The sequence below is a fragment of the Mycobacterium sp. NGS11 genome (assembly GCF_059813315.1).
The window spans coordinates 110,431-167,777 of record NZ_JCALEJ010000009.1; the positions used below are offsets into that span (position 1 = coordinate 110,431).

At 68.3% G+C, this 57,347-nt stretch carries 50 protein-coding genes and 1 riboswitch (2 of these 51 only partly in view); of the genes, 25 read left to right on the top strand and 25 right to left on the bottom strand.

The genetic code is table 11. The features are described from left to right. Nucleotides 1-566: the 3' portion of a carboxymuconolactone decarboxylase family protein gene (locus tag AC5Y4T_RS13540; RefSeq protein ID WP_499953642.1), read on the top strand. It extends 13 nt beyond the left edge of the window; only the last 566 of its 579 coding nucleotides appear in the window; its start codon lies off the left edge, out of view; the stop codon is at nt 564-566. A gap of 5 nt (nt 567-571) precedes the next feature. Here the strand turns inward: AC5Y4T_RS13540 and AC5Y4T_RS13545 are convergent, their stop codons facing one another. Genes AC5Y4T_RS13545 through AC5Y4T_RS13555 form a run of 3 tightly spaced genes read right to left on the bottom strand, consistent with a single transcriptional unit; the run spans nt 572 to nt 2,816 of the window. After that, nucleotides 572-1,174 (bottom strand): TetR/AcrR family transcriptional regulator, encoded by a 603-nt coding sequence (locus AC5Y4T_RS13545; protein WP_499953644.1) that lies wholly within the window; start codon nt 1,172-1,174, stop codon nt 572-574. Between the two features lie 12 nt (nt 1,175-1,186). After that, entirely contained in the window at nt 1,187-2,023 is an 837-nt protein-coding gene (locus AC5Y4T_RS13550) for an SDR family NAD(P)-dependent oxidoreductase (protein WP_499953647.1), read from the bottom strand. Continuing rightward, nucleotides 2,016-2,816, bottom strand: a complete 801-nt coding sequence (locus tag AC5Y4T_RS13555; RefSeq protein WP_499953650.1) for an SDR family NAD(P)-dependent oxidoreductase — start codon at nt 2,814-2,816, stop codon at nt 2,016-2,018. Before AC5Y4T_RS13555 ends, AC5Y4T_RS13550 begins: the two co-directional genes overlap by 8 nt. Nucleotides 2,817-3,036: 220 nt before the next feature. Between AC5Y4T_RS13555 and AC5Y4T_RS13560 the strand changes: the two genes are divergently transcribed. The 4 genes from AC5Y4T_RS13560 to guaA are packed head-to-tail and all read left to right on the top strand — an operon-like array spanning nt 3,037 to nt 8,264. Then, a complete protein-coding gene (locus AC5Y4T_RS13560) occupies nt 3,037-3,459 on the top strand; it encodes an MmpS family transport accessory protein (protein WP_499953765.1) in 423 nt (140 codons plus the stop codon). Next, nucleotides 3,456-6,296, top strand: a complete 2,841-nt coding sequence (locus AC5Y4T_RS13565; RefSeq protein WP_499953654.1) for an MMPL/RND family transporter — start codon at nt 3,456-3,458, stop codon at nt 6,294-6,296. Before AC5Y4T_RS13560 ends, AC5Y4T_RS13565 begins: the two co-directional genes overlap by 4 nt. Further along, nucleotides 6,293-6,670, top strand: coding sequence for an SRPBCC family protein (locus AC5Y4T_RS13570; protein ID WP_499953658.1), 378 nt, complete (start codon nt 6,293-6,295; stop codon nt 6,668-6,670). The genes AC5Y4T_RS13565 and AC5Y4T_RS13570 overlap by 4 nt, the downstream gene beginning before the upstream one ends. A 10-nt stretch (nt 6,671-6,680) precedes the next feature. After that, nucleotides 6,681-8,264, top strand: a complete 1,584-nt coding sequence (gene guaA / locus AC5Y4T_RS13575; RefSeq protein ID WP_499953662.1) for a glutamine-hydrolyzing GMP synthase — start codon at nt 6,681-6,683, stop codon at nt 8,262-8,264. A 6-nt stretch (nt 8,265-8,270) separates the two neighbouring features. Here guaA and AC5Y4T_RS13580 read toward each other — a convergent pair whose 3' ends face one another. Together AC5Y4T_RS13580 and AC5Y4T_RS13585 are read right to left on the bottom strand one after the other, a co-directional pair. Then, nucleotides 8,271-8,834, bottom strand: coding sequence for a carboxymuconolactone decarboxylase family protein (locus AC5Y4T_RS13580; RefSeq protein ID WP_499953666.1), 564 nt, complete (start codon nt 8,832-8,834; stop codon nt 8,271-8,273). Nucleotides 8,835-8,854: 20 nt separating this feature from the next. Next, nucleotides 8,855-9,661, bottom strand: coding sequence for an SDR family NAD(P)-dependent oxidoreductase (locus AC5Y4T_RS13585; RefSeq protein WP_499953670.1), 807 nt, complete (start codon nt 9,659-9,661; stop codon nt 8,855-8,857). Nucleotides 9,662-9,740: 79 nt separating this feature from the next. Here AC5Y4T_RS13585 and AC5Y4T_RS13590 point away from each other — a divergent pair, with 79 nt between their 5' ends. The 4 genes from AC5Y4T_RS13590 to AC5Y4T_RS13605 all read left to right on the top strand — a co-directional run bounded on the left by AC5Y4T_RS13590 (nt 9,741) and on the right by AC5Y4T_RS13605 (nt 13,757). Beyond that, complete coding sequence (locus AC5Y4T_RS13590; RefSeq protein ID WP_499920542.1) at nt 9,741-10,745, top strand: NAD-dependent epimerase/dehydratase family protein; 1,005 nt, start codon at nt 9,741-9,743, stop codon at nt 10,743-10,745. Between the two features lie 14 nt (nt 10,746-10,759). Further along, nucleotides 10,760-11,326 (top strand): TetR/AcrR family transcriptional regulator, encoded by a 567-nt coding sequence (locus AC5Y4T_RS13595; RefSeq protein WP_499953675.1) that lies wholly within the window; start codon nt 10,760-10,762, stop codon nt 11,324-11,326. Nucleotides 11,327-11,486: 160 nt separating this feature from the next. Next, a complete protein-coding gene (gene imuA' / locus AC5Y4T_RS13600; RefSeq protein WP_499920537.1) occupies nt 11,487-12,170 on the top strand; it encodes a DnaE2-dependent mutagenesis accessory factor ImuA' in 684 nt (227 codons plus the stop codon). A 3-nt stretch (nt 12,171-12,173) separates the two neighbouring features. Further along, complete coding sequence (locus tag AC5Y4T_RS13605) at nt 12,174-13,757, top strand: DNA polymerase Y family protein (protein WP_499953679.1); 1,584 nt, start codon at nt 12,174-12,176, stop codon at nt 13,755-13,757. On the opposite strand, the gene AC5Y4T_RS13610 is transcribed toward AC5Y4T_RS13605, so the two are convergent. The 4 genes from AC5Y4T_RS13610 to AC5Y4T_RS13625 all read right to left on the bottom strand — a co-directional run bounded on the left by AC5Y4T_RS13610 (nt 13,748) and on the right by AC5Y4T_RS13625 (nt 17,868). Then, entirely contained in the window at nt 13,748-14,905 is a 1,158-nt protein-coding gene (locus tag AC5Y4T_RS13610; RefSeq protein WP_499947692.1) for an alpha-hydroxy-acid oxidizing protein, read from the bottom strand. The two genes, AC5Y4T_RS13605 and AC5Y4T_RS13610, sit on opposite strands and share 10 nt — an antisense overlap. Nucleotides 14,906-14,977: 72 nt before the next feature. Then, nucleotides 14,978-16,231: a 3-oxoacyl-ACP synthase KasB gene (kasB, locus tag AC5Y4T_RS13615; protein ID WP_499920530.1), complete on the bottom strand. Its 1,254-nt coding sequence runs from the start codon at nt 16,229-16,231 to the stop codon at nt 14,978-14,980. A gap of 152 nt (nt 16,232-16,383) precedes the next feature. Next, nucleotides 16,384-16,836 (bottom strand): hypothetical protein, encoded by a 453-nt coding sequence (locus tag AC5Y4T_RS13620; RefSeq protein WP_499947688.1) that lies wholly within the window; start codon nt 16,834-16,836, stop codon nt 16,384-16,386. After that, the gene (locus tag AC5Y4T_RS13625) at nt 16,837-17,868 is read right to left on the bottom strand and encodes a nucleoside hydrolase (protein ID WP_499953682.1); all 1,032 of its coding nucleotides are present in this window, start codon (nt 17,866-17,868) and stop codon (nt 16,837-16,839) included. Nucleotides 17,869-17,900: 32 nt separating this feature from the next. Between AC5Y4T_RS13625 and cmaA1 the strand changes: the two genes are divergently transcribed. Beyond that, nucleotides 17,901-18,788, top strand: coding sequence for a cyclopropane mycolic acid synthase CmaA1 (gene cmaA1, locus AC5Y4T_RS13630; protein WP_499920524.1), 888 nt, complete (start codon nt 17,901-17,903; stop codon nt 18,786-18,788). On the opposite strand, the gene AC5Y4T_RS13635 is transcribed toward cmaA1, so the two are convergent. Beyond that, nucleotides 18,789-20,801, bottom strand: coding sequence for an SDR family oxidoreductase (locus tag AC5Y4T_RS13635; protein WP_499953684.1), 2,013 nt, complete (start codon nt 20,799-20,801; stop codon nt 18,789-18,791). A gap of 57 nt (nt 20,802-20,858) precedes the next feature. Beyond that, nucleotides 20,859-21,572, bottom strand: a complete 714-nt coding sequence (locus AC5Y4T_RS13640; protein WP_499920520.1) for a histidine phosphatase family protein — start codon at nt 21,570-21,572, stop codon at nt 20,859-20,861. A 138-nt stretch (nt 21,573-21,710) separates the two neighbouring features. On the opposite strand from AC5Y4T_RS13640, the gene AC5Y4T_RS13645 reads away from it, so the two are divergent. Continuing rightward, nucleotides 21,711-22,577: a MaoC family dehydratase gene (locus AC5Y4T_RS13645; protein ID WP_499920518.1), complete on the top strand. Its 867-nt coding sequence runs from the start codon at nt 21,711-21,713 to the stop codon at nt 22,575-22,577. Here the strand turns inward: AC5Y4T_RS13645 and otsB are convergent. Next, nucleotides 22,574-23,710, bottom strand: a complete 1,137-nt coding sequence (gene otsB / locus AC5Y4T_RS13650) for a trehalose-phosphatase (protein ID WP_499953686.1) — start codon at nt 23,708-23,710, stop codon at nt 22,574-22,576. The two genes, AC5Y4T_RS13645 and otsB, sit on opposite strands and share 4 nt — an antisense overlap. 54 nt (nt 23,711-23,764) lie before the next feature. Here otsB and AC5Y4T_RS13655 point away from each other — a divergent pair, with 54 nt between their 5' ends. Together AC5Y4T_RS13655 and AC5Y4T_RS13660 are read left to right on the top strand one after the other, a co-directional pair. Further along, on the top strand, nt 23,765-27,058 hold the full coding sequence (locus tag AC5Y4T_RS13655; protein ID WP_499953691.1) for an error-prone DNA polymerase: 3,294 nt from the start codon (nt 23,765-23,767) through the stop codon (nt 27,056-27,058). 98 nt (nt 27,059-27,156) lie between these two features. Continuing rightward, complete coding sequence (locus AC5Y4T_RS13660; RefSeq protein ID WP_499953769.1) at nt 27,157-27,801, top strand: nitroreductase family protein; 645 nt, start codon at nt 27,157-27,159, stop codon at nt 27,799-27,801. Here AC5Y4T_RS13660 and AC5Y4T_RS13665 read toward each other — a convergent pair whose 3' ends face one another. Next, nucleotides 27,802-28,266, bottom strand: a complete 465-nt coding sequence (locus AC5Y4T_RS13665; protein ID WP_499920513.1) for a tRNA (cytidine(34)-2'-O)-methyltransferase — start codon at nt 28,264-28,266, stop codon at nt 27,802-27,804. Between the two features lie 17 nt (nt 28,267-28,283). On the opposite strand from AC5Y4T_RS13665, the gene AC5Y4T_RS13670 reads away from it, so the two are divergent. From AC5Y4T_RS13670 to AC5Y4T_RS13690, 5 genes are all read left to right on the top strand, one after another. After that, the gene (locus AC5Y4T_RS13670) at nt 28,284-28,889 is read left to right on the top strand and encodes a class I SAM-dependent methyltransferase (RefSeq protein WP_499920511.1); all 606 of its coding nucleotides are present in this window, start codon (nt 28,284-28,286) and stop codon (nt 28,887-28,889) included. A gap of 248 nt (nt 28,890-29,137) precedes the next feature. Then, on the top strand, nt 29,138-31,951 hold the full coding sequence (locus AC5Y4T_RS13675) for a sensor histidine kinase (protein ID WP_499920509.1): 2,814 nt from the start codon (nt 29,138-29,140) through the stop codon (nt 31,949-31,951). Next, the gene (locus tag AC5Y4T_RS13680; RefSeq protein ID WP_065057133.1) at nt 31,948-32,355 is read left to right on the top strand and encodes a serine protease inhibitor; all 408 of its coding nucleotides are present in this window, start codon (nt 31,948-31,950) and stop codon (nt 32,353-32,355) included. The genes AC5Y4T_RS13675 and AC5Y4T_RS13680 overlap by 4 nt, the downstream gene beginning before the upstream one ends. A 6-nt stretch (nt 32,356-32,361) precedes the next feature. Further along, nucleotides 32,362-32,736 carry a DUF742 domain-containing protein gene (locus AC5Y4T_RS13685; RefSeq protein WP_499920507.1) on the top strand — a complete coding sequence of 125 codons (375 nt, stop codon included), beginning with the start codon at nt 32,362-32,364 and terminating at the stop codon, nt 32,734-32,736. After that, nucleotides 32,717-33,304 carry a GTP-binding protein gene (locus AC5Y4T_RS13690; protein ID WP_499920505.1) on the top strand — a complete coding sequence of 196 codons (588 nt, stop codon included), beginning with the start codon at nt 32,717-32,719 and terminating at the stop codon, nt 33,302-33,304. Before AC5Y4T_RS13685 ends, AC5Y4T_RS13690 begins: the two co-directional genes overlap by 20 nt. Nucleotides 33,305-33,334: 30 nt before the next feature. Here AC5Y4T_RS13690 and AC5Y4T_RS13695 read toward each other — a convergent pair whose 3' ends face one another. Genes AC5Y4T_RS13695 through AC5Y4T_RS13705 form a run of 3 tightly spaced genes read right to left on the bottom strand, consistent with a single transcriptional unit; the run spans nt 33,335 to nt 39,826 of the window. After that, a complete protein-coding gene (locus tag AC5Y4T_RS13695) occupies nt 33,335-35,908 on the bottom strand; it encodes an ATP-binding cassette domain-containing protein (RefSeq protein ID WP_499920503.1) in 2,574 nt (857 codons plus the stop codon). 36 nt (nt 35,909-35,944) lie between these two features. Then, nucleotides 35,945-38,590 (bottom strand): ATP-binding cassette domain-containing protein, encoded by a 2,646-nt coding sequence (locus AC5Y4T_RS13700; protein ID WP_499920501.1) that lies wholly within the window; start codon nt 38,588-38,590, stop codon nt 35,945-35,947. Nucleotides 38,591-38,620: 30 nt separating this feature from the next. Next, nucleotides 38,621-39,826 (bottom strand): NADH:flavin oxidoreductase, encoded by a 1,206-nt coding sequence (locus AC5Y4T_RS13705; protein ID WP_499920500.1) that lies wholly within the window; start codon nt 39,824-39,826, stop codon nt 38,621-38,623. An 82-nt stretch (nt 39,827-39,908) separates the two neighbouring features. Here AC5Y4T_RS13705 and AC5Y4T_RS13710 point away from each other — a divergent pair, with 82 nt between their 5' ends. Both AC5Y4T_RS13710 and AC5Y4T_RS13715 read left to right on the top strand, forming a co-directional pair. Next, on the top strand, nt 39,909-40,754 hold the full coding sequence (locus AC5Y4T_RS13710; protein ID WP_499920498.1) for a bifunctional methylenetetrahydrofolate dehydrogenase/methenyltetrahydrofolate cyclohydrolase: 846 nt from the start codon (nt 39,909-39,911) through the stop codon (nt 40,752-40,754). Next, entirely contained in the window at nt 40,751-41,032 is a 282-nt protein-coding gene (locus AC5Y4T_RS13715) for a DUF3017 domain-containing protein (protein ID WP_499953696.1), read from the top strand. Before AC5Y4T_RS13710 ends, AC5Y4T_RS13715 begins: the two co-directional genes overlap by 4 nt. Here AC5Y4T_RS13715 and AC5Y4T_RS13720 read toward each other — a convergent pair. Next, the gene (locus AC5Y4T_RS13720; RefSeq protein WP_499953700.1) at nt 41,029-41,598 is read right to left on the bottom strand and encodes a DUF732 domain-containing protein; all 570 of its coding nucleotides are present in this window, start codon (nt 41,596-41,598) and stop codon (nt 41,029-41,031) included. The two genes, AC5Y4T_RS13715 and AC5Y4T_RS13720, sit on opposite strands and share 4 nt — an antisense overlap. 325 nt (nt 41,599-41,923) lie before the next feature. On the opposite strand from AC5Y4T_RS13720, the gene AC5Y4T_RS13725 reads away from it, so the two are divergent. Next, entirely contained in the window at nt 41,924-43,288 is a 1,365-nt protein-coding gene (locus AC5Y4T_RS13725) for an HNH endonuclease signature motif containing protein (protein ID WP_499953702.1), read from the top strand. Nucleotides 43,289-43,294: 6 nt separating this feature from the next. On the opposite strand, the gene AC5Y4T_RS13730 is transcribed toward AC5Y4T_RS13725, so the two are convergent. Genes AC5Y4T_RS13730 through AC5Y4T_RS13740 form a run of 3 tightly spaced genes read right to left on the bottom strand, consistent with a single transcriptional unit; the run spans nt 43,295 to nt 46,547 of the window. Continuing rightward, nucleotides 43,295-44,029 (bottom strand): class I SAM-dependent methyltransferase, encoded by a 735-nt coding sequence (locus tag AC5Y4T_RS13730; RefSeq protein ID WP_499920762.1) that lies wholly within the window; start codon nt 44,027-44,029, stop codon nt 43,295-43,297. 5 nt (nt 44,030-44,034) lie between these two features. Beyond that, nucleotides 44,035-45,165: a homoserine O-acetyltransferase MetX gene (gene metX, locus AC5Y4T_RS13735; protein ID WP_499920491.1), complete on the bottom strand. Its 1,131-nt coding sequence runs from the start codon at nt 45,163-45,165 to the stop codon at nt 44,035-44,037. Between the two features lie 11 nt (nt 45,166-45,176). Continuing rightward, nucleotides 45,177-46,547, bottom strand: a complete 1,371-nt coding sequence (locus AC5Y4T_RS13740; RefSeq protein WP_499920490.1) for a bifunctional o-acetylhomoserine/o-acetylserine sulfhydrylase — start codon at nt 46,545-46,547, stop codon at nt 45,177-45,179. Between the two features lie 163 nt (nt 46,548-46,710). Then, nucleotides 46,711-46,832, bottom strand: a riboswitch (SAM riboswitch). Between the two features lie 151 nt (nt 46,833-46,983). Here AC5Y4T_RS13740 and AC5Y4T_RS13745 point away from each other — a divergent pair. Together AC5Y4T_RS13745 and AC5Y4T_RS13750 are read left to right on the top strand one after the other, a co-directional pair. Continuing rightward, nucleotides 46,984-49,218 (top strand): NADP-dependent isocitrate dehydrogenase, encoded by a 2,235-nt coding sequence (locus AC5Y4T_RS13745; protein ID WP_499953707.1) that lies wholly within the window; start codon nt 46,984-46,986, stop codon nt 49,216-49,218. Nucleotides 49,219-49,245: 27 nt separating this feature from the next. Next, nucleotides 49,246-50,475, top strand: coding sequence for an NADP-dependent isocitrate dehydrogenase (locus AC5Y4T_RS13750; protein WP_499953711.1), 1,230 nt, complete (start codon nt 49,246-49,248; stop codon nt 50,473-50,475). Here AC5Y4T_RS13750 and ephH read toward each other — a convergent pair. After that, nucleotides 50,468-51,265: an epoxide hydrolase EphH gene (gene ephH, locus AC5Y4T_RS13755; protein WP_499920760.1), complete on the bottom strand. Its 798-nt coding sequence runs from the start codon at nt 51,263-51,265 to the stop codon at nt 50,468-50,470. The genes AC5Y4T_RS13750 and ephH overlap by 8 nt on opposite strands. 196 nt (nt 51,266-51,461) lie before the next feature. Here ephH and trpS point away from each other — a divergent pair, with 196 nt between their 5' ends. After that, the gene (trpS, locus tag AC5Y4T_RS13760) at nt 51,462-52,481 is read left to right on the top strand and encodes a tryptophan--tRNA ligase (protein ID WP_499953716.1); all 1,020 of its coding nucleotides are present in this window, start codon (nt 51,462-51,464) and stop codon (nt 52,479-52,481) included. 24 nt (nt 52,482-52,505) lie between these two features. Further along, on the top strand, nt 52,506-53,543 hold the full coding sequence (yhjD, locus tag AC5Y4T_RS13765) for an inner membrane protein YhjD (protein WP_499953721.1): 1,038 nt from the start codon (nt 52,506-52,508) through the stop codon (nt 53,541-53,543). On the opposite strand, the gene AC5Y4T_RS13770 is transcribed toward yhjD, so the two are convergent. The 4 genes in view from AC5Y4T_RS13770 to dacB1 are tightly spaced (at most 2 nt apart) and all read right to left on the bottom strand, a layout consistent with a single transcriptional unit that may run on beyond the window. Then, nucleotides 53,540-53,854 carry a DMT family transporter gene (locus tag AC5Y4T_RS13770; protein ID WP_499947669.1) on the bottom strand — a complete coding sequence of 105 codons (315 nt, stop codon included), beginning with the start codon at nt 53,852-53,854 and terminating at the stop codon, nt 53,540-53,542. The genes yhjD and AC5Y4T_RS13770 overlap by 4 nt on opposite strands. Beyond that, on the bottom strand, nt 53,854-54,978 hold the full coding sequence (gene nagA, locus AC5Y4T_RS13775; protein ID WP_499953724.1) for an N-acetylglucosamine-6-phosphate deacetylase: 1,125 nt from the start codon (nt 54,976-54,978) through the stop codon (nt 53,854-53,856). Before nagA ends, AC5Y4T_RS13770 begins: the two co-directional genes overlap by 1 nt. Continuing rightward, nucleotides 54,969-56,321 carry a sugar porter family MFS transporter gene (locus AC5Y4T_RS13780; protein WP_499953728.1) on the bottom strand — a complete coding sequence of 451 codons (1,353 nt, stop codon included), beginning with the start codon at nt 56,319-56,321 and terminating at the stop codon, nt 54,969-54,971. The genes nagA and AC5Y4T_RS13780 overlap by 10 nt, the downstream gene beginning before the upstream one ends. 2 nt (nt 56,322-56,323) lie before the next feature. Then, on the bottom strand, nt 56,324-57,347 hold the 3' portion of the coding sequence (gene dacB1, locus AC5Y4T_RS13785) for a D-alanyl-D-alanine carboxypeptidase DacB1 (RefSeq protein WP_499953771.1). Its footprint extends 146 nt past the window's final position; the window shows 1,024 of its 1,170 coding nt (coding positions 147-1,170); the start codon falls outside the window, past its right edge; it ends in the stop codon at nt 56,324-56,326.

A 57,347-nucleotide genomic window follows, 5' to 3' on the forward strand; every position in this document is an offset into this window, starting at 1 on the left:
TCATGTTGCGCCGAGCCCGAATTGCTCCGTTGGAGCCTCCCTACGACCCCGAGATCGAGCGGCTTCTCACCAAATGGATGCCGCCCGGTTCCGCCGTGCCACCGTTGGCGTTGTTCCGCACGCTGGCAGTCCATGACGAATTGGCCGCGCGCATGCGCCCGCTCGGCGCCGGCATCCTCGGCAGCCGCATCGTGGCCCCGCAGGCGCGCGAGGTGATGATCGCGCGAACCTGCGCCCTGTGTTGCGCCGAGTACGAATGGGGTGTGCACGCTATCGCATTCGGCAAACCGCTCGGCCTGACCGATGAACAGCTGTATTCCACAGTGCACGGAGGACCTGATGACAAGTGCTGGGATCGTCAACAGCGCAACATCATTCGTCTCGCCGACGAGCTGCACCGCACCAGCACCGTCACCGACCGGCTATTCAACGACCTCAGCACCGACTTCGACGACAAACAAATCCTCGAACTGACCGCCACTGCCGGGTGGTACCACACCATTGCCTACCTCATCGGCGTCGCCGGCGTTGCGCCCGAACCGTGGGCCGCCCAGCTGCCTGAGTGATGACGCTAGTTCACAGCCAGGGCATTGATCCACTTTTCCAGGCGCTTGGCTTCGCGGGCCATCACTTCGGGTTGTGCCAGAGCGTTGGTCAGGACCGCGCTGCCTTGATAGGCGATGACGAGTTGGAGCGCCAAGTCATGTGCGTCGCGTCGGCCCATCGCATCGAATTGTTGCTCGATCCAGTCCAGCAGCGTTTGCATGAGGGGAGCGGTAAGGGAAGGTGATTCGGCTGACTGGTTCGCGAGCTCGGTACAGAGCGTTCCGTACGGACAGCCGTGGCGGGCGATGGTGTCGCGCGAGTCGGCCAGCAGGGCAACGAGTGCCTTGAGCCGCGCCTTGGGGCTACCATGGCGGCGCTGCAAAGCAGCGGTTGCGGATCGCATTTCCTCGGCACGTGCCTCGATGACCGCGGCGACGATGTTGTCTTTCGTCTTGAAGTAGTAGTACATGTTGCCCAGGGGCACCTCGGCGGCCTCGGCGATGTGCGCCAGCGTGGTGCCCGCGATGCCCTGGCGGTAGAAAAGGTCACATGCCGCGGCGATCAGCCGCTCTCGCTTGCCCGCGGGCGTCGGCGAGGGGGCACCGTCGACATCGATTAAGTCAGCCATATCACTCACGGACTATAGACGCACCGCGTCCCTGCTCAGGTTCCACAGCAGCTCCCGATTCTGTCGCGTGTTGTATGCCCTCCTGACTTTCTGCGGCTTGGCGTTTGCAAAGTACTGCCCGGAGATCTGCGTCGCGTCCGGTGCATCGGCGAGGAAGACCGACGTCGCGGCGCCCTGTTCCGGGGACCGAGAAAAGGGCAGTGCCGCATAGGAAATCACACGTAATGCCCCTTGTGCTTCGCGCATCATCGGTGTTCTGACGATCCCGGGGTGCACGGCGTTGGCGGTGATGCGTGTCGGTTCGAGTTGCCGCGCAAGCTCGATGGTGAACAGCAGCACGCACAGTTTGGACGCGGCGTATGCGCCGATGGTCGAGAATCGGTTTTCGCTCTGTAGATTGTCCGGGTCGAACTTGCCGACGCGGTACACGCTCGAGCTCAGGTTGATGACCCTGCCCTGCGGACTCTTGCCCAATTCGCCCAGCAGCAATTGGGTGAGACAGAACTGCGCGAGGTAGTTGACCTGAAACGTCGTCTCGTAGCCGTCCTCGGTGATGACACGTTGCGGCATGATGATGCCGGCGTTGTTGATCAATACGTCCAGCCGCGGGTAGCGCACGCTGAAGGTGTCGGCCAGCCGGTGAAGTTGACTGAGCGATCTCAGGTCCGCGGTGAGGTAGTCGACATCGCTGTTGTTGGTGGCCGCGACGATTTCCGAAGTGACGGTGGCCGCCTTGGCCTCGTTGCGCGCGACCAGCACGACCGAGTGGCCTTTGGCGGCGAGCGCGGTCGCGGTGGCCTTGCCGACTCCGTCGGTAGCTCCGGTGATGAGGCAGATCGGCCTATCCATGGGATGTGACCGCTGTCGGCCGAGACAACATGCGCGACATCATCGATCGGGTCAGCGCCGCGGGTACCAGCGCGGCGGTGACCCGGTTGATTCGACCTGGTATGCAGCGTGCTCGGTTCCGCGCAAGGGCGCGCAGCGCCTCGCGGGCGCAATCGTCCGGCGCCATGGGCGGTATCGGCATTTTGTCAGGATCCAAACCCAGCTCGGCCATGGTCGGGGTGCGCGTCGGTCCCGGGTACACCACGGTCACATGCACTCCATGCTTGGCCAGTTCATCGTGCAGGCCCGCGCCGAGCGTGGCCACGTAGCCCTTGGTCGCGGCAGTATGCGCCATATAGGGCACACCGTGCACCGCTCCCAGTGCGGAGACCAGCACGATGCCCCCGCGACCGCGGCCGGCCAGTCGTTCACCGAAGTGGCGCGTCAGGTCCAGATGCGCGGCGGTGTTGAGCCGCAGAATCGCGCGCTGGGTCTGCAGGTCGGAGTTCAGGAAGGGTCCGGGTAGCGCCGCGCCAGCGTTGGAGACCAGCAGTCCGACGTCAATGACCTTGGTGGCCTCGGCGATTGGGGCCAGCATGTCGGGGTCGGACAGGTCGACGCCCACGGCGCGATATTCGACGCCGTAGTGGTGATTCAGCTCGGCGCCCAAGTCTTGGAGCACGGCCACGCGCCGCGCCACCAGAACCACGTTGATGCCCGCGGCGGCGAGCTGGTCGGCGAACTCGCGGCCGATTCCCGACGACGCACCCGTGACAACCGCCCATGGACCAAACCGATGCGCGTTGATACCCATGTTGTTCAGCCTTTCTGCGGCCGCATCGCCAACGGCAACGGCGCTAATAAGTTAGTTTTACAACTTACTCGGGATCAGTTTTGTCGGCAAGATGCGCGGTGTAGCCATCGAGTCCGTGGGAAAGCGTGCACTTCTGAGCGATTGCGCCGCCGGAGCATCGCGACTATTGTGTTGGTTATCTGACTAACTCTACTAACCGGGAGCGGGGCCAGGGATGGGTGTGGTCAAACGCGCATGGATTCCGCTGCTTGCCGTCGTCCTGGTGGCCACGGCCGGTTTCGCTGTCCACCGGCTGCACGGGGTCTTCGACGGGCAGGGCACACCATCAGCCGCCGCCGGCCGTGCTGATGACATCAAGCCCTTCAACCCCAAGAGGGTGACCCTGGAAGTCACCGGGCCGGCGACCAGCGTGGCCGACATCAACTATCTCGACGTCAACGCTGCGCCGCAGCGAGTTGACGGCATGGCGCTGCCGTGGACTTACAGCGTGACCACGACGGCGCCGGCGGTCAGCGTGAACGTCGTCGCCCAGGGAGACGGCGAGACCATCGGCTGCCGGATCACCGTGAACGGCGAGGTCAAGTCGCAGCGAACGGCGACCGGAATCCACCCCCAGACCTTCTGCCTGGTGAAGTCAGCGTGATTGCCCGCACCATCCGCCGGCTTTCGGTGCCCATCTTGCTTTTCTGGCTGGGATTCGCCGCGGTCACGAATATCGTTGTCCCACAACTGGAGAAGGTCGGAGAAGCGCACGCGGTGTCGATGAGCCCCGACGACGCCCCCGCGGTTCAGGCCATGAAGCGCATCGGCCAGGTGTTCCGGGAATTCGACTCGGACAGCGCCGCCATGGTCGTCCTGGAAGGCCGGGCACCGCTGGGCGACGCGGCACACCAGTTTTACGACGGCCTGATCCGCAAGCTCGCACAGGACCGCAAGCACGTCGAGCACGTCCAAGACTTCTGGGGCGACCCGCTCACCGCGGCCGGCTCTCAGAGCGCCGACGGCAAGGCCGCCTATGTTCAGATCTTCCTCGCCGGTCACCAGGGCGAGACGCTGGCCAACGAATCCGTCGACGCCATCCGGCGCATCGTGTCAAGCGCGCCGCCGCCCCCGGGGCTCAAGGCATACGTCGCCGGTCCCGCCGCCGTGATGACCGATGAGCTCGAATTCGGCGACAAGAGCGCCCGCAAGGTGATGGGTGTGACGGTCGGGGTCATCGTGCTGATGCTGCTGATCGTGTACCGCTCGTTGGTGACCGTCCTGCTGACGCTGCTCATGGTATTCATCGAACTGCCCGCCGTGCAGGGGGTGATCGCGTTTCTCGGAAGCCACGGAATCCTCGGGCTTTCGACCTTTGCGGTCCAGATCCTTCCGATACTCGCCATCGCCGCGGGCACGGACTACGCGATATTCGTCGTGGGGCGCTATCAAGAGGCCAGGCAGGCGGGGGACGATCGGGAAGCCGCCTACTACACCATGTTTCGCGGTAGCGCCCATGTGGTCCTCGGTTCGGGCCTGACCATCGCCGGCGCGATGTTCTGCCTCAGCTTCACCACGCTGCCCTACTTCCAGACCCTCGGCGCGCCGTGCGCGATCGGGATGCTCACGATGGTGGCGGGCGCGCTCACGCTGGGTCCGGCCATCGTCACGCTGGGCAGTCGCTTCGGCCTGCTCGATCCGAAACGGAAAATCAAGACTCGGGGATGGCGGCGGGTGGGCAGCGCCGTCGTCCGGTGGCCCGCGCCGATCCTCGCGGCGACCACCGCGACCGCCCTGGTCGGACTGCTGGCCCTGCCGTGGTTCACGACGAGCTACAACGACCGCAACTACCTGCCCCGAACTACACCGTCGAACATCGGGTACGCCGCCGCCGAACGGCACTTTTCGCCGGCGCGGCTGAACCCCGATCTGCTGTTGGTGCAGACCGATCACGACATGCGCAACCCCGCCGACTTGCTCGTCCTGGACCGGGTGGCCAAGAGCGTCTTTTCGGCCGATGGTGTAGCACGGGTCCAGTCCATCACCAGGCCGTTGGGCGCCCCGATCACTCACTCTTCCATCCCATTCCAGATCGGCATGCAAGCCAACACGCTGACCGAGAACATGAAGTATTTGCACGACCGCATGGCCGACATGCGCGCGATCGGCGACCAGATGGCGGGCGTGATCGACACCATGCAACGCATGCTCGCCCTGCTGCGCGGGCTGGCCGGCACCACCCACGACGTCTCGGCCCAGACGAAGCAGATCGTCGCCGACACGACCGACGTGCGCGACCACATCGCCGATTTCGACGACTTCTTCAGGCCGCTGCGCGGCTACTTCCACTGGGAGCGGCATTGTTTCGAAATCCCCGTCTGCTGGGCGCTGCGGTCCGCGTTCGATGCGCTCGACGGCGTTGACAAGCTCACCGACGACCTGGGCGGCCTCGTCAACGACACCGACAGGCTGGATGCTTTGATGCCGCAACTGATCTCGCTCCTGCCGCCGATCATCGACGCCACGACAACCATGCGCACGATGACGATGACCATGTACAGCACCTTCGCGGGACTGCTGGATCAGATGGATGCCGCACAACAGAACGCCTCGGCGATGGGACAGGCCTTCGACGCGGCCAAGAACGACGATTCCTTCTACCTGCCGCCGGAGGTATTCGACAACCCCGATTTCAAACGCGGCCTGGCGATGTTCCTCTCACCCGACGGCAAGGCCGCCCGGTTCATCGTCACGCACGACGGCGATCCCGCGACGCCCGAAGGCATCTCGCACGTGGACGCGATCAAAAAGGCTGCGCGCCACGCCGTCAAGGGCACCCCGTTGGAAGGGGCGGGCATTTACCTGGGTGGCACGGCCGCGACCTACAAGGACATGAGTGACGCTGCCAAACACGATGTGCTGATCGCGGGCATCGCCGCGGCCTGCTTGATCTTCATCATCATGCTGGTCATCACCGGAAGCGCCATCGCGGCGCTGGTCATCATCGGCACCGTGATGCTGTCGCTCGGCGCCTCGTTCGGATTGTCGGTGCTGGTATGGCAAGACATCGTCGGTATCCGGTTGCACTGGTTGGTCATAGCGATGGCGGTCATCATTCTGTTGGCCGTGGGCTCGGACTACAACCTGCTGCTGGTCTCCCGATTCAAAGAGGAAATCGGCGCCGGCATCAAGACCGGGATCATCCGCGCGATGGGCGGGACCGGCGCGGTGGTGACGTCGGCCGGCCTGGTATTCGCGTTCACCATGTCCTCCTTCGTGTTCAGCGATCTGCAGATCATCGGCCAGTTCGGCACCACCGTCGGCCTCGGCCTGCTCTTCGACACGCTCGTCGTGCGGTCGCTGATGACACCGTCGATCGCCGCCCTGCTCGGGCGCTGGTTCTGGTGGCCCCGGCGAGTGAGCTCGGGCCGCCGGCCCGACGGGCGCCGGCTGCCCGACACCGTTTCGGCCCGGACCACCACCGACAGCGTGCACCGATGACCGTCCACGCTCAAACGCAGACCCTGTCGGAGTCGATACGCATAGCCGCGCCGCCCGAGCAGGTCTGGGACCTGATCACCACCGTCGCCGACATCACGCAGTGGTATGACACCTGGGACGCCGTCGAACATGTGGCCGGCGAGAAACGACTCGAGGTGGGTACGTCTTTTCGACTGGTCCGTCACCGCCGCGGCCGCGACGACACCGCGCTGTGTCGTGTGACCGTGCTGGAACCGCCCATGCGAATGTGCTGGGTGCAGTACTGCGCGTACCGGCCCGCGATGTCGGTCGAATTCCGTCTGTCGCCCGAGACGGCCGCAGCTGTCGGCACCTGGTTGAACCACACCAGAACCTGGACCGAACCGAGCCACTAAGCTGACTGCCGTGGCGAAATCTGCTGATCCCGATGCGCCGGGTGCGCCGGCTCGACCGGTGCTCGTCGTGGACTTCGGCGCGCAGTATGCGCAGCTGATCGCCCGCCGCGTCCGCGAGGCCCGAGTGTTTTCCGAGGTCATCCCGCACACCGCCACGGTCGAGGAGATCAAGGCCCGCGACCCGCTGGCGCTGGTGCTCTCCGGCGGCCCGTCCAGTGTCTACGCCGACGGCGCGCCCCAGCTCGATCCGGCTGTGTTCGATCTCGGGGTGCCGGTGTTCGGCATCTGTTACGGGTTTCAGGCCATGGCGCAGGCGCTGGGTGGGACCGTCGCGCACACCGGCACCAGCGAATACGGGCGTACTGAGCTGAAAGTCCTTGGTGGGGAACTTCATTCGGGGTTACCGAGTTCGCAGCCGGTGTGGATGAGCCATGGCGACGCGGTCACAGCGGCGCCGGACGGGTTCGAGGTGGTGGCCAGCAGCTCCGGCGCAACGGTGGCCGCCTTCGAAAACCGGCAGCGGCGCCTGGCCGGCGTGCAGTACCACCCGGAGGTCATGCACAGCCCGCACGGGCAGCAGGTGCTCAGCCGATTCCTGCACGACTTCGCCGGGCTGGGCGCGCACTGGACGGCCGCCAACATCGCCGAGGCGCTGGTCGAGCAGGTGCGCGCCCAGATCGGGGACGGCCGGGCGATTTGCGGGCTGTCGGGCGGCGTGGATTCCGCGGTGGCCGCCGCGCTGGTGCAGCGCGCCATCGGGGACCGGTTGACGTGTGTCTTCGTCGACCACGGGCTGCTGCGCGCCGGTGAGCGCGCACAGGTGCAACGTGACTTCGTCGCGGCCACCGGCGCCAACCTGGTCACCGTCGATGCGGCCGACACCTTCCTGGATGCGCTCGCTGGAGTGACCAATCCCGAAGGCAAGCGCAAGATCATCGGCCGTCAGTTCATCCGGGCCTTCGAAGGCGCGGTGCGAGACATCGTGGGGGACAACGGTTCCGACGTCGAGTTCCTGGTGCAGGGCACGCTGTATCCCGACGTGGTGGAGTCCGGTGGCGGCAGCGGCACCGCGAACATCAAGAGCCACCACAACGTCGGCGGCCTGCCCGGCGATCTGAAGTTCAAACTCGTCGAGCCGTTGCGGCTGCTGTTCAAGGACGAGGTCCGCGCCGTCGGGCGCGAGCTGGGCCTGCCAGAGGAAATCGTTGCGCGCCAACCGTTCCCGGGGCCCGGCCTGGGAATCCGGGTCGTCGGCGAGGTCACCGCGGCGCGGTTGGACACCCTGCGGCGTGCGGATTCGATCGCGCGCGAGGAGCTGACCGCGGCGGGCCTGGACAGCCTGATCTGGCAGTGCCCGGTGGTGTTGCTGGGCGACGTCCGATCGGTGGGCGTGCAGGGCGACAACCGCACCTACGGGCACCCGATCGTGCTGCGGCCGGTGACCAGTGAGGACGCCATGACCGCCGACTGGACCCGGGTTCCCTACGAGGTGCTGGAGCGCATCTCGACCCGAATCACCAACGAGGTAGCCGAGGTCAACCGCGTGGTGCTGGACATCACCAGTAAGCCACCCGGCACCATCGAGTGGGAGTAGCCGTCCTTACCGACGGGCAGAATCGACCTGGTCGTCCGAGTAGCCGATAACGGGACGCGAATCGCCATACACGTCAAGGGTGTGCAGGAAGCGGTGCAGTCCCATCGTCGAGGCGCACGTGAATCCGAGTTCGACGATCTGCGCCGCGGTGAAGTGTTCTCCCAACCGCCGGTAGAACTCGTCGTCGATCGAGCGGTGATCGCCCGAAAGCCGGTCGAGGAATTCCACGGCGATCTGCTCCTGCGGCGTCAAAGGGTCGTGCTGCGCGGCCAGCAGACACGCAACGTCTTCGTCGGTGATCGAGTCGTGCTTGCGGGACTGGCTGCAGGGTTCGCACTCGCCCAGCTGGGCGCTGCGGATGCGCAACAGCTCCAATATCCTTGCGCCGAGCAGTGTTTCGGCCCCAAGCTGGGCCCTGGCCATGTTGACCTGGTCAAGTTGCGCGCTGCGATACGCGAAAATCTGCAGCGGCACCGGCGTGGCGTAGAGTCCCGCTTCGACTCCTGCCTCGACGATGTGGCGCGAATGCTCGCTGAGCCGATCCATCGGAATGGGTTCGATACGAGGCATGATCGTTCCAGAATCCTTCCTCAGGTCGGTCCCAGGGCGTATGCGCCGGTCTTTGGATCGTGGTACCAGCCGCCGGCGGCGTGGGTCCCGCCGTCGACATGGATCGTCTGTCCCGTGATGTAACTGGACATGTCGGATGCGAGAAAGACTGCGGCGCCGGCCATCTCGTCGACATGGCCGGCGCGCCCCATCGGAACGACGGAACCGAAACGTCCCTCCGAGCCCGAAGGGGCCATCTGCATGATGCCTTCGGTCAGCGTTATGTCGGGGGCCAGAGCGTTCACCCGAATGCGATGTGGTGCGAGTTCGAGAGCCGCGGTCTTGGTGTAGTTGATCACGCCGGCTTTGGCCGCCGCGTATGTCGCGAAACCCGGTGCGGCGCGGACGCCTTCGATCGAGGTGACACTGATGATGCTGCCCGCCAGCTTTCGTTCAACCAGTCCGCGCGCCACCCGTTGGGTGCATAAGTAGACGTGGCGCAGGTTGGATTTGTACAGCGCGTCCCAGCCGTTCTCGGTCGTGTCGAGGATGCCGGACCAGAAGACCCCTCCGGCGTTGTTGACCAGGATGGTGACAGGGCCGAGCTCCGCGGTGGTCCGTGCGAGTGCGGCGTCGACGGCGGCGCTGTCGCGCACGTCGGTAGGGATGCCCAGCGCGCCGATCTCCTCGGCGGCCGCTGCGCACGATTCGGGGTTGCGCTCCCAAATCGCCACCTTCGCGCCGAACGCCACTAACCCCGCGGCGATGCCGCGGCCGATGCCTGCCCCGCCACCGGTGACGACTGCGACGCGGTCGGTCAACAGGATGCTCGCCGGATGGAGCGTCATAGATGGAGCATAGTATTTACAGTTCACGCATTACAAGTTTTACTGTAATTGTTTGATATGTAACGAAGGGGCTCGGACCATGGCCGATACGATCTTCGTCACCGGTGCCACCGGCCAGACCGGCGGCAATGTCTGCGAACAGCTGATCGAGCGCGGCGACCGGGTCCGCGCGCTGGTCCGCAATCCGGACGAGGCCACGGCGCTGGCCGGTATCGGGGTCGAACTGATCGAGGGCGACATCAGCGACGCCGGCGATGTGCTTCGGGCGGCCAAGGGTGCCGAAGCGGCCATCCACTGCGCGGCGCTGCTGGGCGGGGCAAGCCAAGACCTCGACGACTTCAAGGCGGTCAACGTGGTGGGCACCGCCAACGTGCTCGATGCGGCAAAGCGCCACGGCATGCGCCGAGTCGTCGCGCTGAGCACGGCCACCTTTTTGAACCTGAGCACCAACCTCGACTTCGAGGAGGCCCCGGTGCTGGAGAACCCGCCCACCGATCCCTATACCGTCACCAAGCTCGCCGCGTTCCTGGACGCCCACCGACGTGCCGCCGCGGGCGAGGACGTGCTGACCTGCCACCCCGGCGCGATCTTCGGACCCGCGCCCGTCGTCGAGCGTGCCCTGCACCGCACCAGCTTCAACAGGGTGCTGTTGGCCGGTCTGCGCGGAAAGATCAAGCGCTATCTGGCCTTTCCCGTGACATGGGTCGCGGGCAGGGATGTCGCCAAGGGCTCGATCGCCGCGCTGGACCGCGGAATCGCCGGCGAGCGATACCTGTTGGTCGGCCAGTCGCAGGCCACCATCAGCACCGCCGCCGGTATCAATCGCGCCTGTGAGATCGCCGGAATCGATCATCGGGTCGAAGATCTCGACTACCGGTCCGACCCGGAAGCGTTGACGGCAGAGTTCGGGCCCACCTTGATGGCCATCGCCGAGGCGGCGGCCAAGGACGTCCGCAAGCCCAGGTCCAAGGACAACCTGACGGCCCGGCGCCTCGGCTACGACCCGATGTCGTTCGACGACGGGCTGCGCCTGCTGATCCCGTGGCTGCGTGAACTGGGCCGGCTCGATTCGGTGCCCGCCTGAAAGGGGAGGCCGCAGTGCCCACGGCCGAACCGCGCCAATCCTCTTCACCCCAGGCCGATGTCGCCGACCGGATACTCGAGGCCGCGCGGCAGCTCGTGCTCGGCATGGGCGCCCGCAAGCTGTCACTGTCCGACGTTGCGACCCGGGCCGGGGTGTCCCGGCCGACCATTTACCGCTACTTCGCCTCCAAGGACGCCCTGATCGATGCGCTGGGGACCCAGGAGCGCCGGCGCTTCAACACGGCCCTGGACAGGGCGATGGCCGGGGTGACCGGGGTTGCGCGGCTGGAGGCCGCCGTCGACGTCATCGCGACTTTCGTCGAAGATCAGCCGCCAGGGCGGCAGCTCGACCTGGAGCCGGGTTTCGCGTACCAGCAAATGGCCCGGGCGCTGCCGATGATCACCGAAGGGCTGGTGGGCGTCCTGCGCCAGTGCGCGCGCGAGGGTGGCTTCGGTGCCGCGGCGGCCGCCCCTGACCTTGCGGGTGCGATCGCGCGAACCGCCTTGAGCCATTACATATTTCCCGATTCCGATCCGCTGGCGGCCCGTCGGCAGATCCGCGCGGCCGCCGGCTTTGGATGAGGGGCCGGCGGTAGCGCCGAAAAAATTTCTCACCAAAAAAGCACCATCAGCCCCATCAGTATCGATCGCATAACGCTGTCCCTCACGTTGCTTGACGGCTGTCGGAGGGCGAGTGTTTACTTCGAACATACTTTCGAATTGGGATTAGGGGAGGCTGGTCATGACCGCGGCTTTTGCCTCCAGTCGTCACCGGGAAACCCGTGCTGAGCAGCTGGAATCGCTTCGCCGGCGGATGGCGAGCATCTCCGGGAAGAAGGCCGCGCCCGCCGCCGCCGCGCCCACTGAGGACCTGCTGCCGAACTCGGAATCCCAGCTGGCCCTCCCGCCGTGGCTGGCCGAACTGCTGCCCGCGCCGGTGCCGCGGGGCACGGTCGCGGTGCTCTCGGGCGCCCGGTCGCTGCTGCTGAGCATGGTGGCCGCCGTCACGGCGGCCGGCGGCAACGCTGCAATCGTCGGCCAGCCGGACATCGGGCTGCTGGCCGCCGCGGAGATGGGTGCGGATCTGAGCCGGCTCGCGGTGATACCGGATCCCGGCACCGATCCGGTGGAGGTGGCCGCGGTGCTCGCCGACGGCATGGATCTGGTGGTCCTGGGGCTGGGTGGGCGCCGGGTGCCGCCCACCCGGGCGCGGGCGGTGGTGGCCCGCGCCCGGAACAAGGGCTGCACCCTGTTGGTCACCGGCGGCGATTGGCAGGGGGCGCCGACGCGCCTTGCCGCCCGGGTCTGTGGTTACGAGATCACCGCAGACGGCCGTCCCGGATTCGGCCGGATCGGTGGGGTGCGGCTGCAGGTCAGCGGGACGTGCGCGGGACGACGGGTGATGACCCCAGCGCGAGCCGGGTAGCCCATGGTATCCCCTTCTAACTCAAGGGTTTTGGCGATCTGGTGCATGGATTGGCCCGCGGTCGCGGCGGCGACGGCCGCGGGTCTGTCCGCGACCGCCCCGATCGCGGTCACGCTGGCCAACCGGGTGATCGCCTGCTCGTCGGCCGCCCGCGCGGCGGGGGTGCGGCGGGGACTGCGGCGTCGGGAGGCGGCCGCCCGGTGCCCGCAACTGCACGTCACCGCCGCCGACGCGGACCGCGACGCCCGTTTTTTCGAAGCGGTGATCGCGGCGGTGGACGACCTGGTGCCCCGCGCCGAGGTGCTGCGGCCCGGCCTCCTGGTGTTGCCGGTGCGTGGGGCGGCCCGCTATTTCGGGTCCGAGGCCACCGCCGCCGAACGGCTGATCGATGCGGTGGCTGTGAGTTCAGTGGCCGGCGCGGAGTGTCAGGCCGGGGTCGCCGACCAGTTGTCCACCGCGGTCTTCGCGGCGCGGGCGGGCCGTGTCGTCGAGCCGGGGGGTGACGCGAAGTTCTTGTCGGTGCTGTCCATCCGCCAACTCGCCACCGAGCCGAGCCTGTCCGGCGCCGGCCGAGAAGAGCTGACAGACCTGTTGTGGCGGATGGGGATTCGCACCATCGGGCAGTTCGCCGCGCTGTCGCGCAGCGACGTGGCTTCCCGGTTCGGCGCCGACGGGGTGGCCGCACACCGGTTGGCCCGCGGCGAACCCGAACGGCCGCCGTCGGGCCGGGAGCCGCCGGCCGAACTCGAAGCCGTGCTGGACTGCGACCCGCCGATCGACCGGGTGGATGCCGCGGCGTTCGCCGGGCGCTCACTGGCCGGCAGCCTGCATCAGACGCTGATGGCCGCCGGTGTGGGATGCACCCGGCTGGCCATCCACGCCGTCACCGCCAACGGCGAAGAACTGCACCGGGTATGGCGGTGCGCCGAGCCGTTGACCGAAGATGCCACCGCCGACCGGGTGCGCTGGCAGCTCGACGGATGGTTGAGCAGCCGCACCGCGCGCAATCCCCGTCCCACCGCCGCGGTGACGCTGTTGCGGCTCAAGGCGGTGGAGGTGGTCTCCGCCGAGGCGCTGCAGTTGCCGCTCTGGGGCGGCCTGGGCGAGGAGGACAGGCTGCGGGCTCGCCGGGCGCTGGTGCGGGTGCAGGGTCTGCTCGGCCCGGAAGCGGTGCGAGTGCCGGTGCTGTCCGGCGGGCGCGGCCCGGCCGAACGCATCACGCTGATCCCGCTCGGCGACGAGCCGGTGCCGCGGGCCGATCCCGATCCGCCGTGGCCTGGCCGGCTGCCCGAGCCGTCACCGTCGGTGCTGCTGGACGACCCGGTGGAACTGCTTGACGCCCAAGGAAACCCGATACGGGTGACCATCCGGGGGCTGTTCTCAGCCGACCCCGCACGCATGATCGCCCACGGCCGCGACGAGCGGCTGTGCTGGTGGTCCGGGCCCTGGCCGGTCGACGAGCGATGGTGGGGCCCCGAATTGAGTAAGGGCCGCACCGCCCGCGCCCAGGTGTTGCTGGAGAACGAGCGTGCGCTGCTGCTGTGCTATCGCCAGCGACGCTGGTATGTGGAGGGGAGTTACGAGTAGGTGGGCCGCAGCGCCTCGGGGGTCAGGTCCTTCAGCGAGGGATACCCGTCGACGGCCATGATCAGGTCCGCCTCGGCCAGCAGCGAGCGCAGCACGTGCACAACGCCGTCCACGCCACCGAGCGCCAGCCCGTAGGCGTAGGGTCGGCCGATCCCGACGGCCGTCGCCCCCAGCGCGAGCGCCTTGATGATGTCGGCCCCGCTGCGCACACCCGAGTCGAACAGCACCGGCATTCCGTCGGCCGCCTCGAGCACTTCGGGCAGGCAATCCAAGCAGGGCAGCCCACCGTTGGCCTGCCGTCCGCCGTGGTTGGAGCAGTAAATGCCGTCCACGCCAATGTCTTTGGCGCGGCGAACATCGTCGGGGTGGCAGATGCCCTTGACCATCAGCGGCAGGTCTGTCTCCGCCCGCAGCCACTCCAGGTCGTCCCACCGGAACGGGCCGCCGAAGATCGGCAGCTTGCGCACCGCCGCCTCGGTGGCGTCTTCGCCCGGGCTCAGGTCGGCGCGAAAAACCGGGTCGCTGGTGTAGTTGGCCAGACACCCGCTGGGCACCTGCGGGTAGTTCCCCCCGCTCAGATCGCGAGGCCGCCAGCCGGTGACCCAGGTGTCCAGGGTGACGGCGATGCTTTTGAAGCCGGCCGCCTCGGCGCGGTGCACCAGGCTGGCGCCCATCTTGCGATCCGGCGGCGTGTACAGCTGGAAAAACGCCGGGGTGTCCCCGAGCTCGGCGGCGATATCTTCCATCGGGTCGGAGGTAAGCGTGCCGACGAAGAACGGGACACCGGTGCGGACCGAGGCCCGCGCACACAGCATGTCCCCGTGGCCGTTCGGGTCGCACACCCCGATGACGCCGATGGGTGCCATGAAGATCGGAGACGGAAACTTCATGCCGAACAGCTCGACCGACATGTCGCGTTCCTCCGGGGCGATCCCCATCCGCGGATACAGGCCCCAGCGCTTGAACGCCGCACAGTTGGCGCGCTGGGTGTGCTCGTCACCGGCGCCGCCCGCGACGTATTGCAGCACTTTCGGCGTCATCGCCGCGGCGGCCTTTGCCTCCAGGTCCTCGAACTTGATCGGGTACTGGGGCTGATTTCCGTGCAGCGACTGGTCGTACAACTCTTTTTGATAATCGGCGAAGGCCATAGTCGCTGACTTCCCCGTGCCTGGATCACCAAACGAGCGCTCGAGGATCAGCGCGGCGGTCTATGCCGCGGATCAGTAGCGCCCGAAGGCGATGGCCACGTTGTGTCCGCCGAACCCGAACGAGTTGTTGATCGCGTACTCGTAGTTGCCCGGCCGTGGTTTGCCGGCCACGACGTCGAGGTCGATTTCGGGGTCGAGGTTTTCCAGGTTGAGCGTGGGCGGGACCACCTGGTCGCGCAGCGCGAGCACGGTCAGGATGGATTCCACGGCTCCGACCGCGCCCACCGAGTGGCCCAGCGCGGCTTTGGGGGCATAGACGGCCGGCTTGTTGCTGCCCAGCGCGTTGTTGATGGCCTTGCTCTCGGCGACGTCACCGACGGAGGTGCCGGTGGCGTGGGCGTTGACGTGGTGAATATCGCTGGGGGACAGGCCCGCAAGCTGGATGGCCCGGCTCATGGCGTGCCCGGCGCGTTCGCCGTTGGGGTCCGGCGCCACCATGTGGTAGCCGTCGGAGGTGATGCTGGCGCCCATGATGCGGGCCAAGATGTTGGCGCCGCGGGCTTTGGCGTGTTCCTCGGTCTCGATGACCATCAGCGCGCCGGCCTCGCCGAACACGAAGCCGGTGCGGTCGCGGTCGAACGGGCGACACGCGCCCACCGGGTCGTCGTTCTTGGTCGACATCACGATGCGCATCTGAGCGAACGCCGCGATCGCGACCGCCTCGATCCTGACCTCCACGCCGCCGCAGATCGCAATGTCGGCCTCGCCGAACACGATGTTGCGCCACGCCTGCGCCACGCCCTCAGAACCCGACGCGCACGCCGACACCGGCGTGATCACCCCGGCCTTGGCGTGCCGCTCCAGTCCCACCGCGACGGCCGCTCCGTCGGGCATGTACTTCGACACCGCCAGCGGTGAGACCCCCTTGATGCCGCGAGCCCGCAAATCGTCGTAACTGAACACGATCTGCTCCGCGGACCCCAGGCCGGTGCCGATGGACACCATCAACCGATCGCTGTCGACCTCCGGCGAACCGGCGTTCTCCCAGACCCGACGGCTCAACACCGTCGACATCCGCTGCAGGTAACCCATCCGGTGGCGTTCGGCGCGCGTCAGTCCGGCGTCGAATTCCTCCTGCAGATGCCCGCCGATGCGCACCGGCAGGTCGAATTCCTCGACGAACGAGTCCTCGAGCTTGCGGATACCACTTTGCCTGTCCAGCAACAACTTCCAGGTGGTTTCGGCATCAGTTGCCAGCGCGGTCGTCATCGCCACACCGGTGACGACCACATTGGGCAACGCTTTTCCGGTAACCAACTCCGTCATGACTTGCAAAAACCTTTCACTTTCAGGGCCGCCGACGCGTCACGTCGACCCCCCTCCCCACCAAACATGAAAACACAATGCGTCATTGCCCCCAACGGCGGAAACGTTGGACGGCCGCCTTTCGCTTTGCGGATATCGCAGCTCACCCGGCGTTATTGCGCGCGGACCGCCTGCGCCCGCGCCATCAGCCCTCGACCGCCGGGCAGCGCGCCCACCACGGCGCGGGCCAGCCGGTCGCGGCCGTGCACACCGTCGGTCCTGGCTTTGCCGGCGCGCAGGTGGCGCCAGCCCAGGACCGCCCACGACGCCGCGACGACGGCGTCGGTCACCCCTCCGCGAGCGCGGCGCCGGTCGACCACGGCCAGGCCGAGCGCCGTCGCCGAGTGCACGGTGTCGACCCAAACCCCCGCCGCCAGCACCTCCGGGCCGGGATTGACCCCCGACAGCGCCGCCTGAGTCAGGTGGCGTGCGCCCAGGATCCGGGTGACGACGAGCGCCTTGCGGTCCACCCGCACCCCGTGGATGTGCTCGAGCACCTCGCCCGGGGCGGCCAGCAGCACGGCGCCCCACCCCGCCCGGATCAGCTCGATCGCACGAATCTTCATTCAGAAACCCCCTATTTGACGTGCGAACAGTCCCACCCGTTCGATGAACCGATCGAAAAATGCCGCCGCGTCCACGTCAATCCCGATGAGCGCGTTGGGTTCTCGACGGTTCGACCAATCCGTCACCGTCATGGCGCGGGTCAGCGTTCCGGTCAGCTCGATGTCCACCGTCGCCGGACGCGTCTTGACCAGTTCGGGATCCAGCGCGACGGCTGCGGCCAACGGATCGTGCAGGTGTGCCTGATACCCGTGGCCGAGTTCGTGATAGGCCTCCAGGTAGAACCGCATCGCGTCCTCGATCACCCGAATCAGCGGGTTGGACGCGCTCGACCGGGTTCCCGGCGCGTCATGTTCGCCCAGCCGCGTCGTCGTCGACTCCGCGACCGCCGCCAGGCGCGCCAGGTGATCGGGCGTCATCGCCACCTTGCGCGTCAGATCAAGGCCGCACAGAATCGGAAGCCGCTGTTGCCCAACGACTTCCGGGCACCAGGCGGCCAGCACCTCGGCCGCCGCCTCGGGGTCGACGCTGATGTTCCACTCCGCCACCGCGGTGGTGTTGCCCCGGTGATCGTAGGAACCGCCCATGATCACCAGCCGCTTGAGCAGCGCCGGCAACTCGGGCTCGTCGCGCAGTGCCAGCGCGAGGTTGGTCAGCGGCCCGGTCGCCACGCCGATGAGCTCGCCGGGATCCGCGCGCGCCGCGCGCACCCAGGCGCCGGCCGAGTCGTAGCCGGTGAGCCGGCCCGACCCCGGCGGCAGGTCGGCGTAGCCCAATCCCCTGGGGCCGTGGACTTTTGACGGCAGCCGCATCGGGCCGGTCAGGGTCTGCTCGTAACCCCTGGAAACCGGGATCCCGGTGCGTTTACACAGCTCCAGCAGGCCCAGGTTGTTTTCGCAAACCTGCTTTACCCCAACGTTTCCCCCGGTCGAGGCGATGCCGACCACTTCGGCGTCCGGGCTGGCGAACAGGTACATCAGCGCCAGCGCATCGTCCACGCCGGTATCGACGTCGACGAAAACGGGCGAGTTCATTGCTTCCAAGATACCGGGGCTAGGCTGGCACGATGCCAACCACGTCGGAGCCCCCCGAGGGGACTGATCTCACGCCGCACTTCGACGATGTGCAGGCCCACTACGACCTGTCGGACGAGTTCTTCCGGCTGTTTCTAGACCCGACCCAGACCTACAGCTGCGCCTACTTCGAGCGCGACGACATGACGCTGGAAGAGGCGCAGATCGCCAAGATCGACCTCGCGCTCGGCAAACTCGGCCTGCAGCCGGGCATGACGTTGCTCGACGTCGGCTGCGGTTGGGGCGCCACCATGATGCGCGCGGTGGAAAAGTACGACGTCAACGTCGTCGGCGTCACCCTGAGCCGCAACCAGGCCGAACACGTCGAACGGCTGATCGCCCAGTCCGGTAGCCCTCGTTCGGCGCGGGTCCTGCTGAAAGGCTGGGAGCAGTTCGACGAGCCGGTTGACCGGATCGTCAGCATCGGCGCCTTCGAGCACTTCGGGCACGAGCGCTACGACGCGTTCTTCACCCTGGCGCATGACCTGCTGCCCGACGACGGGGTGATGCTGCTGCACACCATCACCGGGCTGCATCCGAAGGAGATGGCCGAACGCGGCATGCCCATCTCGTTCACGTTCGCCCGGTTCATCAAATTCATTGTCACCGAGATCTTTCCGGGCGGGCGGCTGCCGTCGATACCGATGGTGGAAGAACGCGCCACCGCGAACGGCTTCACCGTGAGTCGCGTGCAGTCGCTGCAGCCGCACTACGCCAAGACGCTCGACATCTGGGCCGCCGGACTACAGGCGCACAAGGACGAGGCCATCGCGGTGCAGTCCGAGGAAGTCTACGAGCGGTACATGAAATACCTGACCGGTTGCGCCGACGCGTTCCGGATCGGATACATCGACGTCAACCAGTTCACGCTGGAGAAATGATCACCAGTGCACGCCGGGCACCAGGCGGACCAGCCGCTTGACCGGGCGGGGTGTCCGGATGCCCCGGGCGACGGCGCGCACGGGCCGGCTGGGCTTGCGCCGCGCGGTCCGGGGAGCGGGCGTCGGCGCGGGTTCGGCGGTCAACCCGCGCGCCGCGGCCGAATCGGGATAGCCGAGGTAGAGCTGGTGCAGCACCCGTCGCGAGGTCCTCGGCGCGAAGTAATTGCCGGCCTCGGCGAGCGTGCCCAGCGGGGTGTCGATGCGGGCCGGCTTTTCCACCAGGCCGCGCACCACCATCGCCGCCGCACGCTCGGGGCTGATCGCCGGCACCGGGTTGAGCCGGTGTGACGGCACGATCATCGGGGTGCGCACCAGCGGCATGTGGATGTTGGTGAAGGTGATGTGGTCGGACAGCACCTCCGAACCCACCACGTCGGAGAACGCGTCCAGCGCGGCCTTCGACGGCAGGTAGGAGCTGTACTTGGGATTGCGCGCCTGCACGCCGGCGCTCGACACGTTGACGATGTGACCGAATCGCCGCTCGCGCCAATGCGGTAACAGCGCGAGCACCATCCGCACCGCCCCGAAGTAGTTGACCGCCATCACCCGTTCGTAATCGTGCAGCCGGTCGGTCGAGTTGACCACCGAGCGGCGGATCGACCGTCCGGCGTTGTTCACCAGGTAGTCGACGTGGTCGAAGCGCCCCAGGATGTCTTTGACCGTGTGTTCCACCGACGCGGAATCGGTGACATCGCAGGTAAAGGCATGGGCGGCACCACCATTGGCGCGGATCTCGGCGACCAGCGAATCCAGCGCCTCACCGCTGCGGGCCAGCGCGAAAACGGTTGCGCCCCGCTCGGCGATCGCGATGGCCGCCGCCCGGCCGATGCCGCTGGACGCGCCGGTGACGATGACGTGGCGGTCCCGCAACGGTTCGTGCGGATCGTCGCGGCGCGCACGGTCCGGATCCAGGTGCTCCGCCCAGTACCGCCACAGCTTGGGCGCGTAGCTGGAGAACTCCGGAACGTCTATGCCGGTGCCCCGCAAGGCATTTCGTGTCTTCTCGCTGACGAAGGTGGGGGCCAGGTCTACGACGTCGAGCACCTCGGCGGGAATGCCGAGCTGGGTGGCCGCCATGTTGCGCACGACTCTGGCGCGTCCGCGCACCTTGAGCACCGGAGCGGCCACCGCGCGGGGGAGTGAACCGCGCAGCGGCGGCAGCCCGGCCGCCTTGGCCACGCCGCGGTAGATGCCGCGCAGGCCAATCGTTTTCTCGGCGGTCAGGTGGAACGTCTGTCCGTCACGGCCGTCGGCATGCATCAACGCGACCAGCGCGTCGACGACGTAGTCGACCGGGACGATGTTGGTGCGGCCGGTGTCGGGCAGCAGCATCGGGGTCAACGACGGGAGCACGGCCAGCTTGGCCAGCACGCCGAAGAAGTAGTACGGCCCGTCCACCTTGTCCATCTCGCCGGTGCGCGAATCGCCGACCACCACCGCCGGGCGGTAGATGCGATGACGCAGTCCGGGCGCCGAGCGCACCAGCAGCTCGGCCTCGAACTTGGTCTGGTGGTACGGCGTCGGCAGTTGCTGGCCGACGTCGAAATCGTCCTCGGTGTATTCGCCGGCGAAATCGCCGGCCACCGCGATCGACGACACATGGTGCAAGGTCGCGTCCAGCCGCTGCGCCAGCCCGATCACCGCGCGGGTGCCCTCGACGTTGCTGGCCCGCTGCTCGGGCTCGCCGGCGGTGATGTCATAGATCGCCGCACAGTGCACCACGTGATCGATCCGGCCCAGCTCGGCAACGACCTCGTCGCTCAGCTCCAGCTCGGGCAGCCCGGCGACCAGCGGTTTCACCCGCTCGCCCCAGTGTTCGGCGAGCCGCTCGAAGCGGCCCAGCGACTGCCGTCGCACCAGCACGAACACCTGCGCGTCGGATCGTGATTCCAGAAGACGAGACACCACACGGCGACCAATAAACCCGGTACCGCCGGTAACGACATACCGCATGAAGACATGGTGGCGGTGACGGCCGCGCACGTCAACTGTGATGTTCAGCGCGCAGCGCTAGTTGCGGAAGTCGCGGATCCCGTCCCAGTCGACCAGCGTCCAGCCGTTCATCGGATTACCGCTGATCACCACGCGACCCGTATTGGGAATCGGGTGGCTGTCCATCAGGCTGTCCTTGGCGTTCTTCACGTTCAGCAGCGTCCACACCATGATGGAGTTCCGGTGCGAGAACACCACCGGGTTGCGGTGGCCGCTGTTGTAGATCTTGTTGACGGCCCCGGTGAACTGGTCGTTGAATTCCTTGCCGCTGACCGAGCCGGGGATGCTGTTGGAGACGTCGCCGTTGATCCAGTCCACCGGCGCCAGCATGTACGTCGACTTCGACATCGACTCGGGCTTGCCGTTGTACCAGCCGGCGTTGATCTCCTGGAGGCCGGGCAGAACCTCCACCTGCTTGCCGAGCTCGGCAGCCAGCGGAGCGGCGGTTTGCTGAGCCCGGGTCATCGTGGAGGCGTAGACGCTGTCGTAGTCCTTATGGCCCAGTTGGTGCGCGAGCTGTTCGGCCTGCGCCTTGCCCTCTGGGGTCAGGCCCGGGCCAGGCACCTCGGTGTCGATGATGCCGGCGGCGTTGGCCTCGGACTGGGCGTGCCGGATGAATGTGACGGTGATGGACCGCGCCTGCGGCGAACCACCGCAGCCGGCGACGATCATCGTGGCGGTGAGCGCGGCGAGCGTCACCGCGGCTTTCCGGATCATGCTGCGCTTGGGCATGTCGATAGCCTGCCCTGCCGACGCCTCCGGTGGGAAGGGTTTGCGCTGGTTTGTTACCGCGCGGCCTACAGTAGCGCCGCGATTCCGCCGGATGCCAGAGTGGACTTCAGGATCCCTACCAACGATCAGGAGACATTCATGGCGATTGATCCGAGTGCCGTCGGCGCGGTCACCGAGCCCATGCAGTTCGAATGGACCGACCGGGACACGCTGCTCTACGCGCTCGGTGTCGGCGCCGGGGTCGAGGACCTGCCTTTCACCACCGAGAACAGCCACGACATCGACCAGCAGGTGCTGCCCACGTACGCGGTCATCTGCTGCCCGGCCTTCGGCGCGGCCGGTTTGGTCGGAAAGTTCAACTGGGCCATGCTGTTACACGGATCCCAAAGCATCCGGCTGCATGCGCCGCTGCCGCCCGCGGGCAAGCTCTCGGTCGTGTCCGAGGTCGCCGACATCCAGGACAAGGGTGAGGGCAAGAACGCGATCCTGGTGTTGCGCGGCCGGGGCACCGAGCCGGATTCCGGGCAGCTGATCGCCGAGACACTCACCACCCTGGTCATCCGCGGCGAGGGCGGTTTCGGGGGCATGCCGGGGCAGCGGCCCGTCGCGCCGGAATTCCCGGACCGTGAGCCCGACGCCCGCATCCCGCTGCCCACCCGCGAGGACCAGGCGCTGATCTACCGGCTCTCCGGAGACCGCAACCCGCTGCACAGCGACCCGTGGTTCGCCCGGGAGCTGGCCGGCTTCCCCAAGCCGATCCTGCACGGGCTGTGCACCTACGGGGTATCGGGTCGAGCGCTGGTGTCCGAGTTGGGTGGGGGTGTCGCGGCCAACGTCACCTCGATCGCGTCGCGGTTCACCTCGCCGGTGTTCCCCGGCGAGACGCTGACCACGCTGATCTGGCGCACCGAGCCGGGCAAGGCCGTGTTCCGCACCGAGGCTTCCGGCCCGGACGGGGCCGACACCCGGGTGGTGCTCGACGACGGCGCCGTGGAATACGCCTAGCGCTGGAGATTTTGGAGCTGATCGGCCAGCCGGTCGGTGAACTCGCCCGCCCGGGCGGGGCTGTCCAGAGCGAACAGCGCCGCGGTGGCGCGGTCGCCGTCGTCGCCGTGGCGCACCAGGATCGGCACGCCATCGGCGCGCACCGCGTCGAACGCGTCCTCGTCGGTGATGTCGTCGCCGAGGTAGACCGGCGTCAGCGAACCCGACCCGGCCTCGTGCAGGTGATCGATCACCCAGCGCAGCGTTTTTCCCTTGTCCCAGTCCAGGTCTGGGCGCAGCTCGATGACCTCGCGGCCGGTGGTCACCCGAAGCTCGTCGCGGCGACCCGCCGCGCGCACCGCCGCCAGCACCTCGCCGACGCGGTCGCGCTCGGCGTTGCGGTAATGCACGGCCACCCCGAATCGCTTGTGCTCCACCGCAACACCGGCGATCGCGCCGAGCTGGTCGCGCAGCTGAGCGGCCGCCTGCTCGAGCACCGGAATGGCGGCGGCCGCGTCGTCGTTCTGGTGGTGCGTGCCGTCGGGGGCGGTCAGCTCGAAACCGTGGCTGCCGGCATACCAGACGCCAGGCACGCCAACGCGTTTCGTGACGTCGGCGAGATCGCGGCCGGACAGCACCGCGACGGGGCACCGAGCGGCCAGTTTTTCCAGCGCCTCGGTGGCCCCGGCGACGGGCCGCGCCGAGTCCGGGTCGTCGACGATGTCGGACAGGGTTCCGTCGAAGTCGAAGAACACCGCCGGTCGCCGGTCGGCCAGCCCATCGGCCAGGGCCTGCGACGCGTCGGGCAGCTGCGACATCCGGCGGTCGCCGGTCCGCACGGTCACATCGCCCAGATCGGCGACCACCGCGTCGGCCTCGCGTAACGCGCCGCCGTTCCCGGCCGGGTCGACGCCGATCACCAACGCGAAGCCGGCGGCACGCGCGGCCTCGACCCCCGCGGCATCCCCGGCGACCACGACGCAGCGGCCTGGGCGTACCCGCAGACCGTCGGCCGCCTGCACCGGACCGTCCGCCGAAATGACGGCGGCGCCCACCCCGATCTCGCGCAGCTGTGCGGCCAGCGCGGAGCCCAGCGCGGACTCGGTGTCGAACAGCACCGCATCGTGGCGGCGCGGGTCGATCGTGGCGGTCATTCCTCAACCCTTCCAGGACTCGGTAATCGAACATACTTTCGATATACTCGCGGCGTGGGCTGGTTCAACGGACCGCCGAGCTGGGCGGAAATGGAGCGAGTGCTCGACAGCAAGCCGCGCCATGCCGGGGAGTCGGCGGGCCCGGAATCCGACGGCCCGCTGTCGCGCAGGCGCGCGACGTATCAGCCGCCGGATGACGGCCGGGCGTCCCGCTCGTCCGTCGCTTATGCCGAGCTGCATGCGCATTCGGCGTACAGCTTCCTGGACGGGGCCAGCACACCCGAGGAGCTTGTCGAGGAGGCGGCCCGGCTTGACCTGCGCGCCCTGGCGCTCACCGACCACGACGGCCTGTACGGGGCGGTGCGGTTCGCCGAAGCGGCGGCCGAGCTCGACATGCGCACCGTGTTCGGCGCCGAACTGTCGCTGGGCCCGGGCGCCCGCACCGAGCAGCCGGACCCGCCCGGCCCGCACCTGCTGGTGCTGGCCCGCGGCGCCGAGGGTTACCGGCGGTTGTCGCGGCAACTGGCCGCGGCCCATCTGGCCGGCGGCGAGAAGGGCAAGCCCCGTTACGATTTCGACGCGCTGACCGAGGCAGCAGGCGGCCACTGGCACATCCTGACGGGCTGTCGCAAAGGGCATGTCCGCCAAGCGCTTTCCGAGGGCGGCCCATCGGCGGCGGAGCGGGCGCTGGCCGACCTGGTGGACCGGTTCGGGGCTCACCGGGTCAGCGTCGAGCTGACTCATCACGGTCAACCGCTCGACGACGAACGCAACGCGGCGCTGGCCGCGCTGGCCCCGCGCTTCGGTGTCGGCGTCGTCGCCACCACCGGCGCGCATTTCGCGGGGCCGTCGCGACGCCGGCTGGCCATGGCGATGGGCGCCATCCGGGCGCGGGAATCCCTGGATTCGGCCGCCGGGTGGCTGGCCCCGCTGGGTGGTTCGAACCTGCGCTCCGGTGAGGAGATGGCCCGGCTGTTCGCGCATGTGCCCTTTGGGGGCCCTGACCCGGTGACCGCGGCCGCCGAGCTGGGCGAGCAGTGCGCGTTCGGGCTGGCGCTCATCGCGCCGCAGCTGCCGCCGTTCGACGTGCCCGCCGGGCACACCGAGGACAGTTGGCTGCGGCAGCTGACCATGGCGGGGGCGCGCGACCGCTACGGGTCGGCCGAGCGCGCGCCGCGCGCATACGCCCAGATCGAACACGAACTCAAAGTCATTGCCCAGCTGACGTTTCCGGGCTATTTCCTGGTGGTGCACGACATCGCCCGGTTCTGCCGGGAGAACAACATCCTGTGCCAGGGCCGGGGATCGGCCGCCAACTCCGCGGTCTGTTACGCCCTCGGTGTCACCGCCGTCGACCCGGTGGCCAACGAGCTGCTGTTCGAGCGCTTTCTGTCGCCGGCCCGCGACGGGCCGCCCGACATCGACATGGACATCGAGTCCGATCAGCGCGAAAAGGTCATCCAGTACGTCTACGACAAGTACGGCCGCGACTACGCCGCCCAGGTCGCCAACGTCATCACCTACCGGGGAAAGATCGCGGTGCGCGATATGGCTCGCGCCCTTGGTTTTTCGCAGGGTCAGCAGGACGCGTGGAGCAAGCAGATCAGCCACTGGAACGGGTTGGCCGACTCACCCGATGTCGACGGCATCCCCGAACCGGTGGTCGACCTGGCCAACCAGATCCGGAACCTGCCGCGGCACATGGGCATTCATTCCGGCGGCATGGTGATCTGTGACCGCCCGATCGCCGACGTGTGCCCGGTGGAGTGGGCGCGCATGGAGAACCGCAGCGTCCTGCAGTGGGACAAAGACGACTGTGCGGCAATCGGTTTAGTGAAGTTCGACCTGCTCGGGTTGGGGATGCTCTCGGCGCTGCACTATGCCATCGACCTGGTGGCCGAGCACAAGGGGATCGAGGTGGACCTGGCCCGCCTCGACCTCTCCGAGCCTGCGGTGTACGAGATGCTGGCCCGCGCCGATTCGGTCGGCGTGTTCCAGGTGGAGTCGCGCGCGCAGATGGCCACGCTGCCGCGGCTGAAGCCGCGGGTGTTCTACGACCTGGTGGTGGAGGTCGCGCTGATCCGCCCCGGCCCTATTCAGGGCGGGTCGGTGCATCCCTACATCCGGCGGCGCAACGGGCAGGCCCCGGTGGTCTACGACCACCCGTCGATGGAGCCGGCCCTGCGAAAGACGCTGGGGGTGCCGCTCTTTCAGGAGCAGCTGATGCAGCTCGCGGTCGACTGCGCCGGCTTCTCGGCCGCCGAGGCCGATCAGCTGCGCCGGGCCATGGGGTCCAAGCGCTCGACCGAACGCATGCGACGGCTGCGCGGCCGGTTCTACGAGGGCATGCGCGAGTTGCACGGCGCCGCGGACGAGGTGATCGACCGCACCTACGAAAAGCTGGAGGCCTTCGCCAATTTCGGCTTTCCCGAAAGCCATGCGCTGAGCTTCGCGTCGCTGGTCTTCTACTCGTCGTGGTTCAAGCTGCACCACCCGGCGGCGTTCTGCGCGGCGCTGCTGCGCGCCCAGCCGATGGGGTTCTACTCGCCGCAATCGCTGGTGGCCGATGCGCGCCGGCACGGCGTGACGGTGCACGGCCCGGACGTCAACGCCAGCCTGGCGCACGCCACGTTGGAAAATGCCGGGCTGGAGGTGCGGCTGGGGCTGGGTGCGGTCCGCCATATCGGCGACGACCTGGCCGGGCAACTCGTCGAGGAGCGAAAGGCCAACGGCCCGTTCGCTTCTCTGCTGGACCTGACGACCCGGTTGCAGCTTTCGGTGCCACAGACCGAGGCGCTGGCGACGGCGGGGGCTTTTGCCTGCTTCGACATGTCTCGCCGCGAGGCGCTGTGGGCGGCCGGGGCCGCGGCCACCCAGCGGCCGGGTCGGCTGCCCGGCGTGGGATCGTCGTCGCACATCCCGGCGCTGCCCGGGATGAGCGAGCTGGAACTGGCCGCCGCCGACGTGTGGGCCACCGGTGTCTCCCCGGACAGTTATCCGACGCAGTTTCTGCGGGCCGATCTGGACGCGATGGGGGTGGTGCCGGCCGAGAAGCTGGGCTCGGTGCCCGACGGCGACCGGGTGCTGATCGCCGGCGCGGTCACCCATCGGCAGCGGCCCGGCACGGCGCAGGGGGTCACGTTCATCAACCTCGAGGACGAGACCGGGATGGTCAACGTGCTCTGCGCGCCGTGGGTTTGGGCACGGCATCGCAAGCTGGCGAACTCGGCACCGGCGCTGCTGGTGCGCGGTCAGGTCCAAAACGCCAGCGGCGCGATCACCGTCGTCGCCGAGCGGCTGGGCCGCATCACCCTGGCGGTCGGCTCGAAGTCCCGCGACTTCCGGTGACCGGCCCGCCGAGCGTGCACCCAGGGCGGAAAATTCGCCGAATCGTCGCCGTGAGTGCACGTTCGGCGGACGAGGCCGCCTATGTAGCCTCCAAACACATGACCCTCAACCTGTCCGTCGACGAAGTCCTCACCACCACCCGCTCGGTCCGCAAACGCCTCGACTTCGACAAGCCGGTCGGCCGCGACGTGCTGATGGAATGCCTGGAACTGGCGCTGCAGGCGCCGACCGGCTCCAATTCGCAGGGCTGGCAATGGGTGTTCGTCGAGGACGCGGACAAGAAGAAGGCGATCGCCGACGTCTACCTGAAGAACGCGCGGGCCTACCTCGCGTCGCCCGCTCCCGACTACGGCGAGGGGGACACCCGGGGGGAGCGTATGGACAAGGTCCGCGACTCCGCGACCTACCTCGCCGAGCACATGCACCAGGCGCCGGTGCTGATGATCCCCTGCATCTTCGGCCGAGAGGAGAAGCAGCCGCTGGGCGGCGTCTCGTTCTGGGCGTCGCTGTTTCCGGCGGTGTGGAGCTTCTGCTTGGCGCTGCGGTCTCGGGGATTAGGCTCCTGCTGGACGACGCTGCACCTGCTCGGTGGCGGTGAACAGCAGGTCGCGGACGTGCTCGGCATCCCGCACGACAAGTACAGCCAGGGCGGGCTGTTTCCCATCGCCTACACCAAGGGCACCGACTTCCGCCCGGCCAAGCGGCTGCACGCCGAACAGCTCACGCACTGGAATGCCTGGTGATCACACCGCGCCGGCGTAGCCGTGCTGCCGCCAGGCTTCGTAGACGGCGATCGCCGCGGCGTTGGACAGGTTCAGCGAGCGCCGGCCCGCCAGCATCGGGATGCGCACCTGCGCCGTGATGTGCGGGTCGGCCAGCGTCGCGGCGTCCAGCCCGGTGGGTTCGGGGCCGAACATCAGCACGTCGCCGGCCCGGTAGCGCACGTCGGCGAACGAGGTCGGCGCGTGCGAGGTGAACGCGAACACCCGCTGCGGTGACAGCGCCGCCCAGGCGGCAGCCAGCGACGCGTGCACGGTGACCGAGGCGAGGTCGTGGTAGTCCAGGCCCGCCCGGCGCAGCTTGGGTTCGGACAGGTCGAATCCCATCGGCTCGACCAGATGCAACTCGCAGCCCGTCGCCGCCACCGTCCGGATGGCGTTGCCGGTATTGGGCGGGATCCGCGGCGAGTGAAACATCAGCTTGAACACAACGGAATAATGGTCGCATGGTCGAGCCGAGCATCTGGATGCAGAAGGTCGCTGCCGATCCGGGGCATTCGCAGTGGTACATCGAGCGTTTCCGTGCCATGGCGCGCGCCGGCGACGACCTGGCCGGCGAGGCCCGCTTCGTGGACGCCATGGCGCCGCGCGCAGCGCGGATTCTCGACGCCGGCTGCGGTCCCGGGCGCCTGGGCGGGTATCTGGCCAAGGCCGGTCACGACGTGGTCGGTGTGGACGTGGACCCGGCGCTGATCGAGGCGGCCGAACAGGACTACCCCGGCCCGCGCTGGCTGGTCGGCGACCTCGCCGAGCTGGACCTGCCTGCGCGCGGCATCGCCGAACCTTTCGATGTCATCGTGTCCGCCGGCAACGTCATGACGTTCCTCGCCCCGAGCACCCGGGTCCAGGTGCTGAGCCGGCTGCGGGCCCACGTCGCCGGCGACGGCCGCGCGGCGATCGGCTTCGGCGCCTACCGCGAATACGAGTTCGCCGACTTTCTCAACGACGCGGCCGACGCCGGCTTCGCACCCGATCTGCTGCTGTCGACGTGGGACATGCGGCCGTTCACCGACGACTCCGATTTCCTCGTTGCGCTCCTTCGGCCCGCCTAGGCCGTCGCGCTCGGAGTGTTTGCCAGGGGCGGCCGCGCGGGTGCGGCGCCACCTTGGAGGGGCCTGTCTGCTCAGTAACGATTCTGGTGGCATGCGCCGCGGGCTGTCATACTCGTCGGATTGCCACACCTACACGCACACGCGTATTTGGCGCGGGGCGGGCCAAATAAAGCAGGAAGTTTCATGAGCCTCTCGTTTCCTTCAGCGCTCAGTGTCAGCGCAGCGGCCGCTCGCGCGGCCGCGATGACATGACCATGTTCACCCGCCCGGCAAACCCGGCCGAGGCGGAAGGCGTAGAGCCCGCACCCAACCGCGGCGCCGGGGCCGCGCCGGCCAAACGCCCGCCGACCTGGTCGTTGAGCAACTGGCCGGTGCGCTGGAAGGTGCTGGCGATCGTGCTGGTCCCGCTGGTGTTGGCGACGGTGTTCGGGGCGCTGCGCATTCACGGCGCGATGGCCAACGCCGCCGGCCTGCGGCTGGCGGCCAGCCGCGCCGACGTGGTGCCGGTGATCACCAAGTACATGTCGGCGCTCGACGTCGCGCTGGTGGCCAGTTCCACCGGACGCGACCTCGAGGGCGCCAAGAAGAACTACGAGGCGCGCAAGTACGAATTGCAGGCCAGGCTCGACGAGACCAACGTCAGCGCCGACGTCAGCTCAGGAATCAGCAACCTGCTCGACGGCGGTCAGATGCTGGTGAACAAGGCGGCCGACCCCAGCCTCGGTTTGCGGGAGCGGGTGACGCTCTACGCGCCGATCCTGTTGACGGCCGAAGACGTCATCAACGCCTCGGTCCGCGTCGACGACGAAAAGATCCGCGCCCAGGCGCAGGGCCTGAGCCGGGCCGTCGGCGCCCGCGGGCAGATGACGATGCAGAAAATCCTGATCACCCGCGGGGCCGAGCTTCCCGAGCCGCAGTTGCGGACGTCGATGATCACCCTGGCGGGCACCGAGCCGTCGACGCTGTTCGGCATGAGCGAAGTGCTCGGCGCCGGGTCGCCCGAGGCCAAGACGCTGCAACAGCAGATGGTGAGCCGGATGGCGATCATGTCCGATCCGGCCAGCGTGCTGGTCGACAACGCCGATCTGCTGCGGTCGATCCAGACCACCGACGACATCGCCGATCAGGTCATCAAGGATTCCACGGGGTCGGTGACCAGGTCGGTGCACGCCCAGGCCGCCGAGCGTCGCTCGGCCGCGATCACCGACGCCGTCCTGGTGCTGGCCGCCATCGTGATCGCGCTGGTGGTCGTGCTGCTGGTGGCGCGCGCGCTGGTGCGGCCGCTGCGCATCCTGCGCGACGGCGCCCTCAAAGTCGCCCACACCGACCTCGAAGAGGAGATCGCGAGCGTGAAAGCCGGTGGGGCCGAACCGGTTCCGAGCCCACTGCCGGTGTACACCACCGAGGAGATCGGCCAGGTCGCGCACGCGGTCGACGAGTTGCACACCCAGGCCCTGCTGCTGGCCGGCGACGAGGCGCGGTTGCGGCTGCTGGTCAACGACATGTTCGAGACCATGTCGCGGCGCAACCGCACGCTGGTGGACCAGCAGCTGGCGCTCATCGACCGGCTGGAGCGCAACGAGGAGAATCCCGATCGCCTCGACAGCCTCTTCCGGCTCGACCACCTGGCGGCGCGGCTGCGCCGCAACAGCGCCAACCTGCTGGTGCTGGCCGGCGCGCAGCTCGCCCGCGACCAGCGCGACCCCGTGCCGCTGGCCACTGTCATCAACGCCGCGGTGTCCGAGGTCGAGGATTACCGCCGCGTCGAACTCGCCGGGATGCCCGACTGTGCGCTGGTCGGCGCGGCCGCCGGTGGTGCCATCCATCTGTTCGCCGAGCTGATCGACAACGCCCTGCGCTACTCGCCGCCGACGACCTCGGCCCGGGTCTCGGCGTCGCGCGGCGGCGACGGGGGAGTCGTGGTGCGGATCGCCGACGCCGGCCTGGGGATGAACGACGCCGACCGGCGCATGGCGAACATGCGACTGCAGGCCGGCGGCGATGTCAGCCCCGACAACGCCCGGCACATGGGTCTCTTCGTGGTCGGCCGGATCGCGGCCCGGCACGGCATTCGGGTGGGGCTGCGCGGCCCCGCGGCCAACGAATCGGGGTCGGGCACCACCGCCGAGATCTACCTGCCGCCGACGGTGCTCGCCGGCCTGGCGGTCGCCGAGGCGGCGCCGCCCCGCCACATCCGCGCGGTCTCCTCGCCGAGCGCAAAGCCGGCCGGAGCGAACGCCGCCCCGACGGATGACACCGGGCGGGACGACGGCCCGCAGGAGCCGGCGGCGCGCACCGCCCCGGACGCGTCCGGGCCGTCGGTCACCTTGCTGCCGCGCCGCAACCCGGGTTCCAGCGGCATCACCGAAGTTCCCGCCCCGCCCGCCGAACCGCAGCCCGGCCGCCAACGTCGCGAGCTGGCGACCCCCTGGTGGGAGAAGACGCCGAAACCGACGCCCACGCCGGCTCCCGAGCCGGAACCCAAGCCGGCGCCGGTGCAGCCGGCCCGGGCCGCGTCGGACACCTCGGCGTTCTTCTCCGCCCGCTCCCGCGAGGCCGACAGTCGTACGGAGTCCCGGCCATACCAGCCGGCGCGACCGGACCCGGTCTCGTCCATCCCGTCGGCCCCGAAGGCCCAGGCGAGTCCCGCCGACGACGACGTCATCTACCGGCGGATGCTGTCGGAGATGCTGGGCGACCCACACGACCTGGTCAACAGCCCCGACCTGGATTGGCAGTCCGTCTGGGACCGCGGCTGGACGCTGGCGGCCGCGGCCGACGAGAAACCCGTCGAGGCGCACACCACCGACCACGGCCTGCCGGTGCGCACGCCGGGCGCCCGGCTGGTGCCCGGGAACGCCAACGGCGCCGAACAAGACGAGCCGGCCGAGCCCGACGAGGGCGTGAACGGCCGGTCGCACCGGGAGCCGCAGCACGCGGCCACCGGTCCCTTCGCCCGGGACCCCGAGGCGGTTCGCGCCTCGTTCAGCAGCCATTTCGGTGGCGTACGCACCGGACGCTCGCACGCCCGTGAGACCGACCAAGGATCCGACCAACGATGACGTCATCGGACAACTCCCTGGACTGGCTGGTGACCAGGTTCGCCCGCGAGGTCCCCGGCGTCGCGCACGCGCTGCTGGTATCCGTCGACGGGCTGCCCATCGCCGCCAGCGAGCATCTCCCGCGGGAACGCGCCGACCAGCTCGCGGCCGTGGCCTCCGGGCTGGCCAGCCTGGCCACCGGCGCCGCGCAGCTGTTCGAAGGCGGGCAAGTGCTGCAGTCGGTGGTCGAAATGCAGAACGGCTACCTGCTGCTGATGCGCGTCGGGGACGGCTCGCACCTGGCGACGCTCGCGGTGGCGTCGTGCGACATCGGTCAGATCGGCTACGAGATGGCGGTCCTGGTCGAGCGGGTGGGCGGCGTCGTCCAGTCGACCCGCCGGTCGGCCGTGCAGCAGCACTCGTGAGCCCCGATGGATAGTTCGGAGACCTGGCCGGCGCACCGCAAGGGGAACCTGGTCCGTCCGTACACCTTGACGTCGGGGCGCACCGACACCAACGTCGACCTTCCCCTCGAGGCGCCGATCGAATCGCTGCAGCCCGGGCTGGCGCACCGGTGGCCGCCCAACGACCCGCGAGGCAGAATCATCCAACTGTGCGTCGACAGCCCGTCGGTCGCCGAAATCTCGGCCCGGCTGGATCTTCCGCTGGGTGTCGCGCGCGTCTTGGTCGGCGATCTGGTGCTGTCCGGCTACGTTCGAGTGCACAAGACGTTGTCGGAGCGTTCGACCAGAGATGAGCGCCACGAACTCATAGGGAGGACACTGCGTGGCTTACGCGCACTCTGAGGCGCAGCGCGATGCCGGCGCCCACGCGTCGACGAAGATCGTGATCGCCGGCGGATTCGGCGCCGGCAAGACCACCTTCGTCGGGGCCGTGTCGGAGATCATGCCGCTGCGCACCGAGGCGATGCTCACCGACGCCTCGACCGGCGTCGACGCGCTCGAGGCCACGCCCGACAAACGGACCACCACCGTCGCAATGGATTTCGGCCGCATCACGCTGGCCGAAGACCTGGTGCTCTATCTGTTCGGCACGCCGGGGCAGCGCCGCTTCTGGTTCATGTGGGACGACCTGGTGCGCGGCGCGATCGGCGCGGTGGTGCTGGTCGACTGCCGCCGCCTGCAGGACAGCTTCGCCGCCGTCGATTTCTTCGAGCACCGCAACCTGCCGTTCCTCGTCGCGGTCAACGAGTTCGACGGCGCTCCGCGCTACCCGGTCGCGGAAGTGCGCGAGGCGCTGACCCTGCCGACGCACATCCCGGTGATCACCGTCGACGCCAGGGACCGCCGGTCGGCGACCGACGCCCTGATCGCGGTCAGCGAATACGCCCTGGCCAGCCTGTCGGCCAATTGACCACGCGGCGCAGACCACGCGGCGCAGCGCTCAGCGGGTGAGCCGGATGCGCCAGCGCACCAGCGCGGCGTAACCGACGGTGAGCACCGCGAGCATGCCCATGTCGAACAGCCAGGCCGCCGCCGTGTGCTCGAAGTGGCTGTCCCGCGGGCTTTGCGGCCCGGGCGATACCGTCCACAGGTCTACCGTCGCCCCCTGCGCGGCGTAGCCCCACCGCGAGGGCGCCAGCCAGGACAGCTGGTCGAGGAAGATCCGGTCGGTGACCGGCACCATGCCGCCGCAGAGCACCATCTGCATCATCAGCGACACCACCAGCAGGGGCATGATCTGCTCGCCCGAGCGGGCCAGCGCCGAGAGCAGCAGACCCAGCATCGCCGCGGCCACACAGGTCGCCGCGACCCCGGTGAACAGCTCGAGAGTGGCATTACCGAGCAGCACCGCCGGGCGCGTCGGCGGCCCCTTGCCCAGCACCACGATGGCCGTGGCGATGGCCGCCTGAAGGACGGCGAACGTGCAGAACACCGCGACCTTGGCCAGCAGGTAGGCGGTGCTCGACAGGCCGACGGCCTGTTCGCGCCGGAAGATCGGCCGCTCGCCGATCAGGTCGCGGATGGTCAGCGCGGTGCCCATGAACACGGCCGCCATGGTGAGCAGCGTCAGGATCATCCCGGCTTCGCCTGCCGACTCGCTCACCGGATCGGCATAACCGAAACCGACGCTGCCGGGAACGGTCAGCGAGAGCGCGCCCATGACGAACGGCAGCACCGCCAGGAACAGGAAGTAGGCACGGTCCGAGACCACCAGCCGGACCTGGCGGCGGGCGATCGTGGAGAACTGGTGGCGCTTACTGGTGTGCGGGGGAACGCCCAGCTCGGCCGGCGCCTCGGTCTGGGTGGGCGGCGGGGGTCTGTTCTGGGCCAGGAAGCGGCGGTTGGCCTCGTCGGGGTCGGCGCCCACCTTGGCGAAGATGTGCGCCCAGTTGGTGGTCCCCATGGCCGCGCCGATCTGGCCGGGCGGGCCGAGGTACGCCGTCTTGCCGCCCGGCGCCATCAGCAGCACCTGGTCGCAGACGTCGAGGTAAGTCAGCGAGTGGGTGACTACCAGCACGACGCGGCCGGCGTCGGCGAGCTGTCGCAGCATGGTCATGACCTGCAGGTCCAGCGCCGGGTCCAGGCCGGAGGTCGGTTCGTCCAGTATCAGCAGCGACGGCCCTGTCAGCAGTTCGAGCGCCACCGAGGCGCGTTTGCGCTGGCCCCCGGAGAGCTTGTCGACCCGGGTGTCCGCGTGCTCGGTCAGGCCCAGCTCGTCGAGGACCTGGGCGACGACCTGCGCGCGATCGGCCTTGCTGGTGTCGGGCGGCAGGCGCAGCTCAGCGGCGTAGCCGAGCGCCTGGCTGACCGTGAGCTGGCGGTGCACGACGTCGTCCTGGGGAACCATCCCGATCCTGGTGCGCAGCGAGGCGTACTCGGAGTGGATATCGTGCCCCTCGAACGTCACCGAGCCCGACGACGGCGTGGCATACCCGGCGATCAGCCGCGACAGCGTGGTCTTGCCCGCGCCCGAACCGCCGATCAGCGCGGTCAGCGTGCCCGGCCGGGCGACCAGCGAGATCCGCTCGAGCAGGCTCTTGCCGCCGACGCCGAAGTTGACCTCGCGCACCTCCAGGCCGCCGGCTCGCGTCGCCGCCTCCTGGCGGCGCACCAACATGCCGTCGTGGAACACCAGGTCGACGTTGCCGATCGTCACCACGTCGCCGTCGGACAGCGCCGCCGACCCGACCTTGACGCCGTTGACGAAGGTGCCGTTGCTGCTGTTCGCGTCGCGGATCTCGGCGCCCGTCGGGGTGGGGTTCAAGAAGGCGTGATGGCGGGAGGCCAGCACGTCGTGCACGACGATGTCGTTGTTGAGCGCGCGCCCGATCCAGGCGGAGCGGCCGGCCGCCGGCCGGCGCTCGGATTCACCCCCCGGGACGCTGACCCAGGTGGTGGGGAACTCCCCGGCGTCGCTCCTGCCGGTGGGTGGGTTCGGTGCGGCGGGATGTGACCCGGACTGCAGTACGGCGCGGGTCGCGGCCTCCGGCGGGACGATCGGGACGGCCGGCCTGCGCTGTGTGTCTCGTCGTGGGAAGGGGCGCGACGGCGGCGAGGCGGGCGGTCGTGGCGGAGGCGTGGGCGGCCGGGCCGGCCCGGCCGCGGGTCGCGGGCCGGTGGGTTGTGCCCGCGGGCGCGCCGGGGCGCCGGGCTGGGCGGCGATGATCGGGATCGACTTCGTGGTCGGCGGGAGCAGGCCGACGTTGCCCATCCCCACTTCGAAGGTGATCCGCGGACCGTCGGGCTTGCCGATGTTGATCGTCTGGCCGTCGTGGATGTCGATGACCGGCACCCGCTGGCCGTCCAGGTAGACCCCGTTGAGCGAGTTGTTGTCGACCGCCAGCCACCGCCCCTGATCGAAGCGCAGCAGCACGTGCGCGCGGGCGATCAGCGGGTGCGCCATGCGCAGGTCGGCGCGCAGGTCGCTGCCCACCACCACGTCGCGGCCGGCGGCGAAACTTCCCTCGGAGCGGTCAGACCGAGCCGTCAGCACGGGCTGCTCAGGTCGAGTCATGCCATCCAGGTTGCAAGTCGCGGTTGGGACGCCGGCTTAGCGTTTCAGCCGGATATGCCAGCGGACGAAGCCGGTGTAACCGATCGACAGGGCCGCGAGCATGAACATGTCGAACACGAAGATGTGTTTCGAGTGCTGCCAGATCGGGTCGTTGGTCGGGATCTGCTTGACCTTCACCAGCGACGGGAAGTCGATCGAGGACGCTCCCGCCGCGTAGCCCCACCGGGCGGGCGTCAGCCACGCCATCTGCTCGAGCCCAACGCGCTGATACACCGGAATCATGCCGCTGGAGAACACCAGCTGCGACATGATCGACACCACCAGCAGCGGCATGATCTGCTCGTTGGATTGCGCCAGCGCCGAAAGCAGCAGCCCGAGCATGGCCGACGCAATGCAGGTGCCCGCCACGGTGACGAACAGCGAGAAGGTGGAGTTGCCGAAGAACTGGGGATGCGCCGTCGGCGCGCCCTTACCCAGCCGCACGATGATGGTCGCGATCGCCGCCTGGGCGGTCGCGAAGACGCAGAACACCGCGATCTTGGCCAGCAGATAGGCGGTCGTGGACAGGCCGACGGCCTGTTCGCGCCGGAAGATCGGCCGCTCGCCGATCAGGTCGCGGATGGTCAGCGCGGTGCCCATGAACACGGCGCCGATGTTCAACAGCACCATGATGTACTGCGGCTGCGTCGGCGCCGGCCCCATCGGGTCGGCCGGCCCGAGGCCCGGGTGCGGGCCCTTCACCGTCAGCGACAGCGCGCCGATGAGGAACGGCAGGACCGCCAGGAAGATCGTGTAACCGCGGTCGGAGACGACGAGGCGAACCTGGCGCCGGGCGATCGTGGACAGCTGCCGGAACAGGTTGGTCTGCGGTGGTTCGCCCAGGTCCGCCGGACTCTGCGGGGACGGTGGTTTCGACGACTGCTGGTTGCGCTCCTTGAACCGGCGGTTCGCCTCGTCCGGGTCCGCGCCCACCTTGGCGAAGATGTCGGCCCAGTTGCGCGTCCCCATGGCGGATTCCACCTGGTCGGGCGGCCCGCAGAACGCGGTCTTGCCACCCGGCGCGACTAGCAGGATCTGGTCGCACACGTCCAGATACGACACCGAGTGGGTCACCACCAGGACGGTGCGGCCCGCGTCGGCGAGCTGGCGCAGCATCAGCATCACCTGGCGGTCCAGCGCCGGGTCCAGGCCCGACGTCGGCTCGTCCAGCAGCAGCAGCGACGGCTGGGTGAGTAGCTCGAGGGCGACCGAGGCGCGCTTGCGCTGACCGCCGGAGAGCTTGTCGACCCGGGTGTCGGCGTGCTGGGTCATGTCGAGTTCCTCGAGCACCTGCGCGACGACGCGGGCCCGTTCCTCTTTGCTGGTGTCGGGCGGCAGGCGGAGTTCGGCCGCGTAGTTGAGGGCCTGGTTGACCGTGAGCTGGCGGTGCACGACGTCGTCCTGCGGGACCATGCCGATCCTGCTGCGCATGGACGCGTACTCGGTGTGGATGTCGTGGCCCTCGAAGGTCACATTGCCCGAGGTGGGGCTGGTGTAGCCGACGATCAGCCGCGACAGGGTGGTCTTGCCGGCGCCCGACCCGCCGATGATGGCGGTCAGCGTCCCGGGCCGGGCCGTCAGCGAGATGTGGTCCAGCAGCTGCTTGCCGTGGTCGACCGTGTAGCAGACGGAGTTGACCTCCAGCCCGCCGGTGCGGGTCGCCGCTTCGGTGCGCCGGACCAGGCTGTCGCCGGTGAACACCAGGTCGACGTTGCCGATGGTGACCACGTCGCCCTCGGTGAGCACCGCCGAACCGACCCGGACGCCGTTGACGAAGGTCCCGTTCACGCTGTGCGCGTCGCGGATCTCGGTGCCCAGCGGCGTCTGGATCAAGAAGGCGTGGTGGCGCGACGCCAGAACGTCCTGGATGACGATGTCGTTGTCGGTGGCCCGGCCGATGGTTTGCGACCCGGCGGGCTGCGCAGCCGAGTCCGAGCGCGACGGCAGCAGCGCCTGGAACATCTTGGTCGCCAGGTTCGCCACCTCGGGTGGCTTGGCGGAGGCGGGGGCCATGTGGGTCGGCGGGCTCCCCGAGCCCACGGCGGGCATCTGCGCGATGGGCGGGGCGTTGCGCGTCGGGGGCGGCGCAGCGGGCGGGCGTCCACCGCCGCCCCCGTACATGGTGTGACCCGGCGGGCCTTGCCGCGGCACGGGCGCGGGCTGCGGCCGCCGCGGCGGGGCCGCCCAATTGGGCGTGCGCCCGGGCGGCGGCGGAGGCGGTGGGGCGGCGGTGGGCGGCGCCGGTTGCCCCGGCCACGCCGCGGCCTGCGGCGGTGCCGCCGCCACCGGGATGTTCATCGATTCGGTGCGGGGCGGACGCCCGGCCATGCCCTGGTGGCGCCCGACGTCGAACGTCAGCAGCGGTCCGTCCGGGTTGCCGATGTTCAGGTTCTGGCCGTCGTGGATCTCGACCACCGGCACCCGTCGGCCGTTGACGAAAGTGCCGTTGAGCGAACCGTTGTCGATGGCCAGCCACTTGCCCTGATCGAAACGCAGCAGCAGATGGGCGCGCGAAATCAACGGGTGGGTGATACGCATGTCCGCTCGCAGATCGCGCCCGACTACTACATCGTGGCCCGCTGCGAAGGTGCGTTCCGATCCTTCGTGATGGACGGTTAGCGCTGGCGGGGCTGGTGCTGACATCGCCACAACTGTAGCTTGCAGCCCTGTGGTTTACCCGTGAGCGTCGGGCGCGCCGGTCACCACGCAGTGCGTTCGGGTGTAGATCGTGGGCATGCACCGGTTGCAGTGCGTGCACGCCGAATGCACCTGGTGCCGGGCGCCATCAGCGGCGATTCGATTGATCAGATCCGGCTCGGCCAACAGTGCCCTGGCCATCGCGACGAAATCGAATCCCTCCGCCATCGCCAGGTCCATCGTCTCCCGGTTGGTGATTCCGCCGAGCAGGATCAGCGGCATCTTCAACTCGTTGCGGAACAGCTTGGCGTCGCGCAATAGATAGGCCTCGCGGTAGGGGTATTCGCGCAGGAACTTCTTGCCCGTCATGCGCATGCCCCAGCGCAGCGGCGGTTTGAACGCGCCGGCGAACTCCTTGAGCGGCGCGTCGCCGCGGAACAGGTACATCGGGTTGACCAGCGAGCTGCCCGCGGTGAGTTCGATGGCGTCCAGCCCGCCGTCCTCCTCCAGCCACTTGGCCGTGGCCAGCGATTCCTCGGTGCTGATGCCGCCGCGAACGCCATCGGCCATGTTCAGTTTGGCGGTGACCGCGATGGGCGTGCCCTCCTTCTCCACCGCACGCCGAACGGCCATCACCATGCCGCGGGCGACCTTGGCCCGGTTCTGCAGCGACCCGCCGAACTCGTCGTCGCGCCGGTTGATCAGCGGGGACAGAAACGAACTCGCCAGGTAGTTGTGGCCCAGGTGGATTTCGACGGCGTCGAAGCCGGCCTCGATGGCCAGCCGCGCGGCGTTGGCGTGCCCTTCGATGACCTCGTCGATGTCCTCGCGGGTCGCCTTCTTGGCGAACCGCATCCCGATCGGGTTGAAGAACCGGACCGGCGCCAGGGCCTTCGCCTTGTTGGACTTGGCGTTGGCCACCGGGCCGGCGTGGCCGATCTGCGCGCTGACCGCGGCCCCCTCGGCGTGGATCGCGTCGGTGAGCCGCCGGAAGCCGGGGACGGCCTCCGGCCGCATCCAGATGCCGTTGCCCTCGGTGCGGCCGCCGGGGGAGACGGCGCAGTACGCGACGGTCGTCATGCCGACCCCACCCGCGGCAGGCAGCCGGTGGTACTCGATGAGGTCGTCGGTCACCAGCGCCTCGGGCGTGCGCGCCTCGAAGGTGGCGGACTTGATGGTGCGGTTGCGCAGCGTAATCGGACCGAGCTTCGCGGGGCTGAACACGTCCGGAGGGGTAGACATACCGGGAGCCTAATGGCGATCGCAAGCGCGGCGGAGCCGGGCGCGGCGGGTCGCCATCATCGAGGTCTGCCAGACTGTCACAGTGGGAGCAATCACGCTGGACGGCAAGGCCACCCGCGACGAGATCTTCGTCGACCTCAAGCAGCGCGTGACGGCATTGGCCGCATCGGGTCGCACCCCCGGGCTGGGCACCATCCTGGTGGGCGATGACCCCGGCTCGCAGGCGTACGTCCGGGGCAAGCACGCCGATTGCGCGAAGGTGGGCATCACCTCGATTCGCCGTGACCTGCCCGCCGACATCAGCACCGCGACGCTCAACGAGACCATCGACGAACTCAACGCCAACCCCGACTGCACCGGGTACATCGTGCAGTTGCCGCTGCCCAAGCATCTCGACGAGAACGCGGCGCTGGAGCGGGTCGACCCGGATAAGGACGCCGACGGCCTGCACCCGACCAACCTGGGCCGGCTGGTGCTCAACAACCCGGCCCCGCTGCCGTGCACCCCGCGCGGCATCGTGCACCTGTTGCGTCGCTACGACGTGGAGATCGCCGGGGCGCACGTGGTCGTCATCGGCCGCGGTGTCACCGTCGGGCGCCCGCTGGGGCTGCTGCTGACCCGCCGCTCCGAGAACGCCACGGTGACCTTGTGCCACACCAAGACTCGTGACCTGCCTGCGTTGACCAGGCAGGCCGACATCATCGTCGCGGCCGTGGGGGTGCCGCACATGGTGACCGACGACATGGTGCGTCCCGGCGCCGCGGTGCTCGACGTCGGCGTCAGCCGCGTGGACGGCAAGCTTGTCGGCGACGTGCATCCCGACGTGTGGGACGTGGCCGGCCACGTGTCGCCGAACCCGGGCGGCGTGGGTCCGCTGACCCGTGCGTTCCTGCTGACCAACGTCGTCGAGCTGGCCGAGCGGCAATGACCGCGCGCACCCTGCTGCGGGCCCAATGGCCAATTGTGTTGGTGGGCATGATCTTTGCGGTAGCGCTGGCCCTGGTCGGGGCCAGTTTCTGGCGTCGTGGTTCGCTGCTGATCGGTATCGGTGTGGCGGTGGCGGCGCTGTTGCGGCTGGTGTTGTCCGAGGACCGGGCCGGCCTTCTGGTGGTGCGCGGCAAGGGAATCGACTTCATCACCACCGCGACGGTCGGGGCGGCGATGCTCTACATCGCGTGGACCATCGACCCGCTGGGCACCCGCTAGAACCTCGGCAGCGCCGGAGCCTGCCCGGGTATCGCGGGCAGTTGGCCCGCCATTCCCGGGTATTGGCCTGGCAGTGCGGGTACCTGCCCGGGCAGGCCCGGGACCTGGCCGGCCATTCCCGGGGTTTGCCCTGGCATTCCCGGGATCTGGCCCGGCATTCCCGGCATTCCCGGCGGCATGGCGGCGGACAGGTTGCCGCTGGCGATGTTTGCCATCTCCTCGGGGCAGTACGTCTGGATCGCGATCTGGGTGAACATCCGCGCCATCATGGGCGACATGCCCCTACCGGCGACGCTGGACGCGGCCGCGGCGAAATTGCCACCCGGTTGCGAGAGCATCGGGCAGATCGATTCGCCGACGGACATCGCGTTTCCGGGCTCCCCGAAGTCGATGCCGGCGTGGTTGAGCGCGTCGATGAAGTCGTCACCGTTGCCCTCCGCTTCGGCCGGCGCCGCGAATGCCGAGGCCACGGTGAGCAGTCCGGCGGCAGCGGCCAGCAGGCGGATGGTGAAGGGCTGGCGACGAAAAAGCCAGACCCACTGATGAGTTCGTGCAAGTGCCTTCACGCCAGCCTCCCCGTCCGCCAATGGAGTGCGTCAGCGGCACTCGAACCACGTATGGAACTCTGAGCCATGACTGTCACGTTTGCGACACGGTGGGATAAAGGTTCGCACAATAAGCGTTTCATGAGGCCACGACACCCGCGACATCGGTTATTACCCAGCCCGATTGCGCAAGGCCGGGCGGTGAATCGACACCACACCGTGATCTGGACGCGGGCGGCTCGAACCTGTCGCCTGGGGGTTGACCGACAACGAAAGATCTTGCGCGAGTGTGAATCTATGGCGGCCGGTGGGGCGATTCTGCGGTGGGTGCGGCTAGTTTGACGGTGTGAGTTCAAGTGGTCAGCAGGATGTCGATGCGGTGTTCGACGCGCTCGATGCCGCCTGGGATCGAGCCTGCGCGCTGGACTACGAGGCGCTCAACCCGCAGCAACAGCTAATGGCGTTGCGGCGCTGCGAAAAGCAGCGCCGGCGCATCCCGGCCGTCGAGCATCCGCTGATCAATTCCCTTGCCCGCCAAGCACCGTCGGTAGACCTCGGCGGAACAGTGGTCCATGCCCTCGCCGAGGCGACACTGATCAGCCGTACCGAAGCCGCCCGGCGGGTCAAAGAGGCGCGCGATCTGGGCCCGCGACACGGCCTGACCGGCGAACCGCTGGGCCCGGTGCTGGCCGCGACCGCGGCCGCCCAACGCCAGGGCGAGCTAGGCGCGGGCCAGGTGGCAGTGATCCGAACGTTCTACCACCAGCTGCCCGGCTGGGTGGATTTCGCGGCGCGCGAGCAGGCCGAAGCTCAACTGGCCGAGTTCGGAACGCGGTTTTGCCCCGAACAACTCGCCGCCCTGGCGCGGGGACTGGCCGATGTGCTCAACCCCGATGGCACCTTCACCGACGAGGACCGCGCCCGCCGACGGGGGCTGACGCTGGGCAACCAGCAAACCGACGGCATGTCGGCGCTGCGCGGCTGGCTCACCCCCGAGGCGCGCGCCACGTTCGAAGCCGTCCTGGCGAAACTCGCCGCCCCGGGCATGTGCAACCCCCTCGACGACACTCCATGCGTCGACGGCGCACCCACCCAAGAGGCCATCGAGCACGACCCGCGCTCGGCCGCCCAGCGCAACCACGACGGGCTGCTGGCTGCCCTGCGCGCCGTGTTGGCCTCCGGAGAGTTGGGGCAGCACAACGGGTTACCGGCGTCCATCGTCGTGACCACGACGCTGGCCGAGCTGGAATTCGCCGCGGGGCGCGGCTTGACCGGTGGGGGCACCATCCTGCCGATGAGCGACGTGATCCGCCTGGCCCGCCACGCCCGCCACTATCTGGCGATCTTCGACAAGGGCAAGGCCCTGGCGCTCTATCACACCAAGCGCCTGGCCTCACCTGGGCAGCGAATCGTGTTGTACGCCAAGGACCGCGGCTGCTCGAACCCGGGCTGCACCGTGCCCGGCTACTACTGCGAAGTCCATCACGCCACCGACTACGCCAAGTGCCACGTGACCGACGTCAACGACCTCACCTTCGCCTGCGGCCCCCACCACCGGCTCCTCAAACCCGGTGGTTGGACCACCCGAAAACACCCGCGCGGAGACACCGAATGGATTCCACCGCCACATCTCGACCGAGACCAGCCGCGCACCAACACCTTCCACCACCCAGAGAAGCTGCTTCGCGACGGAGACGACGACGGGCCGTAGCGTTCGCTATCCCGCCAGCGTCGCGCGGGTGCACATGGTGACGTAGGGCAGCGCCAGGCCCGTCGAGTTCGCCAGCGCAGGATGGGTGGCCAGCAATTGGCGCACCTGGTCGAGCGTTTGGGTGCGGACCTCGGCCGGCGAGGTGATGCAGTAGCTGCGGGATGCGACAAGGTCGATCAATGCTTGCGGCGTAAGGTAACTCGTCCACTCGACCCGATGATGCGCCAGGTCGGTGAAGGGCTCCGGCAGCGTTACCTGGGTGCGGCCGCCGTCGCCGTCGCTGCCGATGATCTGCCCCAGTTCGCGCACCCAGCCGAGCCGTTCGTCGCGGGTGTTCCACACCAGACCCAGCCGGCCGCCGGGCCGCAGCACCCGCGCCACCTCCGGGATCGCGCGCTCGGGATCCACCCAATGCCAGGCCTGCGCCACCAGCACCACGTCAACGCTGTTGTCCTCCAACGGAATCTCTTCCGCGGTGCCCAGCAGCGCCCGGGTCTCCGGCAGCGAGGCGCGCAACACCTCCAGCATGTCCTGGATGGGGTCGACGGCCACCACGTCCAGGCCGCGCTCCACCAACCGTGTCGTCAGCTTCCCGGTGCCGGCACCCAAGTCGAGCACCCGGCGCGCCCCGACCGGCAACAGCCAGTCGATCGCCTCCGGGGGGTAGGAAGGGCGTCCCCGCTCATAGGCTGCGGCCGCCGAACCGAACGATAGGGAGCGGTCGTGGCGCGAGCGGGTCACGGTCGTCACGCGCCTTGCTCATCGGCCAATTTGAGGGTTTTCGCGATCAATTCGTTGACCGCGTCGGCTTCGATCAGGAATCCGTCGTGCCCGTAAATGGATTCGATGATGTCCAGTTCGGCGCAGCCCGGCAGCAGCTCGGCCAGCTCTTCCTGCAGACGCAGCGGGTAGAGCCGGTCACTGGTGATGCCGCCGACCACGACCGGTACGGGACACTCGCTCAGCGCTTTTCGCACTCCACCGCGGCCGCGGCCCACGTCATTGCTGCTCATCGAGTCCGACAACGCCACGTAGCTGCCGGCGTCAAAGCGATCGACCAGCTTTTCGCTCTGGTATTCCAGGTAGCTCTGTATTGCGTAGCGGCCGCCGTTCCCCGCATCCTCGCCACCCTGGCTGCCGTTGCCGAACCGGGTGTCGAGCTCCAGCTCGCCGCGGTAGGTCAGGTGGGCGAATTGCCGGGCGAGCGCCATTCCGGTGTCGGGTTTGCGCCCGGTGCCGTAATAGTCGCCGCCCTGCCAGTTCGGGTCGGTCTTGACCAGCGATATCTGCGTCCTCAGGTGGCCGATCAGGTCGGCGGTGCTGCGCGCGCCGACCGCTATCACCAGCCCGGCCCGAACCCGGTCGGGCTGGGCGACGATCCACTCCAAAGCCCTTGCCCCGCCCATGGATCCGCCGATGACGGCGGCAACCCGGTCGATGCCCAGCGCCGCCAGCGCGGCAACGTCCGCCGCAACTTGATCCTGCACGGTAATCTGCGGAAACCTTGAGCCCCATGGCTTTCCGTCCGGGGCAATCGAGCTCGGCCCGGTGGAGCCGCGGCAACCGCCCAGCACGTTGGTGACCACCGCGCACCAGCGATTGGTGTCGATCGGGGCACCCGGCGCGGCGACACCGTCCCACCAACCCGGCGTGGGATGTTCCGGCCCGGCGGGCCCGGTCAGGTGCGAATCGCCGGTGAGCGCGTGCAGCACCACCACGACGTTGTCGCGGTTGGGGGACAGCTCGCCCCAACGCTGGACGGCGATCTGGACATCGTCGATCACCGCGCCGTTCTCGGTGGTCAGCGACCCGATGCGCACCACGCCGATCTCGCCTTCGGCCGGCAGCGGCTGGGTCGCAGCGTCTGAGATCGTCATTGCCGGTCTCCTCAAAATGCCGCCACCGCTTGCGGATCGGTGCCCGAGGCCCCCGCGGTCGCACCGAATTTGGCCGCCGCGGCGAAGCCGAGCTCCAGGTCGGCCAGGATGTCGTCGATGCCCTCGATGCCCACCGCCAGGCGCACCAGACCGGGGCTGACCCCGGTGCTCAGCTGCTCCTGCGGGCTGAGCTGGGCGTGCGTCGTGGACGCCGGGTGGATCACCAGCGAGCGCACGTCGCCGATGTTGGCGACGTGGCTGTGCAGCTTCAGCGCGTTCACGAACGCTTTGCCCACCTCGACGCCGCCGTCCAGCTCGAAGGCCAGCACCGCGCCGGTTCCCTTGGGCGCCAGCTTCTTTGCCCGCTCATGCCAGGGCGAGCTGGGCAGGCCCGCATAGTTGACCGACACCACGCCATCATGGCCGGCCAGGTACTCGGCCACGCGCTGCGCGTTGGAAACGTGGCGCTCCATGCGCAGGCTCAGCGTCTCGATGCCCTGGGCGACCAGGAACGCGTTGAACGGCGAAGCGGCCGAACCGAGGTCGCGCAGCAGCTGCACACGCGCCTTGAGCGCGAAGGCCGGCGGGCCGAGTTCGGCGAACACCACGCCGTGGTAGCTCGGGTCGGGCGTGGTGAACCCCGGGAAGCGTCCCTGCGTCCAGTCGAAGGTGCCGCCGTCGACGATGACCCCGGCGATCGCCGAGCCGTGCCCGCCGAGGTACTTGGTGGCGGAGTGCACGACGATGTCGGCGCCGTGGGAGAACGGCTGGATCAGGTACGGCGTGGCGATGGTGTTGTCGACGATCAGCGGGACGCCGTTGGCGTGCGCGACCCCGGCGACCCCGGGAATGTCCAGCACATCGATCTTCGGGTTGGAGATGGTCTCGCCGAAGAAGGCCTTGGTGTTCGGCCGCACCGCGGCCTGCCACGAATCCAGGTCGTCGGGGTCCTCCACGAAGGTGACGTCGATGCCGAGCTTGGCCAGCGAATAGTGGAACAGGTTGTACGTCCCGCCATAGAGCCGCGGGCTCGAGACGATGTGATCGCCGGCACAGGCCAGGTTCAATATGGCGAAGGTCTCGGCGGCCTGCCCGGAGCTCAGGAACAGCGCCGCCACCCCGCCCTCGAGTGCGGCGACGCGCTGCTCGACGACATCGGTGGTCGGGTTGCCGATCCGGGTGTAGATGTTGCCCGGCACTTCCAGCCCGAACAGGGCGGCGGCGTGCGTGGTGTCGTCGAAGGTGTACGACGTGGTCTGGTAAATCGGCAGGGCGCGGGCGCTGGTGGCGCTGTCCGGCTGCTGGCCGGCGTGTACCTGCTTGGTGTCGAATGACCAATTCGCGGTCGGGTCGGTGTCGTGCTCGGCGTTGTCGGAGGTCACGGGGTTGCTTTCTGCTGGTAGGGAAATGTGCTCGGCGACGGCCGGGACGCCGGAATGGGGCGTCAGCCGGCGCCGCGGATTAGCAGCGACACACGATGAGGCGCGAAAAGGCCGGGAGAATGCACATCACGTTTCCCTGTCTGCTCAGGGGCCCGTCATGGCGGACCCGCGCTTGCCGGATAGCCGGTTGTGTGGCTACTCAACCTGGTCATCACCCGGGGCACCCCACCGCGGTTGGAGGGTTGCCGGCCAGCAAGCCGGGGCTTGATGCTGGCGCTCATGACCAATTCGAAGATTATCTTACTGTGCCGAGTCGGTGCCAACCATCGCGGTGCACGTGCAGGTCGACACCTGTCCAAACACCCTTGCTAACGTGGCAGGAAGACCGCTGAGCCCCCCAGAATTCGAACCCATCATTGACGCCGGGAGAGGGACCGTGAGCGCCGAACAGCCGACCGTCATCTACACACTGACCGACGAAGCGCCGCTGCTGGCGACTTATGCGTTCCTGCCGATCGTGCGCGCCTTCGCCGAGCCGGCGGGCATCGAGATCAAGACCAGCGACATCTCCGTGGCCGCCCGGATTCTGGCGGAGTTCCCCGATGATCTGACCGAAGAGCAGCGCGTTCCGGACAACCTGGGCGAGTTGGGCCGGCTGACAGAGCTCCCCGACACCAACATCATCAAGCTGCCGAACATCAGCGCCTCGGTCCCCCAGCTGATCGCCGCCGTCAAGGAGTTGCAGGGCAAGGGATACAAGATCCCGGACTTTCCGCAGAGTCCAAAGACGGACGAGGACAAAGAGATTCGCGCGCGCTACGCCAAATGCCTTGGTAGCGCCGTCAATCCGGTGCTGCGGCAGGGCAATTCGGACCGGCGTGCGCCCAAGGCGGTGAAGGAGTACGCCCGCAAGCATCCGCACAGCATGGCGGACTGGTCGCCGGCCTCGCGCACTCACGTCGCGACCATGCGGCACGGCGACTTCTACCACGGCGAGAAGTCGATGACGCTGGACCGCGCGCGCAACGTGAAGATGGTGCTGGAGACCAAGAGCGGGCAGACCCTCGAGCTCAAGGCCAAGGTCGAGCTGCGCGAGGGCGACGTCATCGATTCCATGTTCATGAGCAAGAAGGCCCTCGTCGAGTTCTACGAGGAGCAGATGCAGGACGCCTACGAGACCGGCGTGATGTTCTCGCTGCACGTCAAGGCGACGATGATGAAGGTGTCGCACCCCATCGTCTTCGGTCACGCGGTGAAGATCTTCTACAAGGACGCTTTCGCCAAGCACCAGGAGCTGTTCGACGAACTCGGCGTCGACGTCAACAACGGATTGGTCGACCTCTACAACAAGATCGAGTCGCTGCCGGCGTCACTGCACGAGGAGATCATCCGCGATCTGCACGCCTGCCACGAACACCGCCCCGAGCTGGCCATGGTCGATTCGGCCAAGGGCATCACCAACTTTCATTCGCCCAGCGACGTCATCGTGGACGCGTCCATGCCGGCGATGATCCGCGCGGGCGGCAAGATGTGGGGCGCCGACGGGCGCCAGAAGGACACCAAGGCCGTCAACCCCGAGTCGACTTTTTCGCGGATCTACCAGGAGATCATCAACTTCTGCAAAACCCACGGGCAGTTCGATCCGCGGACGATGGGCACCGTTCCCAACGTCGGCCTGATGGCGCAGCAGGCCGAGGAGTACGGCTCGCACGACAAGACCTTCGAGATTCCCGAGGAGGGTGTCGCCAACATCGTCGACCTCGACAGCGGGGAAGTGCTGCTGACCCAGAACGTCGAGGAGGGTGACATCTGGCGCATGCCCATCGTCACCGACGAAGCGATCCGCGACTGGGTCAAGCTCGCGGTCACCCGGGGCAGGAACTCCGGTATGACGGTGTTGTTCTGGCTCGACACCGAGCGGCCGCACGAGGTCGAGCTGCGCAAGAAGGTCAAGGCGTACCTGAAGGAGCACGACACCGAGGGCCTGGAGATCCAGATCATGCCGCAGGTGTGGGCAATGCGGTACACCATCGAGCGCGCCATGCGCGGGCAGGACACCATTGCCGCGACCGGCAACATCCTGCGCGATTACCTCACCGACCTGTTCCCGATCCTGGAACTGGGCACCAGCGCCAAGATGTTGTCCATCGTGCCGCTGATGGCCGGCGGTGGGATGTACGAAACCGGCGCGGGCGGTTCGGCGCCCAAGCACGTCCACCAACTCGTCGAGGAGAACCATCTGCGCTGGGATTCCCTGGGTGAATTCCTTGCTCTCGGAGCGTGTTTCGAGGACATCGGCATCAAGACCGACAATGAGCGCGCCAAGGTCCTGGGCAAGACGCTGGATGCCGCCATCGGCAAGCTGCTGGAGAACGACAAGAGCCCGTCGCGCAAGACCGGTGAACTCGACAACCGCGGCAGCCAGTTCTACCTGGCGCTGTACTGGGCGGCCGAACTCGCGAAATCCGACGACGAAGAATTGCGCAAGCATTTCGCCGCGCTCGCCGACGCGTTGCGCGAAAACGAGGAGACCATCGTGGCCGAGCTCGCCGAGGCGCAGGGCGAGGCGGTCGACATCGGCGGCTACTACTACCCGGACAGCGAGAAGACGACGGCGATCATGCGCCCGAGCAAGACCTTCAATGAGGCGCTGGCGGCTTCGACAAGCTAGGGCCCCCGGCAGGAAGCGGGACTCGACATGGCAGGGGAAGCCAAGGTCAAGGTCAAAGGCCGCGTCGTAGAGCTCGACGGCGACGAAATGACCCGCGTCATCTGGAAGTCGATCAAGGACATGCTGATCCTGCCGCACCTCGACATCGACCTGGACTACTACGACCTGGGCATCGAGCACCGCGACCGCACCGATGACCAGGTGACCATCGATGCGGCCAACGCCATCAAGAAGCACGGCGTCGGTGTCAAGTGCGCCACCATCACCCCCGACGAGGCCCGCGTCGAGGAGTTCGATCTCAAGAAGATGTGGCCCTCGCCCAACGGCACGATTCGAAACATTCTGGGCGGCACCATCTTCCGCGAGCCCATCATGATCTCGAACGTGCCGCGGCTGGTACCGGGCTGGACCAAGCCGATCGTCATCGGCCGCCACGCCTTCGGCGACCAGTACCGGTCGACCAACTTCGAGGTCGACAAACCCGGAACCGTCGCAATCACTTTCACGCCCGCCGACGGCGGCGAGCCGATGGTGCACGAGGTGGTGTCCATCCCCGAGGACGGGGGCGTCGTGATGGGGATGTACAACTTCAAGGACTCCATCCGGGACTTCGCCCGCGCCTCGTTGAAGTACGGGCTGGACGCCAAGTGGCCGGTGTACCTGTCGACCAAGAACACCATCCTCAAGGCCTACGACGGCATGTTCAAAGACGAGTTCCAGCGCGTCTACGACGAGGAGTTCGCCGAGCAGTTCGAGGCCGAGGGACTGACCTACGAGCACCGATTGATCGACGACATGGTTGCGGCCTGCCTGAAGTGGGAGGGCGGCTACGTGTGGGCCTGCAAGAACTACGACGGCGACGTGCAGTCGGACCTCGTCGCGCAGGGCTACGGCTCACTGGGGCTGATGACGTCGGTGCTGATGACCGCCGACGGCAAGACGGTCGAGGCCGAGGCCGCGCACGGCACCGTCACCCGGCACTTCCGCCAGTATCAGGCCGGCAAGCCGACGTCGACCAACCCGATCGCCTCGATCTTCGCCTGGACGCGTGGACTGGCGCACCGCGGCAAGCTGGACGACACCCCCGAGGTCACCGAGTTCGCGCGAACGCTGGAGGACGTGGTGGTGTCCACCGTCGAGAGCGGGAAGATGACGAAGGACCTGGCCGTCCTCGTCGGCCCCGACCAGAAGTGGCAGAACAGCGAGGAGTTCTTGAACTCGATCGCGGAGGACCTGGAAAAGCGGCTGGCTAACTAGCCGGTGGTTGCCGCCGGTCGGCCCCGGCGCCGCACTCGTCGACGAAGTCGGCGATGGTCGCGGCGACCCGGTCGGGGGCCTCGAACATGGGGACGTGACCGACGCCGTCGAGCTTGGTGACCTTCGTTCCCGGAGGCAGGAAGTTGGTGAAGTGCCGATTGAACCTGCTCGCGGGCACCACCCGGTCCTTCTCGCACAGCACGAGTTGGACCGGCACCGCGGTGTCGGCCAACTGAAGCAGGCCCGGATCCAACAGCGACTTGACGAGCAGCTGGAAGTACGCGGGGCAGTGCGCGGCGTCGTCGATGACGACGTGCAGCTGGTCGTCGCTGATGCCCTCCGGCGTCGCGGTGAGCGGCAGGGTCGCCAGCCGCCGGCTCAGCGGCAGCTTCAGGGTGCGCTCCCCGAACAGCCGGGCCAGCGCGAGGACGGGCATGCCCGCGATGAACTTGCTGATGACCTCGAATTTCACCGGGCTCCACCGCGTCCATCCGCCCGCGGCGCCGATGCCGGTGACGCTGCGGGCGCGGCCCCGCCGCTCCAGTTCGAAGGCGACCCATCCGCCCAGCGAGTTGCCCACGAGGTGCGCGGTTTCCCAGCCGAGCTGGTCGAGCTGGCGCTCGACGTGGTCGGCCAGCACCGACGAGCTCAGCAGCCAGGTGCCCGCATAGGGCCCGCCGTTGTGCCCGGCCATGGTGGGGGCGAAGACCTCGAAGCGACCGGTCTCGGCCAGCCGCGGCGCGACCGGATCCCATACCGTCTGCGACATCAGGAATCCGTGCAGCATCAGGACGGGCTCTCCGGAACCATCCCTGGGACCGAGGTGGATGGGGGACCGGGCCGAAGGCGACGCCGAGTGAGCGGGGCTCACGAGGAAGGAGCCGAGCAGACGAGCTTGGTCATAGCCCGACAGTAAATGTGGTACCGCCGGTACCGCAAGGCGGCCCCCTCGCAGCGCCCGCGCGTCATGAAAAGATCGGTGCATCATGACCACCGCTACCGGATCAAGCCGGATTTTCTCCGGCGTGCAGCCGACCTCCGATTCGCTTCACCTGGGTAACGCGCTGGGCGCCATCACACAGTGGGTCGCGCTGCAGGACGACCATGACGCGTTCTTCTGCGTGGTCGACCTGCATGCCATCACCGTCCCCCAGGATCCCGAGGCGCTGCGTCGCCGCACCTTGATCACGGCCGCGCAGTATCTGGCGCTGGGCATCGACCCGGCCCGCAGCACCGTGTTCGTGCAGAGCCACGTGCCCGCCCACACTCAGCTGGCCTGGGTGCTGGGCTGCTTCACCGGCTTCGGACAGGCGTCGCGGATGACGCAGTTCAAGGACAAGTCGCTGCGCCAGGGCGCCGACTCCACCACCGTGGGGTTGTTCACCTACCCGGTGCTACAGGCGGCCGACGTGCTGGCCTACGACACCGATCTGGTACCGGTGGGTGAGGACCAGCGACAACATCTCGAGCTGGCGCGCGACATCGCCGAGCGGTTCAACAGCCGCTTCCCGGAGACGTTCGTGGTGCCGGACATGTTCATTCCCAAGGCGACCGCGAAGATCTACGACTTGCAAGACCCGACATCGAAGATGAGCAAGTCGGCGGCCACCGACGCCGGGCTGATCAACCTGCTCGACGAACCGGCGGTGTCGGCCAAGAAGATTCGCTCGGCGGTCACCGACAGCGAACGCGAGATTCGCTTCGACACCGCGGCCAAGCCGGGAGTCTCCAACCTGCTCAGCATCCAGTCCGCGGTCACCGGCGCCGGGATCGACACGCTCGTGGAAGGCTATGCCGGAAGGGGTTACGGCGATTTGAAGAAGGACACCGCCGAGGCGGTCGTCGAGTTCGTCGCCCCGATCAAGGCCCGAGTCGACGAACTGACCGCCGATCTCGCCGAATTGGAGGCCGTGCTCGCGGCCGGAGCGGAAAAGGCCAACGATGTGGCCGGGAAAACGGTTCAGCGGGTTTACGATCGCCTTGGGTTTCTTCCACAACGGAGCTAGTACCGCTCTCATTGGAGTCGTGCGATGAGCGAGCCGGCCAAGGCGGGCGTTTTCGATCGGTTGCGGGCCCGGCACGGCTGGCTTGATCACGTGATTCGCGCCTACCAGCGGTTCGATGAGCGCAACGGCGGGTTCTTTGCGGCCGGGCTCACCTATTACACGATTTTCGCGTTGTTTCCTTTGCTCATGGTCGGTTTCGCGGTCTTCGGGTTCGTGCTGGCCCGCAGACCGCAGCTGCTGAGCACCATCGACGACCACATCCGCTCCCAGGTCACCGGGGCGCTCGGTAATCAGCTGCAGGAGTTGATGAACTCGGCCATCGACGCCCGGACGTCGGTCGGTGTGATCGGGTTGGCCACCGCCGTGTGGGCCGGATTGGGCTGGATATCGCACCTGCGCCAGGCGGTGACGGAGATGTGGTGGGACGAACACATCGAGTCGCCGGGCTTCGTGCGCAACAAGCTTTCCGATCTGCTGGCGATGATGGGGACGTTCGCGATCATCGTGGCCACCGTCGGCCTGACCACCGTCGGACACGCCGCGCCCATGGCCGCGCTCCTGAAATGGCTTGGCATACCGCAGTTTGTGGTGTTCGACTGGCTGTTTTGGTTGTTCTCGATCCTGATCGCGACGCTGGTGTCGTGGCTGCTGTTCACCTGGATGATCGCCCGCCTGCCCCGGGAAAAAGTGAGCTTTGTCGATTCGATGCGGGCCGGGCTGATCGCGGCGATCGGCTTCGAGGTGTTCAAACAGGTCGCCTCCATTTATCTGCGCACGGTGCTGCGCAGCCCGGCGGGCGCGGCCTTCGGCCCGGTGCTCGGGTTGATGGTGTTCGCTTACATCACCGCGTATCTCGTCCTGTTCTGCACCGCCTGGGCGGCGGCGGCCTCGAACGATCCGCGCGGCCAACCCGTCGCCCCTCCGGCCCCGGCGATCATCGCGCCGCGCGTGCAGCTGGATGAGGGCCGGGGAACGCGCCAAACGCTGACCGCGATGGCGGTGGGAGCCGTTGGGGCGCTGGCGCTTTCCCGGATCGCCCGCTTGAGCCGCCGCGATCGCTAGCCGACCAGCTTCAGCCCCGCGACGCAGGCCACGATCCCGCCGATCAGCACCAGCTTGATCAACGACGCCGGTTCGTCGCCGATCAGCGTCGCGTAGCCGACGGTGAGCACCGCCCCCACGCCGACCCAGACCGCATAGCTGGTTCCGACCGGCAGGGTGCGCATGGCGAGCGCCAATCCGGTCATCGAAAGCGCCACGGCGACAAGGAATACCAGCGACGGGACGAGTCGGGAGAAGCCGTCGGATTTGTTCAGCGCGGTCGCCCACACCGCCTCGAGGACTCCCGACGCAATCAACACGAGCCAGGCCATCAAGCACCTCCACGGCGCCAGGCGCCGCGCACCATGACGTCCGAGATGCCTAAATGATCGTCCAGCACAACGAGATTGGCGTCGTAGCCGGGGGTGAGGACGCCCACCCGGTGCAGGCCGAGCGCTCGCGCCGGCGTCGCGGCGGTCGTCTGCACCGCGGCGGCCAGGCCGGCGCCGGCATGCACCGTGCGGAAGACCTGATCCATCGTGGCGGTGCTGCCCGCGATCGTCGTCGCCCCGTGCACCCGTGCGACCCCGGCGACGACATCGATCGGCACCGCGCCGAGCCGAAACGCCCCGTCGGTGCGTCCGGCCGCGGCGATCGCGTCGGTGATCATGGCGACGCGGTCCGCGCCCGCCGAAGCGATCACCGCCGTCACCACGTCGGGGTGCAGGTGCACGCCGTCGGCGATCACCTCGACGGTCACTCGCGGGTCCCGCAGCAGGGCCAGGGCCGGGCCCGGCTCGCGATGGTGCAGCGGCGGCATCGCGTTGAACAGATGCGTGCCGACCGTGGCGCCCAGCGCGATGGCATTAGTGGTCTGCTCGTAGGAAGCGGCGGTATGGCCCACCGCCACAACGACTCCCGCGTCCACGAAACGCCGGATGGCCGCGTCGGCGCCGCGCAGCTCGGGTGCCAGCGTCACCATCCGGATGGTGCCGTCGCCCGCTGCCAGCACCGCATCGATCTCTCCCGCGTCCGGGTCACGCATCTGGGTGGGGTCGTGGGCTCCGCAATGTGCGCGGCTCAGCCACGGCCCCTCCAGGTGGACGCCCGCGACGATGCCGCGCTTGGCGGCCCCGGCGAGCGCGCGCACCGCGCCCAGCAGTTCGGCCGGCGAGGCGGTCACCAGGCTGGCCAGCGTGGTGGTGGTGCCATGCCGCAGGTGAAAGGCGGCGGCGTCGGCGATACCGTCGCCGTCGGTGTAGGAGGCCCCACCGCCGCCGTGCACGTGCATGTCGACAAAGCCCGGCGCCACCGTGCAATCGGGGAGGTCGACGTCGGCCGGTTGGGGCGGCGGCCCGGGCGAGCAGGCCGCGATCCGTCCGCCGGAGGTCTGCAGCCAGCCGGGGCGGCAGACCTGTCCGTCGAGCACCATGGTGCCCGCGGCGATCACGGGCACGGGTTCTCCCAGCGGCCGCCGTTTTCCCAGAAGTGGCGGATGTCTTCGAGCTGGCGGCCCTTGGTTTCCGGCGCGTACCGGTACACGAAGAGGAACGCGACCGCGGCGAGCGCCCCGAACAGCGCGAAAGTGCCTGCGCCGCCCAGTGAATGGAGCAGGCTCAGAAAGACGGCGGCGACGATGGCGTTGGCCACCAGGTTGGAGGTCAACATGGTGCTGGACCCGATCGAGCGTAGCCGGGACGGGAAGCTTTCGCTGGCGTACACCCAGCCCAGGGAGCCGAACCCCATGGTGTAGCCGAAGATGAACAGCAGGATTCCGGCGAATCCGACGATCGTGCCGCCGAAACCCCGCCCGAACACCGCCATCAACACGACGTCGGCGACGATCATCATGGCGGTGCCGCACAACAGGATTGGCCGCCGGCCCACTCGATCCACCAGCACCAGCGCAGTGCCGACGGCCGCCAACCCGGCGACCTGAAGCAGCGCGGGCAGCCCCAGCAGCGCGAGATTGCCGGTGAAACCCATGGCCTGAAAGATTCTGGGGCTGTAGTAGATGATCGCGTTGATGCCGGTGATCTGGATCAAGAAGCCGAGGACCACCACGAAGGCGGTGGCCCGCAGGTACGGGGGCCGCAGCAGCTCGGAGATCCCGCTCCCGCGCGAGGCCTCGCTCAGCGCTCGGCCGATCTCGTCGAGTTCGGCATCGACACGCTCGGCGGGTTCGATCCGCAGCAGCGCCCGCCGGGCGTCGTCCGTCCGGCCTTTCAGCACGTACCATCGCGCCGTGTCGGGCATCCGAATCACCAACGGCAGCAACAACAATGCGGGCACGCAGGCCAGCCCCAGCATCCACCGCCAGCTGTGGGTGCCGGCGAGCAGATAGCCGGTCAGATAGCCGACGATCAGGCCGCTGACTATCGCCAGCTGATAGGCCGTCAGCAGTGAACCGCGCACCGCCGTCGGGGCGGATTCCGCCACGTAGACCGGGACCACGACCACCGCCACGCCGAGGGTCAGCCCCAGCAGCAACCGCGCCGACAGCAACATCGGCAGCGAGACGGAGAACGCGGCCAGCAGCGCGAAAGCGGCGTAGGCGAACAGGATCAGCACCACCGACCGTTTGCGCCCGATCACGTTGGCCAGCACGCCGGCGCCCAGCGCCCCGGCGATCTGGCCGATCACCACCATCGTCGTCAGCAGCTCCTGCTGGCGGGTGGACAGCCCGAAGTCCTCGGTGATGAACAACTGCGCCCCGGCGATGATGGACAGGTCGTAGCCGAAGATGATGCCCACGCTGGCGGCGGTCAGCCCGGCGAGCAGTCGCGATCCGGTGGGCACGCTCAGCGATGAAGTGGTCGGCGGTTCATCGAGCGGGCCATCATGATCAGCGCGAACACCACCATGGTGCCGATCACCGCCACCCCCACCCGGATCGGCATGGCGTCCGCGGATCCGATGATCCCGTCGGCCGCGGCGTTGTTGGCGAGCGGGTCCGCGGCGGCGTCGTGCTTGGCCGGGGCCAGCGACGGGTCGGGCGCGATCAACGACCCGACCTGCGTGCCCTGCGGGGTGGAGAAGCCGTAGTCCAGCAGGTGCGCGGCCTGTTCCCACGGCGCGATCGGCACCCGCGTCCCGTGCAGCAGCACGGCCATCAAGCGTCGTCCGTCGTGATTGGCCGCGCCCACGAACGTCTGGCCCGCGTCGTCGGTGTAACCGGTCTTGCCGCCCAGGGCGCCGGGATACTTGTAGAGCAGCTGGTTGTCGTTCTCCAGCTCGTAGCCCGGGTGGTCGCCGTGGCCGGGGAAGTCGAACGTGCGCGTCGCGACGATGTCGGCGAACGTCGGGTTCTGCCAGGCGTAGCGGTAGAACAGCCCGATGTCATAGGCCGAGGTGCTCATGCCGGGCGCGTCCAGGCCCGACGGCGATGCCGCCCGGGTGTCGGAGCCGCCGAGCTTGGCGGCCAGCACGTTGATCTTCTCCAGCGCCTGCTGCATCCCGCCCAGCTGCATGGACAGCGCGTGGGCGGCGTCGTTGCCGGAGTGCATCAGCAGCCCGTGCAGCAGTTGGTTGACGGTGAAGACGCCGCCGTCGGTGACGCCGACCTTGGTGCCCTCGGCGGCGGCGTCGTCGGCGGTTCCGGGGACCGACTTGTTCAGGTTGAGGGCGTTGATGGCGGCCATCGCGACCAGCACCTTGATGATGCTGGCCGGGCGGTGCCGCCCGTGCGGGTCCTTGGCCGCGATGACCGCGCCGCTGTCCAGGTCGGCCACCAGCCAGGCCTCGGCGGAGACGTCGTTCGGCAGCGCCGGCGTATTCGGCGCGGCGACGATGCCGCAGCTGCCCAGTGCGTCGCCGCCGACCGGC

Coding starts and splice junctions, on each gene's coding strand:
- AC5Y4T_RS13545 (WP_499953644.1), bottom strand. CDS start 1,174: ATGGCTGACTTAATCGATGTCGACGGTGCCCCCTCGCCGACGCCCGCG.
- AC5Y4T_RS13550 (WP_499953647.1), bottom strand. CDS start 2,023: ATGGATAGGCCGATCTGCCTCATCACCGGAGCTACCGACGGAGTCGGC.
- AC5Y4T_RS13555 (WP_499953650.1), bottom strand. CDS start 2,816: ATGGGTATCAACGCGCATCGGTTTGGTCCATGGGCGGTTGTCACGGGT.
- AC5Y4T_RS13570 (WP_499953658.1), top strand. CDS start 6,293: ATGACCGTCCACGCTCAAACGCAGACCCTGTCGGAGTCGATACGCATA.
- AC5Y4T_RS13580 (WP_499953666.1), bottom strand. CDS start 8,834: ATGCCTCGTATCGAACCCATTCCGATGGATCGGCTCAGCGAGCATTCG.
- AC5Y4T_RS13585 (WP_499953670.1), bottom strand. CDS start 9,661: ATGACGCTCCATCCGGCGAGCATCCTGTTGACCGACCGCGTCGCAGTC.
- AC5Y4T_RS13590 (WP_499920542.1), top strand. CDS start 9,741: ATGGCCGATACGATCTTCGTCACCGGTGCCACCGGCCAGACCGGCGGC.
- imuA' (WP_499920537.1), top strand. CDS start 11,487: ATGACCGCGGCTTTTGCCTCCAGTCGTCACCGGGAAACCCGTGCTGAG.
- AC5Y4T_RS13605 (WP_499953679.1), top strand. CDS start 12,174: ATGGTATCCCCTTCTAACTCAAGGGTTTTGGCGATCTGGTGCATGGAT.
- AC5Y4T_RS13610 (WP_499947692.1), bottom strand. CDS start 14,905: ATGGCCTTCGCCGATTATCAAAAAGAGTTGTACGACCAGTCGCTGCAC.
- kasB (WP_499920530.1), bottom strand. CDS start 16,231: ATGACGGAGTTGGTTACCGGAAAAGCGTTGCCCAATGTGGTCGTCACC.
- AC5Y4T_RS13620 (WP_499947688.1), bottom strand. CDS start 16,836: ATGAAGATTCGTGCGATCGAGCTGATCCGGGCGGGGTGGGGCGCCGTG.
- AC5Y4T_RS13625 (WP_499953682.1), bottom strand. CDS start 17,868: ATGAACTCGCCCGTTTTCGTCGACGTCGATACCGGCGTGGACGATGCG.
- cmaA1 (WP_499920524.1), top strand. CDS start 17,901: ATGCCAACCACGTCGGAGCCCCCCGAGGGGACTGATCTCACGCCGCAC.
- AC5Y4T_RS13635 (WP_499953684.1), bottom strand. CDS start 20,801: ATGCGGTATGTCGTTACCGGCGGTACCGGGTTTATTGGTCGCCGTGTG.
- AC5Y4T_RS13640 (WP_499920520.1), bottom strand. CDS start 21,572: ATGCCCAAGCGCAGCATGATCCGGAAAGCCGCGGTGACGCTCGCCGCG.
- AC5Y4T_RS13645 (WP_499920518.1), top strand. CDS start 21,711: ATGGCGATTGATCCGAGTGCCGTCGGCGCGGTCACCGAGCCCATGCAG.
- otsB (WP_499953686.1), bottom strand. CDS start 23,710: ATGACCGCCACGATCGACCCGCGCCGCCACGATGCGGTGCTGTTCGAC.
- AC5Y4T_RS13660 (WP_499953769.1), top strand. CDS start 27,157: ATGACCCTCAACCTGTCCGTCGACGAAGTCCTCACCACCACCCGCTCG.
- AC5Y4T_RS13670 (WP_499920511.1), top strand. CDS start 28,284: ATGGTCGAGCCGAGCATCTGGATGCAGAAGGTCGCTGCCGATCCGGGG.
- AC5Y4T_RS13675 (WP_499920509.1), top strand. CDS start 29,138: ATGACCATGTTCACCCGCCCGGCAAACCCGGCCGAGGCGGAAGGCGTA.
- AC5Y4T_RS13680 (WP_065057133.1), top strand. CDS start 31,948: ATGACGTCATCGGACAACTCCCTGGACTGGCTGGTGACCAGGTTCGCC.
- AC5Y4T_RS13685 (WP_499920507.1), top strand. CDS start 32,362: ATGGATAGTTCGGAGACCTGGCCGGCGCACCGCAAGGGGAACCTGGTC.
- AC5Y4T_RS13695 (WP_499920503.1), bottom strand. CDS start 35,908: ATGACTCGACCTGAGCAGCCCGTGCTGACGGCTCGGTCTGACCGCTCC.
- AC5Y4T_RS13700 (WP_499920501.1), bottom strand. CDS start 38,590: ATGTCAGCACCAGCCCCGCCAGCGCTAACCGTCCATCACGAAGGATCG.
- AC5Y4T_RS13705 (WP_499920500.1), bottom strand. CDS start 39,826: ATGTCTACCCCTCCGGACGTGTTCAGCCCCGCGAAGCTCGGTCCGATT.
- AC5Y4T_RS13715 (WP_499953696.1), top strand. CDS start 40,751: ATGACCGCGCGCACCCTGCTGCGGGCCCAATGGCCAATTGTGTTGGTG.
- metX (WP_499920491.1), bottom strand. CDS start 45,165: ATGACGATCTCAGACGCTGCGACCCAGCCGCTGCCGGCCGAAGGCGAG.
- AC5Y4T_RS13750 (WP_499953711.1), top strand. CDS start 49,246: ATGGCAGGGGAAGCCAAGGTCAAGGTCAAAGGCCGCGTCGTAGAGCTC.
- trpS (WP_499953716.1), top strand. CDS start 51,462: ATGACCACCGCTACCGGATCAAGCCGGATTTTCTCCGGCGTGCAGCCG.
- yhjD (WP_499953721.1), top strand. CDS start 52,506: ATGAGCGAGCCGGCCAAGGCGGGCGTTTTCGATCGGTTGCGGGCCCGG.
- AC5Y4T_RS13770 (WP_499947669.1), bottom strand. CDS start 53,854: ATGGCCTGGCTCGTGTTGATTGCGTCGGGAGTCCTCGAGGCGGTGTGG.